This is a genomic window from Acrocarpospora corrugata (genome assembly GCF_009687845.1).
Taxonomy (GTDB): domain Bacteria; phylum Actinomycetota; class Actinomycetes; order Streptosporangiales; family Streptosporangiaceae; genus Acrocarpospora; species Acrocarpospora corrugata.
The window spans coordinates 1-57,671 of record NZ_BLAD01000066.1 but is presented as its reverse complement, the minus strand read 5'-3'; the positions used below and the strand labels follow the sequence as shown (position 1 = coordinate 57,671).

The following is a 57,671-nucleotide window of genomic DNA, read 5'->3' as shown; positions in this document are numbered from 1 at the left end:
TCCGGCTCGGCCCAGGTGGTCTTCCGCGAGGAGGACGACGCGCACGGGCTGCGCTCCGAATACTGCGTGAAGGTCGTCGGCGAGGTGCGGGTCCGGCCGGAGGGCAACGACAACCCCGACCTGCCGACCGGCGCGATCGAGGTCGTCGCCTCCCGGGTGGAGGTGCTGAGCGAGGCCGCGCCGCTGCCGTTCCCGATCGAGGGGAACGCCGGCGTCTCGGAGGAGGCCCGGCTGCGCTACCGCTACCTGGACATCCGCCGCCAGCAGGTCGGCGACGCGCTGCGGACCCGCTCCCAGGCCACCTACCTGGTGCACGAGGTGATGCGGGAGCGGAACTTCGTCTACGTGGAGACGCCCAACCTGACCAGGTCCACGCCCGAGGGCGCGCGCGACTTCCTGGTCCCGGTGCGGCTCCAGCCCGGCAACTGGTACGCGCTGCCGCAGTCGCCGCAGCTGTTCAAGCAGCTGCTCATGGTGGCCGGCCTGGAGCGCTACTACCAGCTGACCAAGTGTTTCCGGGACGAGGACCTGCGCGCCGACCGGCAGCCCGAGTTCACCCAGATCGACATCGAGATGTCCTTCGTCGACCAGGACGACGTGATGGAGCTCGGCGAGGCCATCATGTCCCGGGTCTGGCAGGAGACCGTCGGCTACACCATGCCGCGCCCGCTGCCCCGGATCACCTACGCCGAGGCGATGGCCCGGTACGGCTCCGACAAGCCGGACCTGCGCTTCGGCTGCGAACTGGTCGACCTCACCGAGTACTTCGCCAAGACCACCTTCCGGGTGTTCCAGGCCGCGCACGTCGGCGCGATCGTGATGCCCGGCGGCGCCTCCCAGACCCGCAAGGAGCTGGACGGCTGGCAGGACTGGGCCAAGTCGCGCGGCGCGCGCGGCCTGGCGTACGTGCTGGTCCAGGAGGACGGCTTCGGCGGCCCGGTGGCCAAGAACCTGTCGGAGGAGGAGATCTCCGGCCTGGCCGCCGCCACCGGCGCCAAGGTCGGCGACGCGATCTTCTTCGCGGCCGGCCCGGCCCGCGCCGCCCGTGACCTGCTGGGCGCGGCCCGCCTGGAGATCGGCCGCCGCTGCGGCCTGATCGACGAGTCCCAGTGGTCCTTCCTGTGGGTGGTGGACGCCCCCATGTTCGAGGAGGACGGCGAGGGCGGCTGGACCGCCGTGCACCACCCGTTCACCGGCCCCAAGCCGGAGTGGGCCGACGACTTCCAGGACCACCCGGGCGAGGCGCTCGCCTACGCCTACGACATGGTCTGCAACGGCATGGAGATCGGCGGCGGCTCGATCCGGATCCACCGCGCCGAGATGCAGGAGCGCGTCTTCGCCGTGCTGGGCATCTCCAAGGAGGAGGCCGAGAGCAAGTTCGGCTTCCTGCTCGAAGCCTTCAAGTACGGCCCGCCCCCGCACGGAGGCATCGCCTACGGCTGGGACCGGGTCTGCATGCTGCTGTCGGGCGGCGACTCGATCCGCGACGTCATCGCCTTCCCGAAGACCGCGTCGGGCTTCGACCCGCTGACCGGGGCTCCCACCCCGATCACGGTTGACCAGCGCAAGGAAGCGGGCGTCGACGCCAAGCCCCGCGCCCAGGAACTGGTCTGATCTTTCGCAAGGCCCCGGCGACGTGCCTGTCGCCGGGGCCTTGCTTTGTAAAGGGGCCCGCCCGGCTTCAGAAACGGACGGGCAGGGCGGTCAGGCCGCGCACGATCGAGCCGCTGACGGCCCACGTCGGGTCGTCGGTGGCGAGTTCGAGGGTGGGCAGACGGCGGAGCAGGGTCTCGAAGGCGATCTGGCCTTCGAGGCGGGCCAGCGGGGCGCCCAGGCAGTGGTGGATGCCGTGGCCGAAGGCGATGTGGCGGTTGTCTGGGCGGGTGAGGTCCAGCCGGGACGGGTTCGCGAAGGCGGCCGGATCGTGGTGGGCGGCGGCCAGCGAGATGTGGACCCAGGAACCGCGGGGGATCGGGGTGCCGGCGATCTCCAGGTCTTCGAGGGCGATCCGTTGCGTGGCGCGCTCGACCGGGGGGTCGTAGCGGAGGAACTCTTCGACGGCCGCCGGGATGAGGTCGGGGCGGGCGGCGAGGAGGGCGCGCTGGTCCCGATTGCGGAGCAGGGCCAGGACGCCGTTGCCGATCAGGTTGACGGTGGTCTCGTGGCCGGCGATCAGGATCAAGGCGATCGTGCCGAGGAGTTCGGCCTCGGCGAGCAGGGCGTCGCCTTCCCGGGCAGCCAGTAGAGCCGTCAGGAGGTCGTCCTGGGGTTCCAGGCGGCGCTCGGCAAGAATGTCCCGGAGATAGGCGTTCAGGGCCTTGGCGGCGGTTCTGCGGCGCGCGGTGGCCTCGGCGGAGAGGCTGGGCACGGTGAGGGCGGCCGTCCAGGCCCGGATGGCGTCCCGGTCGGCTGCGGGGACCCCGATGAGCTCACAGATGACGATGATCGGCAGCGGGAAGGCGAACGACTCGATCAGGTCGGCTTCGCCGTCCCCCGCGATGGCGTCGAGCAGCGCGTCGGCGATCTCCTGCACACGGGGGCGCAGCGACTCCGTCCGGCGGGCGGTGAACGCCTTGGCGACCAGCGCGCGGAGCCGGGTGTGGTCGGGCGGGTCGACGCCGAGCAGGGTGTCGCCGAAGAACAGCTCGCCGCGCACCGGGAGTTCGCTGTGGCGGGTGTCCTTGGACAGGCGAGGATCGCTGAGCGCGGCCCGGCCGTGCTCGTAGCCGACCACCAGGAAGCCGCGTGCGCCGGGCGGGAACTCGATCGCGTGCACCGGGCCGCGCTCACGTAGCTCCGCGTGGAGCGGGTACGGATCGGCGGCGAACTCGGGACTCAGCAGGAAACTCGGCGGCAGCACGACCGGCCCTCAGGTCAGGTGGCCGACGCCGCCGAGGAAGCCGGCCCGGTCCCAGTTCGGCTTGACGTCCTCGTACTCCGGCCGCCAGGCCTCCACCGGCACCAAGCCGGGCTTCAGCAGCTGCAAGCCCTCGAAGTAGGCGAGAATCTGGTCGGCGGTCCTGGGGGTCAGGTTGCCCGTCTTGGTGGCCTTGTACGTGCTGGTCACCAGGATCTCGTCCTCCTTGCTGACCCGCCCGGCGTGCCCGTGCGAGATCACCAGGTAGCTGCCGGGCGCCAGCCGCTCCCGCAGCCGGGCCACGATCGAGGCGGCCTCGTCGTCGTCGGGCACGAAGTGCAGCACGGCGAGCAGGAGCACCGCGACCGGCTGGCCGAAGTCGATCCTGGCGGCCACCTCGGGGTGGTCCAGGATGGCCTTCGGCTCGCGCAGGTCGGCCTGGACGACCGTGGTGAGCGGGTTCTCGGCGAGCAGGGCGCGGCCGTGGGCCAGCACGATCGGGTCGTTGTCGACGTAGACGACCCGGGAGTCTGGGGCGCTCTGCTGGGCGACCTGGTGCACGTTCTCCCTGGTCGGCAGGCCGGAGCCGATGTCGAGGAACTGGCGCACCCCGGCGTCGGCGATGAGCCGGACCGAGCGGGACAGGAAGGCGCGGTTGTCGCGGGTGAACTCCCGCACGTACGGCATGATCGAGAGGACCTGTTCGGCGGCCTCACGGTCGGCCGCGAAGTTGTCCTTGCCGCCCAGGTAGTAGTCGTACATCCGCGCCACGCTGGGCACGTGCGGGTTGATCACCCACGACGGGGCCTGCTCGCGATCGGTCACGTCCTCGCCTTCCGGCGTCGCTCCGCCTCCGGCCGGTGGGGAGAGTCTGAAGGGTCTCGTGACCCGCGTGAGGTCCGCGTTTCACGACATTTCCGTGCATGGTACGGCTCGCGGTACTAATGGTGCGAACCGTACCAGACACAAAAAGTCAGAAACCGACCAGAAATTCGGTCAGGCTAGCGCACCACGACCGTCTTGATCTTGACGGGGAGCTTCGGCGCGTTCGAGCCGCCCTCGTCGCTGGTGATGTCGATGCCGTCGGGCGCGGTGTTGACGCCGCCCTTGACGATCTTGTCGACGACCTCCATGCCCTGCACCACCACGCCGAACGGCGTGTACGCGGCGGGCAGCTGGGCGTTCTCGTTGCTGAAGGAGATCGCGAACTGGCTGCCGTTGGAGTTGGCCGCGTCGCCGCCCTGCGCCATGAAGACCACCCCGCGCACGTACTGCGGTCCGAGGTTCTCATCCGGGAACAGGTACCCAGGGCCGCCGGTGCCGTCGGTCGGGTTCTCCCCGTCGCCCTTGGCCTGCGGGTCGCCGCACTGCAGCAGGTCAAGCCCGTTGGTCTCGGCCGTGACCAGCCGGTGGCAGACCGTGTTGTCGAAGTACTTCTTGCCCGCCAGGAACGCGAAGGAGTTCACCGTGCACGGCGTGTACGGCGTCAGCTCGATCACGATGTCGCCCTGGTTGGTGCGCACCGTCATGGTCTTGGCGCGCAGCGCCGCCTTGGTCGGCTTCTTGGGCGGGAAGCCGACGAACTTGGCCGGGCTGCCGCTGTCGTCCTTGCGGTACTCGCAGGTCACCTTGGCGGGATCGACCGTGGCGGGCGCGCTCGGCTCCGGAAGCTCCGAGGGGACCGCGGACGGGACCGCCGACGGCGGCGCCGACGAGGGAGCCTCGGTCTCGGCCCCGGCGACCGGCTTCTCGGCGTCGGAGCCGCCGCAGGCGGTCAGGGCCGCGAGCGCGATGACCAGCCCGACGCCGAGGATGGTGCCGCGCTTGGCCTTGCTGTCACGCGCGGCCAGGTGCTTCTGCCGAATGGTGTCGGTCACCGCTATGCCTTCCATTTTTCGATATCTGACCAGTTCGATGCGCAACTCTAGCCGCGATTCCGTTTGCTCTGCGTAAGCAGGAGTCCCGGTGGCATCAGTGGCATCAGGGGCCCCACGCGGCACGAGCTATGACATTGCCGGGGGCGCGATTAGCATTGTGTGGGTGCCGAGTGGGTCATATCTCCGCTTTCCCCACATTCACCGCGACCTTCTGACCTTCGTCGCCGAGGATGATGTCTGGATCGCTCCGCTGGACGGTGGCCGGGCCTGGCGGCTGACCATCGACCGGGTCCGGGCGAGCCATCCGAGGATCTCGCCGGACGGGGCGCGGGTGGCCTGGACGAGCTGGCGCGACTCCGACCCTGAGGTGCACGTCGCCCCGGTGGAGGGCGGGCCGGCCACCCGGGTGACGCACTGGGCGAACTACCGCACCCGGGTGCGCGGCTGGGCCGACACCGGGACGGTGGTGGCCACGGCGGGGCACGACCAGCCGTTCCACTTCTGGACCATGGCGTACACGGTGCCGGTGGCGGGCGGGCCGGGCACCCGGCTGCCGTACGGGCCGGTGTCGGACCTGCACCTGGCCGGGGGGCGGGCGCTGCTGCTGACCGGCTCGGCGAGCCACGATCCCGCGCACTGGAAGCGGTACCGGGGCGGCGGGACCGGGCGGCTGTGGCTGGACGGCGCCCGGGTGCCGCTCGCCGCCGAAGGGCAGCTGGCCGCGCCGATGCTGGTCGGGGAGCGGATCGTGTTCCTGTCCGACCACGAGGGCATCGGGAACCTGTACTCGGTCGCGCTGGACGGCTCCGACCTGGTCAGACACACCGAGCACACCGAGTTCTACGCCCGCCAGGCCGCCACCGACGGAGAGCGGATCGTGTACGCCAGGGCGGGGGAGCTGTGGCTGCTGCCCGGCCTGGACGCGACCCCCGAGCGGCTGGAGGTGACCCTGGGCGGGGCCGGCCGGGGGCGGCAGCCGTACCCGGCGCACATCCACGTCCGGAGCCTGGCCTGCGACACGACCGGGCGGGCCAGCGCGGTCGAGGTGGCCGGGACGGTGCACTGGCTGACCCACGAGGACGGGCCGGCCCGCGCGCTGTCGGACCGGCCGGGCGTGCGCGCCCGGCTGCCGATCGTGCTCGGCGGCCACGAACCGCCGGAGAGCAAGGACGCCAAGGACGCCAAGGACGCCGCCGAGAACGACGATGATGACGACTCCGAGGACAAGCCGGAGGAGAAGAAGAAGCTCGGCAAGCGGATCAACGGCCCGGCCGCCTGGGTGACCGACGCGGCCGGCGAGGACGCCATCGAGCTGGCCGAACCCGGCGGCACGGTCCGGACCATCGCGGCCGGGCAGCTCGGCCGGGTGATGGCCCTGGAAGGCTCCCCCGACGGCTCGATGATCGCCGTCGCCTGCCACGACGGCCGCCTCCTGCTGGTCCGGGTCGAGACCGGCGCCATCACCGAACTCACCCGCACCGACAACGGCCGGATCAGCGGCATGGGCTTCGACCCGCGCTCGGAATGGCTGGTCTGGTGCCACCCCGTGAACGGCGACTCCAGTTCCATCCGGATGGCCCGCCTCCCCGAGGAGGGCAAGGAACCGGCCATCGTCGAGGTGACCGACGGCCGGTTCAGCGACACCTGGCCCGCCTTCACCGCCGACGGCCGCCACCTCGCCTTCCTGTCCCGGCGCGGCTTCGACGCCATCTACGACGCGCACAGCTTCGACCTGGCCTTCCCGCTCGGCTCCCGCCCCTACCTGCTGCCGCTGTCGGCGGGCGCGCCGTCCCCGTTCGCGCCGTCGGTGGCCGGCCGCCCGGTGGAGAGCCCCAACGGCGACTCCCCGGTCGAGATGGACATCGAGGGTCTGGAAGGGCGGATCGTCGCGCTGCCGGTGCCGGAGGCGCGGTACTACGGCCTGCGCGCGGTCAAGGGCGGCCTGGTCTGGCTGCGCTGGCAGCCCGGCGAGAGCCCCGCCCTGGAACGCTTCGACCTGGACAAACGCAAGTGCGAGGAGCTGACGGACGGGATCGGCAGGTTCTCGGTCAGCGGCGACGGCGCCAAGATCGTGGTGCTGGACGGTCACGAGGTGCGGGTGATCTCCGCCACCGGCAAGAACGGGGACGGCGTCAACGTGGACCTGTCCAGGATCCGGGTCGAGGTGGATCCGGTGCGGCGGTGGCGGCAGTCGTACGCGGAGGCCGGGCGGGTGGTCCGGGACCACTTCTGGGTCGAGGACATGGCCGGGGTGGACTGGCCGGGCGTCCAGGAGACCTACCGGCCGTGGCTGGACCGGATCGCGGGCGGCGACGACTTCGCCGACCTGCTGGCCGAGGCGGTCGGCGAGCTGGGCGCCTCGCACGCCTACGTGTTCGGCCCGTCCCGCGGCTCCGGCCGCTACGTCGGCATGCTGGGCGCCGACCTGGCCCCCGACACCGACGGCCTGTGGCGGATCCGCCGCATCTACCCCGCCGAGCTGTCCGACCCGCGCGCCCGCTCACCCCTCCAAGGCTCGGGAGTACGGCCCGGCGACGCGCTCCTGGCCGTCGACGGCCACCCGGTCGACCCCCGCAAGGGCCCGGCCGAACTCCTGGTCGACACGGCCGAGCGCGCCGTCGAGCTGACCGTCGAATCCGGCGCCGAGGTCACCAGGATCGCGGTCGTCCCCGTCATCGACGACATCTACCTGCGCTATCACGCCTGGGTGGGCGAACGCCGGGCCCGGGTGCGCAAGCTCTCCGACGGCCGGCTCGGCTACCTGCACGTCCCCGACATGGGCGCGTCCGGCTGGGCCCAGCTGCACCGGGACCTGGCCCGCGAGCTGACCATGGCGGGCCTGGTGGTGGACGTGCGCGGCAACCGCGGCGGCCACACCTCCCAGCTGGTGGTGGAGAAGCTGTCCCGCCGGATCGTCGGCTGGAACATCTCCCGCCGCTACGAGCCGGAGAGCTACCCCAGGGACGCCCCGCGCGGTCCTGTGGTGGTGCTCTGCGACGAGGAGACCTGCTCGGACGGCGACGTGATCACCGCCGCCGTGCAGTCGCTCGGCCTCGGCCCGGTGGTCGGCGCCCGCACCTGGGGCGGCGTGATCGGCATCGACGGCTGGCACCTGCTCGGCGACGGCTCCGCGATCACCGTTCCCGGCTACGCCTACTGGATCGAACGCTACGGCTGGGAGCTGGAGAACCGCGGCGCGACCCCCGACGTGGAGGTGCTCATCACCCCCGCCGACTGGGCCCGCGGCGCCGACCCCCAGCTCGACACGGCGGTACGGCTCGCGCTGGAAGCCCTGGCCGGACGACCGGCGGGCGGCCCGCCCGACCCCGCCACCCGCCCGTTTCGCGGCCGCTAGCCGACCGGCACGGCCGGCTCGGCCCTGCGCTCCTCGCGCAGCCCGAATCGGTCGTGCAGGCGGCGCAGCGGCCCCGGCGCCCACCAGTTCCAGCGGCCAAGCAGCGTCATGGTGGCCGGGACCAGGAGGCAGCGGACCAGCGTGGCGTCCACCGCGATGGCGATGGCCAGCGCCAGGCCCATCTCCTTGATGCCGAGCATCCGCCCGGCCGCGAAGCCGCCGAAGACCACCACCATGACCAGCGCCGCCGAAGTGATGATCTTCCCGGAGCGTTGCAGCCCGACGGCGACGGCCCGGTCGTTGGGCAGCCCGGCGTCGTGGAACTCCTTGATCCGGGCCAGCAGGAACACCTCGTAGTCCATCGAGAGCCCGAAGGCGAACATGAACACCAGGACGGGCACCCAGGTCTCCAGCGTGCCCGTCGGGGTGAACCCGAGCAGATCCGCCAAGAACCCATCCTGAAATATCAGGACAATCGCGCCGAAGGCGGCGCCGAGTGACAGCGTGTTCATGAGCAGGGCCTTGATCGGCACCAGCACCGAACCCGTGAGCAGGAACAGCATCACGAAGGTGCCCAGCGCCACCACCAGGATCGCCCACGGCAGCCGCTCGGCCATCTCGTTCCTGAAGTCCATCAGCCCGGCGCCCCGGCCGGCCACGTACAGCTCGAACCCGGGCCGGTGCGCCCGCAGCCAGGTGACCGCGTCGTCGGCCCGGTCATCGCGCCCGTTCCCGACCGGGAACACCTCCGCCGTGGCCACCCCCGGCGCCAGCTGCCGCGCCGGCCCGACCCGCGCGAACCCCCGCAGCGTCCCCAGATAGCCCTGCAGCTCGGCCTGGGTGGACCGGGCCACCAGCTGGATCGGCGACGCGTCCCCGCCGGGGAAACGATCCCGGGTGAGGTCGGCCACCTGGCGGCTCTCGAAACTGGTCGGCAGCAGGTCCGCGCCGCCGTTGCTGAAGCGCACGCCCAGGAACGGCAGCGCCGACAGCACGAGCACCAGGCTGACGACGCCCACCGTGGCCACCGGCCGCCGCTGCACCGCCCGCGCCAGCCGGGCGAAGCGGCCCTCGTCGGAGGCGCTCCGCTGTGGTCCGATCCGGTTGCCGAGCACGCCCAGCAGCGCCGGGGTCAGGGTCAGCGAGGCCAGCACGGCCACCCCGACCACGCTCACCCCGGCCGCGCCGATGGCGTGGTAGAAGGGCGACTGGAAGACGAACAGCCCGGCCAGCGACACCCCGACGATCACCGCCGAGTAGCCGATCGCCCGGCCGGCGGTGGCCGCCGCCCGTTCGATCGCGGCCTCGACGCCGTGGTCCTGGCGTTCCTCCTTGTAGCGGCTGACGTACAGCAGTGCGTAGTCGAGGGAGAGTCCCAGGCTGAGGACCGTGGTGACGGGGACGATGTTCGGGTCGAGGTTGCCCAGGGCGGAGAAGCCGTACAGGGTGAGCAGCGCTCCCGCGATCGAGCAGAGCGCGCCCAGCACCGGCACGCCCGCCGCCAGGAACCCGCCGAAGACCAGCACCATGACCACCAGCGCGGCCGGGATGGCGATCATCTCCCCGCGCGCGGTGTCCTCGGCGACCTGCTGGTTCACCTCCCGGTTCACCAGCGAGCCGCCGCCCGCCAGCACGGTGAGGCCGGGCGCGGAGATGGCGTGCAGCCGGTCGGCGACCCGGTCCACCGTCTCGGTGTTCTGCGCGGAGGAGAGGTCGTTGACCAGGTCGACGACGATCAGGCCCGCCCGTCCGTCGATCGAGGTCAGCCCGTCCGCGTCCCACGCCGACCGGACCTGGTGGACGCCCGGGATGGCCCTGAGGTCGGCGACGGCGGCGACGGCGGGGCCGCGCACCTGCGCGACCGGCGGGCCGTCCAGCAGGCCGGTCACCCGGCCGCCGGTGGGGGAGTGCTCGTCGAGCAGGTTCGCGCCGCGCACCGATTCGAAGACCGGGGCGGCGCGCTGGGGTTCGAGGCGGCCGAAGACCTGGCTGCCGAACGCGAAGCCCGCGACGAGCAGGCCGGTCCAGAACAGCAGCACCAGTCGGCGGTGACGGAAGCAGAGGCGACCGAGGGCGGCGAACATGGTGACGAGTCTGGCCGGACCGGGGCAAGGCCACATCCGCCAGTAGGAGGAGCCCGCTATCCGATCAAAAGTGCCCATCCTTTCTGCGAACCTTATGGGCGATCACGTACGTACTACTGGGAGACCTTCAAGGAGCGCACCCATGTTCGACGAAATCCTCGGCCTCCCGCTGCACCCCCTGGTCGTGCACGCCGCGGTGGTCTTCTGCCCGCTGCTGGCCGCCCTGTCCGCCGCGTACGCGCTGGTTCCCCGGTTACGCCCCCGGCTGGACTGGGCCGTCGCGTTACTCGCCGTGGCCGCCCCGATCGCCGTGTTCGCCGCCAGGCAGAGCGGCGAGGCGTTCAAGACCCGGCTGTTCCAGGACCAGACGCCCGAGCCGGTGGCCACCCACGAGTCGTTCGCGCTGCCGCTGCTGATCGCCGCCATCGCGCTCGGCGTGCTGGCCCTGCTGCTGGTGTACGCGGCCAACCGGTCCACCCGCCAGTCCGCCGTGATCCTCGGCGCGCTGACCGTGATCGCGGCCGTCGCGGTCGGCTACTACGTGGTCCGGGCCGGCCACTCCGGCGCGACCGCCGTGTGGGGAGGCTGAGCTAGGCTCCCCATGTGGAGAGCTTGTTCGATGCGGCGGCGAGGGACGCCACTCCCGAGCCGCTCGCCGTCCGGATGCGGCCGCGCACCCTCGACGAGGTGATCGGCCAGCGGCACCTGCTCGGTCCCGGCACGCCGCTGCGCCGCCTGGTCGAGAGCGAGGCGCCCATGTCGCTGTTCCTGTGGGGGCCGCCGGGCACCGGCAAGACCACCCTCGCCTACGTCGTGTCGAACGTCACCAAACGCCGCTTCGTGGAGGTCTCCGCGGTCTCCGCCGGGGTCAAGGACGTCCGGGCCGCCATCGAGGCGGCCCGCCGCGAACTGGGCATGACCGGCCGCCAGACCGTGCTGTTCGTGGACGAGGTGCATCGCTTCAACAAGGCCCAGCAGGACGCGCTGCTCCCGGCCGTGGAGAACCGCTGGGTCACCTTCATCGGCGCCACCACCGAGAACCCGTTCTTCTCGGTGATCTCCCCGCTGCTGTCCCGCTCGCTGCTGCTCACCCTGGAGTCGCTGGAGGACGCCGACATCGCCGCGGTGGTGGACCGCGCCGCCGCCGACCCGCGCGGCCTGGCCGGCGGGATCACCCTGCACCCCGAGGCGCGCGACCAGCTGGTCCGGCTGGCCGGCGGCGACGCCCGCCGCTCCCTCACCTACCTGGAGGCTGCCGCCCTGCTGGCCGAGGACATCACCGTCGAGGTGGTGGAGAAGGCAGTGGACAAGGCCGCCGTCCGGTATGACCGGCAGGGCGACCAGCACTACGACGTGATCAGCGCGTTCATCAAGAGCATGCGCGGCTCCGACGCCGACGCCGCCGTGCACTACCTGGCCCGGATGGTCGCCGCCGGGGAGGATCCGCGCTTCATCGCCCGCCGGATCGTCATCTTCGCCTCCGAGGACGTCGGCATGGCCGACCCCAGCTGCCTGCAGGTGGCCGTCGCGGCGGCGCAGGCCGTCGAGTTCATCGGCTTCCCCGAAGGCCAGATCAACCTGACCCAGGCGGTCATCCACTGCGCGCTGGCCCCCAAGTCCAACGCGGTGGTGAAGGCCATCGGCGCGGCCATGGACGACGTGCGGCGCGGCGCGATCGGCCACGTGCCCGGCCACCTGCGCGACGCCCACTACGCCGGGGCCAAGAAGCTCGGCCACGGCGCCGGCTACAAGTACCCGCACGACTTCGACCACGGCGTCGTCAAGCAGGACTACGCGCCCGAGGAGCTCAGGGACCGGCGCTATTACGAGCCCACCACGCACGGCGCGGAGGCTCCGGTGGCCGAGCGCTGGGCCAAGATCAGAACGTTCCTGCGCGGGGCGTGAGCACACGTCCTGTGGGCAGAGCGCGATAGGGTCTTGCCATTCCAGCCTGGATCATCTAGGAGGCCGCATGCTCACCGCGGGAGAGGTCGCGGGTCTGATCGTCGCCGTGTTCTGGGCGATCCTCGTCAGCTTCCTGGCCTTCGTGCTGGTCAAGCTGTCCCGCCTGCTGGTGGAGACCACCAAGATGGTCGCCGAGCTGGGCGAGAAGGTCGGCCCGCTGCTGGAGGACGTCAGCTACACGATCAGCGAGACCAACCGGCAGCTGGTCGCGGTCGAGGCGATCACCGAGAACATGCGGAACGCCAGCGGCGACATGGCCAAGCTCACCGGCGTCGCCTCCACCATCGTGGCCGGGCCGCTGGTCAAGATCTCCTCGATCGCGCACGGCGTCAAGGCCGCGCTGACCCGCCGCCGCCCCCGCATGATCGGCGGGAAGAAGTCGTGATCCGGCGGCTGTTCTATCTGGCACTCGGCGCGTACCTGGCCACCTGGGTGCAGCGCCGGCTCCGCGCGCTCAAGCCCGACCACGTCGCCCGGCGCGCCGCCGACCAGGTGCGCGGCCTCGCCGCCGACATCCGGGAACAGGCGCTGTACCGGGAAACCGAGTTGCGCGCCCAGTACGGGCTGGACACTGTAAGTAAGAGCAAACTATCGCCGAACGTAAGGGATGGCCGCTGATATGGAGTCGGCAGAGATCGCCCGCCGCTTCCTGCGCTTCTTCGAAGAGCGCGGGCACACCATCGTGCCCTCGGCCAGCCTGATCGCAGAGGATCCCACTCTGCTGCTGGTCCCCGCGGGCATGGTGCCGTTCAAGCCCTACTTCCTGGGGCAGCGCACCCCGCCGGCCAGACGCCTGGCCAGCGCCCAGAAGTGCGTCCGCACCCCCGACATCGACGAGGTCGGCAAGACCACCAGGCACGCCACCTTCTTCCAGATGCTCGGCAACTTCTCCTTCGGCGACTACTTCAAGGACGAGGCGATCCCGTTCGCCTGGGAGCTGCTCACCAAGCCCGAGTCCGACGGCGGCTTCGGCTTCGCCGAGGACAAGCTCTGGGTGACCGTCTACCTGGACGACGACGAGGCCGCCGACATCTGGCACAAGAAGGTCGGCGTCCCGCTGGAGCGCATCCAGCGCCGCGGCATCATCGACAACTTCTGGTCGATGGGCGTGCCCGGCCCGTGCGGCCCCTGCTCCGAGATCTACTACGACCGCGGCCCCGAGTACGGCGTGGACGGCGGCCCGATCGCCGACGAGAACCGCTACCTCGAAGTGTGGAACAACGTCTTCATGCAGTTCGAGCGCGGCGCGGGCGGCGCGAAGGAGGACTTCCCGATCCTCGGCGAGCTGCCCAGCAAGAACATCGACACCGGCATGGGCCTGGAGCGCATGGCGGCGATCCTGCAGGGCGTCGACAACATCTACGAGATCGACACCACCTACAAGATCCTGGACCGGGCGGCCGAGCTCACCAAGTCCCGCTACGGCCGCGACCCGCGCGCCGACATCAGCCTGCGGGTCATCGCCGACCACGTCCGCACCGGCACCATGCTGGTCGCCGACGGCGTGCTGCCCAGCAACGAGGGCCGCGGCTACGTGCTCCGCCGCATCCTGCGCCGCTCGATCCGCAACCTGCGCCTGCTCGGCTCCGGCGAGGACCGCTACATGCACGAGCTGACCGGCGTGGCCATCGACGTGATGGGCGAGCAGTATCCCGAGCTGAAGGCGGACGCGCCGCAGATCCACGGCGTGATCGACGCCGAGGAGGCGTCCTTCCTGGGCACCCTGCGCACCGGCACCGCGATCTTCGACGTGGCGGTGGAGGAGACCAAGCGCAAGGGCGCGGGCACCCTCGGCGGCGAGCAGGCCTTCCAGCTGCACGACACCTACGGCTTCCCGATCGACCTCACCCTGGAGATGGCCTCCGAGCACGGCCTGAAGGTCGACGAGGAGGGCTTCCGGCGGCTGATGAAGGAGCAGCGCGACCGCGCCAAGGCGGACGCGAAGGCCAAGAAGACCGGCAACGCCGACATCTCCGTCTTCGGGCAGCTGCTGGAGCGGACCGGCAAGGTCGACTTCCTCGGCTACGACCACGTCACCGCCGAATCCGGCATCGTCGGCATCCTGCTGGACGGCGTCTCCGTCCCGGCGGCCGGCGCCGGCAGCACGGTCGAGATCGTGCTCGGCCGGACCCCGTTCTACGCCGAGGGCGGCGGCCAGCTCGCCGACCAGGGCGTGATCAGGACCGATTCCGCCGAGTTCGACGTGGTCGACGTGCAGAGCCCGATCAAGGGCGTCATCGTGCACCGCGGCAAGGTCAGGTCCGGCGAGCTCCGGGTCGGCGACCAGGCCCAGGCCGAGATCGACGTCGAGCGCCGCCGGGCCATCTCGCGCAGCCACACCGCCACCCACCTGGTGCACCGCGGCTTCCGCAACGCGCTCGGCGAGACGGCGGCGCAGGCCGGTTCGGAGAACTCGCCCGGCCGGTTCCGGTTCGACTTCACCGCGGCGGGCGCGGTCCCGCCCAGCGTGCTGCGCGACGTCGAGGACGAGGTCAACGCGGTCCTGATCGGCGACCTGCGGGTCAACGCCTTCCACACCACCCAGGCCGAGGCCCGCGCCATGGGCGCGCTCGCCCTGTTCGGCGAGAAGTACGGCGACACCGTCCGCATCGTCGAGGTCGGCGACTACTCCCGCGAACTCTGCGGCGGCACCCACGTGGCCAGCTCGGGCCAGCTCGGCCTGGTCAAGGTGCTCGGCGAGGCGTCCATCGGCGCCGGCGTGCGCCGGGTGGAGGCCCTGGTCGGCCTGGACGCGTTCCGTTTCCTGGCCCGCGAGAGCCTGCTGGTGGCCCAGCTCAGCGAGCAGCTGAAGGCGCGCCGCGAGGAGCTGCCCGAGCGGGTCGAGGGCATCGTCACCCGGCTGCGCGCGGCCGAGAAGGAGCTGGAGCGGCTGCGCTCGGCCCAGGTCCTCGAAGTCGCCGGCGAACTGGTCGCCGGAGCCGCAGACCAGCACGGTGTGGCCGTCGTCACGCACCGCGCGCCTGCTGGCATCACCCCCGATGACCTGCGTAAACTCGCCCTGGACGTGCGCGGCCGGTTCCCGGCTGAACGCGCCGCGGTGGTCGTCGTGGCCGGAGTTCCCTCCGATCGGCCGGTCGTCGTCGCCGCTGTCAACGACGCGGGGCGCGGACGCGGGCTCAGGGCGGGCCAGTTGGTCGGCGTCGCCGCCAAGGCGCTTGGGGGTGGCGGTGGCGGCAAGGACGATGTCGCGCAGGGCGGCGGGGCCCGGCCTGAGGCGATCGGTGACGCGTTGCGCGCCGTCGAGACGGCGATCTCCGCGGCACTCGCGTGAGCGTGACGAGCACGGCATGAGGCGTGGCGTCCGGCTCGGAGTGGACGTCGGCTCGGTCCGGATCGGGGTCGCCCGCAGCGACCCCTCCGGCCTGCTGGCCACCCCGGTCGAGACGGTCCGGCGCGGCAAGGGCGACCTGGACCGGCTCGCCGCCCTGGCCGCGGAACACGAGATCATCGAGGTCGTGGTGGGCCTGCCCACCTCGCTGTCGGGCCGCGAGTCGCACGCGGCCTCGGCCGCCCGCGACTTCGCCGCCCGCCTCGCGGCCCGGCTGGCGCCCGTCGGCGTCCGCCTGTACGACGAGCGCCTGACCACGGTCACCGCCGCGCAGGGCCTGCGCTCCAGCGGCGTCAGGGCCAGGAACCAGCGGGACGTCATCGACCAGGCGGCGGCCGTGGTGCTGCTGCAGGCGGCCCTGGACGCCGAACGCGGCACCGGAAGACCACCCGGCCACCCTCTCGACCCGCCCCCCGGTGGAGAAACGCGCGGCGGGACCGTTCGGTGACCCCGGTGGACGGGGACGATGACACGTTCCTGCTCTCCGGCGGCGAACCTGAACCGCCCGCGGACCGTACCCGCAGGACCAAGGTGATCGTCATCGCCGGGGCCGCCGTGGTCGCGGCGGCCGGCATCCTCGGGGTGCGCTCGGTGCTCGGGCCGCTGCTGGCGCCCGACGACTTCGATGGCCCGGGGACGGGCCCGGTGACCGTGGAGATCAAGCCGGGCCAGAGCGCCGGGCAGATCGCCGAGACGCTGTCGGAGGCCGGGGTGGTCGCCACCGCGCGGTCGTTCGTCCGGGTGGTGCGGCAGCGGGAGAAGGAGAACAGCCTGCGGCCGGGGCGTTACCGGCTCAATCGCGGCATGGCCGCCGGCGAGGCGCTGGACCTGCTGGCGTCCGGCAAGGCGCGGCTGGTCAAGAAGGTCGCCGTGCCGGAGGGGCTGCGCGCCTCTGAGGCGCTGGCCAAGCTGGCCGCCGGGTCCGGCATCCCGCTGGCCCAGTTCCAGGCGGTGACGGCGCAGCCGCTCGCGCTCGGGCTGCCGCAGTACGCCAAGGGCCAGGTGGAGGGCTTCCTGTTCCCGGCCACCTACGAGATCGAGCCGGGCACGACCGCGCAGAGCCTGCTGACCGCGATGGCGGCCAGATACCGGCACACCGCCGAGGAGGTCGGGCTGGAGGAGGGCGCCGCCAAGCGGAAGCTGACCCCGCTGGAACTGGTCACCCTGGCGAGCATCGTGCAGGCCGAGGGCGGCCGGGACGAGGACTATCCGAAGATCGCTAGAGTGATCTACAACCGGCTCGCCAAAGGCCGCAAGCTGGAGATGGACTCGACGGTCAACTACGTGCAGGGCCGCCGATCCCTCAAGGTGTCGGAGAAGGACACGAAGGTGGCTTCGCCGTACAACACCTACCAGCACGCGGGTCTGCCGCCAGGGCCGATCAGCAGCCCGGGGGAGAAGGCGTTGCACGCCGCTCTGCACCCGGCCGAGGGTGATTGGTACTGGTTTGTCACCACCGATCCAGGACGTAGAATCACGAAATTCACTGACAACGAAGGTGAGTTCGTGAAATATCGGGAAGAGCTGAACAGATACCTCGGGGCCGACTAGGCCGACCGGCTTGCCGCCCATGACCTCCCCCGATGTCCTGGGCGGCTGAGCCGAGCGACCAATCCGAAGCCTGCATCCCCCCTCGGTTCTGCTCACTCGCTTGACGCGGAGCGGGTCGGACCGGGAGATTGGCCTGCGCACTATGAACGATCTCGACATGGACTCACTGCTGGGTGACGCCGAGGACGAAGGGCCGTCCCGGCGGCGTTCGCGTGGCGGTCCTTCCCGCCGCCAGGCGGCCCGCGGCCGCAAACGCCGCCGCCGTACCCGCCGCAAGGGCGCGGCCGCTTCCCTGATCGCGGTCGTGGTGATCGTCGCCATTCTGGGCGGCGGCGGCTACCTGGCCTACAACTGGGTCCGCGGCGTGATGATCCCCAAGGACTACACCGGGCAGGGCAGCGGCGAGGTGACCATCGAGATCGCCGAGGGCGCGTCGGCGGGCCAGGTCGCGGACACCCTCGCGGAGGAGGGCGTCGTGGCCAGCGCGCGCGCCTTCATCAACGCGGTGGACGCGGCCGGCAAGGGCGCCTCGCTCCAGCCGGGCTCCTACGTGATGCGCAAGCAGATGTCCGCCGCCGCGGCGGTGCTCCTGCTCGACCCCGAGCACCGGCTGCGCTCCAGCGTCACCATCCCCGAGGGCCACCGGCTCAGCAAGATCTTCACCACCCTGGCCACCGCGACCGGCAAGTCGGTGGATGAGTTCAAGGAGGCCGCCCGCGGCGACCTCGGCCTGCCCGAGTACGCCAAGGGCAAACTGGAGGGCTACGCCTTCCCGGCCACCTACGAGCTCACCCCGAAGATGACCGCCGAGGCGATCCTGACCCGGATGGTCGACCGCTTCAACGAGACCGCCGCCAAGGACGACCTGGAGGCGGAGGCCCGCAAACGCGGCTTCACTCCGCATGAGATCATGACGATCGCCAGCATCGTCCAGGCCGAGTCCGGCAACCACGAGGACATGCCCAAGGTGGCGCGGGTCATCTACAACCGGATGACGCTCAACCCGCCGATGCTGCTCCAGATGGACAGCACCCTGATGTACGGCCTCAACAAGTACGGCATCGCCGCCACCAACGCGGAGACCCAGAGCAACTCCAAGTACAACACCTACAAGTTCCCCGGCCTGCCGCCCGGCCCGATCGCCAACCCCGGCGACCACGCCATCCAGGCCGCGCTGCACCCGGCCAAGGGCGACTGGATCTACTTCGTCACCACCGACCCGGCCAAGGGCATCACCAAGTTCACCGCCAGCGAGGCCGAGTTCTGGAAGCTCCGCGACGAGTTCAACCGCAACAACCAATGAGACGCGCCGCCGTACTCGGCCTCCCGGTCAGGCATTCGCTGTCGCCCGTCCTGCACCGGACGGCGTACACGGCGCTGGGCCTGACCGGCTGGCGCTACGACGCGATCGAGTGCCCGGCCGACGGCCTGGCCGGGTTCGTCGCCGGGCTCGGCCCCGAGTGGGCCGGCCTGTCGCTGACGATGCCGCTGAAGCGGGTGGTGTTCCCGCTCCTGGACAGCGTCTCCGACCTGGCCGTCCAGGTCGGCGCGGCGAACACGGTGGTGTTCAGGGACGGCCTGCGGCACGGCGCGAACACCGACGTCTACGGCATCGTCCAGGCCCTGGCGGAAGCCGGGGTGTCCCGGCCCCGGAGCGCCACCATCCTGGGCGGCGGCGCGACCGCGGCCTCGGCCCTGGGCGCGCTGCGCGAGATCGGCCTGGACGAGGCCGCCCTGGTGGTCCGCGACCCGGCCAGGGCGGGGGAGACCCTGGAGGTGGCCGATCGGCTCGGCGTCCGGGTCCGCACCCAGACCTTCGACAAGTTCGACGCCGAGGTGGATCTGCTCATCTCCACCCTGCCCTCCGGCGCGGCCGACGGCTTCGCCGGGCTGGCGAAGCGGGCCGGGGCGGTGTTCGACGTGGTCTACTCGCCGTGGCCGACCGTTCTGGTCTCGGGAGCGCGTACCGTTATCGGGGGGTTCTCGATGCTGCTGCATCAGGCCGCCCGTCAGGTCGAGCTGATGACGGGCAGCACCATCGCCCCGGTGGAGGAGATGCGCAGGGCCGGGGAGGCCGAGCTGGCCGCCCGCGGGGAATGAATCGAAGTGATTCGCGGTTCATGCTAGTGTTGTAGCTCGATCGGTCTGGCATACCAGCTGGACGCGCAAGCGGAGGTCCTCCTCCCACCTGATCGGCCGAGAGGCGGACGGGTCAAGGATCACATTGAGAGTTCTCGGACTCCGTGGCCCCGCATGCGTGACGTGTGGGGTCTTTTGTCGTTTCCCCACACGGTCGAGCACTTAAGCGGAAGTCCCTTGGAGGTCCCATCAGCACCGAGCCCCGCATCAATGATCGTATTCGCGTGCCCGAGGTTCGCCTCGTCGGCCCGAACGGCGAGCAGGTCGGCATCGTGTCCATCCATGACGCGTTGAAGCTGGCCCAGGAAGCCGACCTCGACCTGGTCGAGGTGGCCGCCACCGCTCGTCCGCCCGTGTGCAAGCTCATGGACTACGGCAAGTTCAAGTACGAGTCGGCCATGAAGGCGCGGGAGGCGCGCCGCAACCAGGCACACACGATCATCAAGGAGATCAAGCTCCGGCCGAAGATCGACCCGCACGACTACGAGACCAAGAAGGGTCACGTCGTGCGCTTCCTCAAGGCGGGGGACAAGGTCAAGGTCACGATCATGTTCCGCGGGCGCGAGCAGTCCCGGCCGGAACTGGGCTTCAGGCTTCTCCAGCGGCTCGCCGAGGACGTCACGGAGCTCGGCTTCGTCGAGTCCCAGGCCAAGCAGGACGGCCGGAACATGATCATGGTGATCGGGCCGCACAAGAAGAAGGCCGAGGCCAAGGCCGAGAAGGCGGCGGCCAGGGCACAGCGCGGCGACGAGCCCGCGGGTGACGAGTTCCCCGTGGAGTCCGCCGTGGAGGAGTCGGCCGAAGAGTCGGCCAGCAGCGATTCGACGCGCGAGTCGCAGCCGCAGCAGTAGACGGTTGCGGAGTCCGGGGCCAGCACGGTCCCGACGAGTCAGGCATGCCTGCGCTCGGGCCTTGACGGGCCCGAGCCGCGGGCACGGAACAACGAGGGAGAGACGGCAACATGCCGAAGATGAAGACGCACAGTGGTGCGAAGAAGCGGTTCCGGGTCACCGGTTCCGGCAAGATCATTCGCCGGCGTGCCAACCGGAAGCACCTTTTCGAGCACAAGCCGTCCACTCGTACGCGCCGGCTCGAGGGTGACATCGTCATCGCCGCGGCCGACCGCAAGAAGATCAAGAAGCTGCTCGCTAAGTAACCCCCGGGGAGATAGATACACATGGCACGCGTGAAGCGGGCGCTCAACGCCAAGAAGAAGCGCCGCGTCGTCCTCGAACGGGCGAGTGGCTACCGGGGTCAGCGGTCCAGGCTGTACCGCAAGGCCAAGGAGCAGATGCTCCACTCGATGACCTATGCCTACCGGGACCGCAAGGACAAGAAGGGCACCTTCCGGCGCCTTTGGATCCAGCGGGTCAACGCGGCGGCTCGAGCCAACGGCATGACCTACAACCGATTCATCCAGGGCCTGCGCCTGGCCGGCATCGAAGTGGACCGCAAGATCCTCGCCGACATGGCCGTCAACGACGCGCAGACCTTCGCCACGCTGGTCGAGGCCGCCAAGAAGGCGCTCCCGGCCGACGTGAACGCGCCGGTCGCCTGACCGTCGCACACTCGCGCAGAGGGGCTCACCGATCAGGTGGGCCCCTCTTCGTGTTGCGGCTAAAGTCGTCCCCGAACCAAGGGGGATCATGTCCGAGCTGACCAACATCAAGTCGCCCCGGGTGAAGGCCGCCCGGCGGCTGACCAAGCGCGCCTTCCGGGACCGGGACCGCGCCTTCCTGGCCGAGGGGCCGCAGGCGGTCCGGGAGGCCCTGGCCCTGGACGGGGTCACCGTGGAGCTGTTCGCGACCGCGGAGGCCGAACTGCGCCATCCCGAGATCGTGACCACCGCCAACCTGGCCGGGGTGCCGGTGTTCCGGGCCAGCGGCGAGGTGATGGCCGAACTGGCCCAGACGGTGACCCCGCAGGGGCTGCTGGCGGTGTGCCGGTTCGTGCACGTGCCGCTGGAGCGGGCGGTGGCGGCGGACGCGCGGCTGGTGGCGGTGCTGGCGCACGTCCGCGATCCGGGGAACGCCGGGACGGTGCTGCGGACCGCGGACGCGGCCGGGGCCGACGCGGTGGTGTTCACCGACGCCTCGGTGGATCCGTACAACGGGAAGTGCGTGCGGGCCAGCGCGGGGAGCATCTTCCATCTGCCGGTGGTGACCGGGATCCCGGTGGGCAAGGCCGTGCCGGACCTGAAGGACCGGGGGTTCCGGGTGCTGGCCGCGGACGGGACCGGGCGGCGGACCCTGGACGAGGTGTCCCTGGACGGGCCGACGGCCTGGCTGTTCGGCAACGAGGCGTGGGGGCTGCCCGCCGAACTGCTGGCGCTGGCCGACGAGGTGGTCCGGGTGCCGATCTACGGGCGGGCCGAGAGCCTCAACCTGGCCACGGCGGCGGCCGTCTGCCTGTACGCGTCCGCGCGGGTTCACCGGCAGAAGTGAACACTCGTGGAAGAGCCGCGTACCGAGGCTGACGGAGTGCTCCGGAAAACCGCTATTGTCGGGCGTGACGGCTGCTGGGCAGCGCCCGGGAGCGAACCCCCGGCTGGAGGCGGTCCCCTTTGCGTGGCGAAAACACCCATGACCGGGTTTCCGACCCGGCGAGTGTGATCGCTGTAGATGATCTCCCGGACGGTCTGGTGGCCGTGGACGGCGCCGGCCGGGTGCTGGCCGTCAACCGGGCCGCCGAACGGCTCACCGGGGTGCGCAGGGCCGGCGCGATCGGCGCGTACCTGAGCGACGTGCTGCCGTTCCGCGACGCGGACGGCCGCGACTGGTGGAAGTGGCTGGACCCGCACGGCGGCCTGTCCACCCGGAGCCGCCAGGTGGAGCGCCCGGTGCTGCTGGAACGCAGGGAACTGCTGGTCGCCGCCCGTTTCGTCCGCTCGCCCGAGCGGGGCGGCCGGGTCGCCCGCGTGGTGATCACGCTCAGGGACACCGCCGCCCGCAGCCGCCTGGAGCGCAGCCGCGCCGACCTGGTCTCCACCGTGGCGCACGAGCTGCGCTCACCGCTGACCAGCGTGAAGGGCTTCACCGCGACGCTGCTGGCCAAGTGGGACCGCTTCAACGACGCGCAGAAGCTGGTGATGCTGCAGACCGTCAACTCCGACGCCGACCGGGTCACCCGCCTCATCACCGAGCTGCTGGACGTGTCCAGGATCGAGTCGGGGCGGCTGGAGGTGCGCCGCCAGGTGGTGGACATCCCGGCCAGGACGCGCCGGATCATCGCGGGCCGGGTGGCGGCGGGGGAGCCGGAGGACCGGTTCACCCTCACCGTGGCCGGGGAACTCCCGGAGACCTGGCTGGATCAGGACAAGATCGATCAGATCCTTGGGAATCTCCTCGAAAACGCGGTGCGGCACGGGCGCGGTAAAGTCACCATTGTCGTAGAGCCCGTGGAATGGGGAGTGGCCGTGTCCGTGCGCGACGAAGGCGAGGGTGTCGCACCCGAGCAGGTCACGCGCGTCTTCCGGCAGTTCTGGCGCGGCAACGGCCGCCGCCGCGGCGGCACCGGGCTCGGCCTGTTCATCGTGAAGGGCCTGGTGGAGGCGCACGGCGGCGCGATCACCGTGCAGCGGGCCCCCGGCGGCGGCGCGGAGTTCCGATTTATCGTGCCCACCGGGGCCCCAGACTTCGCCTAGGGTCCCCGCGTGGGCTTCCAGGACGCGTCCCCGAGCACGGCGACGCACTAGACTTTGCACGCTCAAGCCCTGGATACGGAGCTCTCTCTTGTCTGATTACGACCCGGTCGAGGTGACGCCGCTGCACGCCGACGAACTGGCGCGCGCGGAGGCCGACGCCCTCGCCGCCATCACGTCGGCCGCGGATCTCGACGCTTTGAAGCAGGTGCGGCTCGCCCACGCCGGCGACCGTTCCCCCATCGCGCTGGCCAACCGGGAGATCGGCGCGCTGCCGCCGGCCGCCCGCGCCGAGGCCGGCAAGCGGATCGGCGGCGCCAGGAAGGCGGTCGCCGACGCGCTCGCCGTCCGGCAGGCCGAGCTGGAGGCGGAACGCGACGCCAAGGTCCTCATCGAGGAGACCGTGGACGTCACGCTGCCCTGGGACCGCGCCCCGCGCGGCGCCCGCCACCCGCTGACCACGCTCCAGGAGCGCGTCGCCGACTGCTTCGTGGCGATGGGCTACGAAGTCGCGGAAGGCCCCGAGCTGGAAGCCGAGTGGTACAACTTCGACGCGCTCAACATCGCGCCCGACCACCCGGCCCGCTCCGACCACGACACCTTCTTCGTCGAGTCGACGGAGTCCGGCAAGGTGCTGCGCACCCAGACCTCGCCGGTGCAGATCCGGGCGCTGCTCGCCCGCGACCTGCCGGTGTACGTGATCTCGCCCGGCAAGGTGTTCCGCACCGATGAGCTGGACGCCACCCACACGCCGGTGTTCCACCAGGTGGAGGGCCTCGCCGTGGACAAGGGCCTGACGATGGCCCACCTGAAGGGCACCCTGGACCGGTTCGCCGAGGTCATGTTCGGCGAGGGCATCAGCACCCGGTTCCGGCCGAACTACTTCCCGTTCACCGAGCCGTCGGCGGAGATGGACCTGCGCTGCTTCGTCTGCCGGGGGGCGTCGGCCACGCCGGGCAGCCCGCCGTGCCGTACCTGCAAGTCCGAAGGCTGGATCGAGTGGGGGGGCTGCGGCATGGTCAACCCGCGGGTGCTGGTGGCCTGCGGCGTCGACCCGTCGGTCTACTCCGGCTTCGCCTTCGGCATGGGCATCGAGCGCACCCTGATGTTCCGCCACAACGCCGAGGACATGCGCGACATGATCGAGGGCGACATCCGGTTCACCCTTCCGTTCGGACTGGAGGTCTGATGAAGGTCCCGCTTTCCTGGCTGCGGGAGTACGTCGATCTCCCGCCCGTCACCGCGCACGAGATCGCCGACAAGCTCACCGCCGCCGGGCTCAAACTCGAGAACATCGTCTCGCACGGCCACGAGATCAAGAACGTGGTGGTCGGCCGGGTGCTGGAGATCGAGGAGCTCACCGAGTTCAAGAAGCCGATCCGGCACTGCCGGGTGGACGTCGGCGAGGCGATGCCCCGCGAGATCGTCTGCGGCGCGGTCAACTTCGCCGTCGGCGACGTCGTGCCGGTCGCGCTGCCCGGTTCCGTGCTGCCGGGCGGCTTCGAGATCGGCTCCCGCAAGACCTACGGCCGGCTGTCCGACGGCATGATCTGCTCGGAGGCCGAGCTCGGCATCGCCGACTCCTCGCCCGGCATCCTGGTGCTGCCCGCCGACACCGTGATCGGCGCCGACGTGGTCGAGCTGCTCGGGCTCCGCGACGACGTGCTGGAGCTGGAGATCACGCCGGACTGCGGCTACGCGCTGTCGGTCCGCGGCGTGGCCCGCGAGGCCGCCACCGCGTTCGGTGCCGCCTTCCACGACCCGGCCGCGATCGGCTTCCCGGTCGCGGGCGGCGGCTCGCACCCGGCCTCGATCGCCGACGCCACCGCCTGCGACCGTTTCGTGCTGCGGGCCGTCTCCGGCTTCGACCCGGCCGCGCCGTCCCCGCTGTGGATGCGGGTCCGGCTGGCGCGGGCCGGCATGCGCCCGGTCTCGCTCGCGGTGGACGTCACCAACTACGTGATGCTGGAGCTCGGCCAGCCGCTGCACGCCTTCGACCGGGCCACCGTCCGGGGCGAGATCGTGGTCCGCAGGGCCGAGCCGGGGGAGACCCTGGAGACTCTCGACCACGTGGTGCGCAAGCTGCATCCCGAGGACATCCTGATCACCGACGACTCGGGCCCGATCTCGATGGCGGGCACCATGGGCGGCCTGGCCACCGAGATCTCGGACGGCTCCACCGCCATCCTGATCGAGGCCGCGCACTTCTCCGCCACCGGCATCGCCCGCGAGTCCCGCCGCCACAACCTGGTCAGCGAGGCGTCCAAGCGGTTCGAGCGCGGCGTCGACCGCGACCTGCCGTTGGCCGCGTCCTGGCGTGCAGTCGAGCTGCTGTGCTCGCTCGGCGGCGGTACGGCGGAGCCGGGTGTCACGCACGCCTCGATCGAGGTCGAGCCGGTCGCCATCACCATCCCGGCCGGGCACCCCGGGCGGGTGGCGGGCGTGCCGTACTCGAAGGAGACCGTGGTCCTGCGGCTGGAGCAGGTCGGCTGCACGGTGGTGGACGGCGCCGTCGCGCACACCGGCGGCGCCGGTCTGGCCGCCAGCGGCGTGGTGTCCGGCGGTGACCTGGCCGGCAAGCTGGCCGTCGCAGGGGACGACCCGATCACCGTCTACCCGCCGTCCTGGCGGACCGACCTGACCGACCCGAACGACCTCGCCGAGGAGGTCATCCGGCTGGAGGGCTACGACCAGCTGCCGTCGGTGCTGCCGGCCGCCCCCGCCGGGGCCGGGCTGACCGAGACCCAGCGGCTGCGCCGCCGGGTCGGCCGCGCCCTGGCCCTGTCCGGATATGTCGAGGTCTTGTCGTACCCGTTCATCGGGGTGCGGGACTTGGACGGCCTGCAGCTGCCCGAAGGCGACGCGCGCCGCCGCGCCGCCCGGCTGGTCAACCCGCTCAGCGAGGACGAGCCGCTGATGCGGACCACGCTGCTGCCCGGCCTGCTGAAGACGCTGGTCCGCAACGTGGGCCGGGGCTTCACCGACGTGGCCTTGTTCGAGACCGGCCTGGTCTACCGGCCCAAGCCGGACGCCCCGGCCACCGCGCCCATCCTGCGGGTGGACCGCACGCCCACCGGCGACGAGCGCGGATGGATCGAGGCCGCGCTGCCGGACCAGCCGGTCCGGGTCGCGGTCGTGCTGGCCGGGGAGTTCGACCGGTCCGGCTGGTGGGGCGCGGGCCGCGCGGCCTCCTGGGCGGACGCGATCGAGGCCGCCCGTTCGGTGGCCCGCGAGGCAGGGGCCGAGCTCGACGTGCGGGCCGACCGGCACGAGCCCTGGCATCCCGGCCGCTGCGCCGCCCTGTACGTGGGGGAGACGCTGGTCGGGCACGCGGGCGAACTGCACCCGCGCGTGGCGGAGGCGTACGGGCTGCCGCCGCGCACCGCCGCGATGGAGCTGGAGCTGTCCCGGCTCACCCCGGCAGGTCCGGCGCAGACGCGGCCGGTGTCCGGCTACCCGATGGCCACCCAGGACGTGGCGCTGATTGTCCCGGCGGACACCCCGGTGACCGCGGTGGAGGACGCGCTGCGGGCGGGCGCGGGCGAGCTGCTGGAGTCGATCCGGCTGTTCGACGTGTACGCGGGGGCGCAGGCCGGGGCGGGCAACAAGTCGCTGGCCTACACGCTGCGGTTCCGCGCGCCCGACCGTACGCTCACCGCCGAGGAGACCACCGCCGCCCGGGAGGCCGCCGTCGCGACGGCCGCCGAGCGGACCGGGGCCCAGCTGCGCGGCGCGTAGTAGCCGCACCCTCGCCGAGGGTGGCCAAATCTTCCATCCGGGAGGAGAATCACGCTCCCGGGTGGAAGAGGTGCCACTCGGGGGCCGAAGCGTGCCGTCGCGGGTCGGCCGTAGGCTGACCCGGCCACGAGGGACGGTGGGTATGGACGGCTTCGCCGGCTTCATCGGGAGGGATGCCGAGATCGGGAAGGTCGAGGCGGCGCTTCGCCGTGCCCGGCTGGTGACCGTGACCGGACCTCCCGGGGTGGGCAAGAGCACCCTGGCCCGCCGGGTGGCGGCGCGGGCCGGTGGCCGGGTCACGGTGGTCGACCTGGACGACGACGGGGATCCCTCGGATCTTCCCGGCGGCCTGCCGGGGGACAAGGCCGCCGAATTACCCGAGGTCACCGCGGGTTTGCTGGTCCTGGACGGGTGCGATCGGGCGATCGACGAGATCGCGCCGCGGGTGCGCGCGCTGATGCAGGCCAATCCGCGGCTCCGGGTGCTGGCCACCAGCCGCCAGTCGCTGACGCTGCCCGGCGAGCAGGTGATCGTGCTGACCGAACTCGGCCCCGACGCGCGGGCGGCCCTGCTTGAGCACCTGGCCGGGCAGGCCGCGGAACCGCCGGACGGGCTGCCGCTGACCGCCGAATTGCTGGCGGCGGCGCTGCGGCGGGGCGAGCCCGCCGACGTGACGCTGGACCGGCTGGCCGACCCCGGGCGGCCGGGGCCGTCGCGGCACACGTCCATGCGGACCGCGATCGGCGCCAGCCACGAGGCGTGCACGGCCGCCGAGCGGATCCTGTGGGCGCGGGCCTCGGTGTTCGCGGGCGGCTTCGACCTGGAGGCCGCGCAGCGGGTGTGCGGGGCCGCGCCCCTGGACGAGGACGCGGTGCTGGGCGCGGTCGCGGCGCTGGTCGACAAATCCGTGCTGGTCCGGTCGGAGGGGCCGCTCGGGGTGCGGTTCCGGCTGGTGGAGTCGCTCCGGATGTTCGGGGCCGAATGGCTGGATCGGCTGGGCGAGACGCCGTACGTCCAGGAGTGGCATTTCGAGCATTTCATCCGGCTGGCGCGGCAGGCCGAAAGGGAGTGGCAGGGCGGGCAGGTCTGGTGGTATCAGCGGATGCGGCTGGAGGCGCCGAATCTGCGCCAGACACTGGAGTGGCGCCTGGCCGATCCTGGCACGGCCGAGCAGGCCCAGGATCTGGGCGGGACGCTGTGGTTCCTGTGGGCGTGCTGCGGGCTTCAGCGGGAGGGCGCCGGGTATCTCGACCGGGCGCTCGCCGCGCGGGACGAGCCGGGGCCGGTCCGGACGAAGGCGTTGCTGACCTCGGCCTGGCTGGACGGCGCGCTCGGCGACCTGGCGGGCGCGGAACGCCGCCTGGCCGAGTGCGGCGACGGGCCCAGGGCCGCCCATCTGGCCGCCGTGGTGGCCGTGCAGCGCGGCGACCTGCGCGGGGCGCTGCGGCTGATCGGCGACGCCCGGAGCGGGCATCGGCGGCAGTCCGACATGTTCCCCGGGTTCCTGTCCAGCTATGTCGTGATCGCGACCACGCTGCTGCGGATGGGCAACGTGTCCGGGGCGGTCACCGTGCTGCGCGAAGGGCGGGACCTGTGCGGCACGGCGGGGGAGTCGTGGACGCGATCCCATCTCGACCATCTGCTCGCCCAGGCCGAGTACCTGCGCGGCGACGCCGGGCAGGCGCTCGGCCACGCCAGGGACGCGCTGCGGGTGGCCCGCCTGTTCGGCGACGTGGCCGCGCTCGCCGCCGGGGTCGAGCTGGTCGGCGCGCTGTCGGCGCTGTCCGGGGACGTCAAGGACGGCGAGCTCCTGCTGGCGTCCGCCGCCGGCATGTGGGCCGAGCTGGACGGGCACAGCCTGCGCTCGCCGGTGCTGGCCGAGATCGCCGCCCAGGCCGGCGCCAGCCCCGACGTCGCCGCCGGACGCCCGGTGCCGGGACCGGAGGAGGCCGTCGCGCTCGCGCTGCAGGAAACCGACTAGGGAGGCGAAGTGGATCACACGGCCTGGCCGCAGGGCAACATCCCCGCCGAGACCAGCAGTTTCGTCGGGAGAGCCGAGGAACTGGGCCGGGTGGACCGGCTGCTGGGCCAGGCGCGCCTGGTCACCGTGGTCGGCGGGGCCGGAGTCGGCAAGACCAGGATCGCGCTGAAGGCCGCCGCCGGACGCGGCGAGGACTACCCGGACGGGGTGTGGTTCGTCGAGCTGTCCACCGAGCGGGACGGCAACCTGCTGCCCGGCGTCGTGGCGCAGGGCCTGGGGCTGCGGGAGCAGTCGGTGCGGCCGTACCGGGAGCTGCTGGCCGAGTTCCTCGCGCCCCGGCGGCTGCTGCTGGTGCTGGACACCTGCGAGCACCTGATCCGGGAGTGCGCCGACCTGGCCGGGGAGCTGCTCGCGGCGGCCCCCGGGCTGACCGTGCTGGCCACCAGCCGGAGCCCGCTCGGGCTGGCAGGCGAACGCCAGTGCGCCATCCAGCCGTTCGCGCTGCCGCCGCCAGAGAGCGACGACCCGCTCGGCTACGACGCGGTCCGGCTGTTCGTCGAACGCGCCCACGACCGGGTGCCCGGCTGGATCGCCGACCCGGCCGCGCTGATGGCAGTCAGCAGGCTCTGCCGCCGCGTCGACGGCGTGCCACTCGGCATCGAACTCGCCGCGGGGCATCTGCACGCGCTCTCCGCCGAGCAGATCGCCGACCACCTCGCCACCCGGTTCGACCTGCTCACCGCCGGCTACCGGGGCGGTCCGCCCCGGCACCAGACCTTCCGCTCGGCCGTCGGCTGGAGCCACGAACTCTGCGCCCCCGCCGAACGCCTGCTCTGGGCCCGCCTGTCCGTCTTCGCCGGGCACTTCGACGAGCCGACCGTCGCGGCCGTCTGCGCCGACAGCCGCCTCCCCGACACCGCCCCGGTCCTGGCCGAACTCGTCCGCCGCTCGATCGTGATCCGCTCCCGCGGCCGCTACCGCCTGCTCGACAGCATCCGCGAGTACGGCAGGGACTGGCTGCGCGAACTCGGCGAGGAGGACCTGCTCCGCCGCGCCCACCGCGACCACTACCTGACCATGATCGGCCAGATGGAGGCCGACTGGTACGGCCCCCGCCAGGCCCACTGGGCCGACTGGGCCGACGCCGAACTCCCCGAACTCCGCATCGCCCTCGAATACAGCCTCCACGACCCCGGCGAGGCCCTCGGCCTGGCCGCCGGCTGCTGGTTCATCTGGGGCTGCCTCGGCCAGATGCGGGAAGGCCGCTACTACGTCGAACGCGCCCTCGCCGCCGCCCCCGGCAGCGGCCCCCGCCAGGTCAAGGCCCGCTGGGTGCTCAGCTGGATCACCATCTTCCAGGGCGACATGGGCGTCGCCACCGAAGCCGCCGAACAGGCCCTCGACCAGGCCAGGGCCCTCGGCGACGAGGAGGCGATCGCGCACGCGCTGATCCGGATCGGCGGCATCCACCTGTTCTCCGGCCGCCCAGAACTGGTCGAGGAGGTGATGGCGCGGGCCAGGCGGCATCTGGTCGCGTCCGGCGCCCGCACCATGGACGAGCTGGTCATGGACAGCGGGCGGGCGATGGCGTTCGTCTTCCTCGGCGACCTGGACCGGGCCTGGGCGGTCCTGCGGCACATCCGGGAGCGGACCGACGCGTGCGGGGAGACGTGGCTGCGCTCGTTCGCCGACCTGATGCGGTCCCAGGTCATGCTGGCCCGCGGCGACGTGGACGGCGCCGACCAGGCCGGGCGGGACTCGCTGGCCGTGAAGTGGCCGCTGCGGGACGCGCTCGGCATCGCCATGTGTGTCGACCACCTGGCCTCGGTGGCGGCGGCGCGCGGCGACGGCCACCGGACCGCCTGGCTGCACGGCGCGGGCGAACGGCTGTGGGCCACCTTCGGGCTGACCGCGATGGGCTCGGAGGAGATGGCCGCGCCCCGGCGGGCCAGCGCCGCCGCCGCCCGGGGGGCGCTGGGCGACGAAGGGTACGGGCGCGCCTTCGAGATCGGGTTCGCGGCCTCGCTGGAGGAGGTCAGGTCGTACGTGCTGGACGGCTGATGAATGGTTCACGGCCGACGTGCGCGAACGGCTGACGAGGTTGCCAGGCCGCACCGGAGAGCGTGAGATCTGAGTCCCGGTCCGCTGCACTGGAGGCGTGATGCGACTCATCCGCGCGCTGCTCGCTCTCGTGGTCGCCCTCGCCGCCGGCGTCACCGCCGCTGAGGCGGCCGTCGCCTCGGGAAGGCCGTCCCCGGTTGTTCGCGTGGGCAATCCGTACCTGGGTGCTCGCGGCTACCTGAACCGGGACTATGGCGACAAGGTCAACGCGGCCGGGACCGCCGAAGGGGGAGCGCTCGGCGAGTAGATGCGGCGGGTCGCCTTCCAGTCCACCGGGTTGTGGCTGGACAGTATCGCCGCCATCGGAGCCGTGCGCGGGGGAAAGAGCCTGCGGCAGCATCTGGACGCGGCGCTCGTGCAGTCGCTGTCGCAGGGCAACGGCGACCCGGTCACGGTCACGCTGGTGCTGAGCGATCTGCCGGGGAAGGGCTGTTCGGCCTTGGTGTCGAATGCCGAGCTCAGGGCGGACGCGGCGGGGCTCGGCGCGTACCGGACGCAGTTCGTGGATCCGATCGCGGCGATCGTCGGCGATCCGCGATACCGGAATCTGCGGATCGTCGCGATTCTGGAGCCCGGCACGTTGATGAGCCTGGTCTCCGCCCCCTCGGATCCCGATTGCGTGGCGATCGCGCAGTCCGGCGTCTACGCGGGCGGCGTCCGATACGCGATCAACAAGCTGCGGGCGGTCCCCAACGCCTACGTCTATCTGGACGTCGCGCGCTCCTCGCTGGGCGGGTTCGACGCCCTCTTCCCGTCCATGATCTCGCTCTACAGCGGCGTGATCAGCGGCACCGCCGGAGTGGACGGCTTCGCCACCAACGTGGCCGACTACGTGCCGGTCGAGGAGATCTTCCTGCCGAACTCGCAGCTGACGATCGGCGGCACGCCCCTCTGGTTCTCCCGGTTCTTCGACTTCAACAAGGTCTTCGACGAGCTCGACTACGCCACCGGCCTGCGCAACGCGTTCATCGCCGCCGGGCAGCCCACCGGCGTGGGCGTGCTCATCGACACCTCCAGGAACGGCTGGGGTGGGCAGGACCGGCCCGTCACGGTGAGCACCTCGTTCGACCTCAACACCTACGTCAACCAGTCCCGCCTCGACCGGCGTCCGCACCGGTTCGCCTGGTGCAACCAGGCGGTCGCGGGCATCGGCCCCCGCCCGGCCGCCGCGCCGCACCCCGGCGTGGACGCGTACGTGTGGGCCAAGCCGCCCGGGGAGTCGGACGGCTTCAGCGAGCGGACCGGCGCGCCCGACGTGCCGGGCCTGCGCTTCAATCCCGAGTGCGACCCCGACTACTCGCCGCCGACCGGGGCCAGCCCGCGCAGCGGCGCGATGGACGACGCCCCGCTGTACGGCTCGTTCTTCCCCGCCCACTTCCGGGTTCTGGTGCGGAACGCGTACCCGGCGCTGTGATCAGGTCTCGGCCCGGCGGGTGCGCTCGGCGAGGGCGTACTCGTCGGTGCGGGAGTCGTAGGTGCGGAACTTCGGCAGCAGCGCGCCCAGCGCGAGCACGCCGCCGACGCACAGCAGCCCGCCCACGCCCAGCGAGACTCGCGGCCCGCCCAGTTCGGCCATCAGCCCGGCGCGGCCGTTGCCCAGCATCGGGCCGGCCGAGTAGGAGAGCAGCTCGATCCCGGCCAGCCGCCCCCGGTACTCGTCCGGGATGGTCTGGTTCCAGATCATGCCCCGGAAGATGCCGCTGATCATGTCCGCGCCCCCGGCGAACACCAGGCAGAGCACGATCAGCCAGATGTTCGGCATGATCGCCGCCACGGCCACGCCGGCCCCCCAGAGCACGGCGGCGACGATCACGCCGAGGCCGTGCCGGTGCACGTACGCGGTCCAGCCCGAGGTCAGCGAGGCGATCACCGAGCCGATGCCGCCCGCCGCCGCCAGCAGGCCGAGCGCGAACTGCTCCTGCTCGCCGCCGTAGGCCCTGGCCAGGAACGGGTACAGGGCGGTGGACATGGCGAAGAACATGGCGGCCATGTCCACCAGGTAGGTGCCCATCAGGTCGGGGCGGCGCACCGCGTACCTGACGCCGTCGATCAGCGAGTCCAGCGACGGCGGGGCCGCGTCCTCGGGCGGGGCGATGGTCGCCACCCGGACCAGCAGGAGCAGGGAGAACAGGAACGAGAACACGTCGAGGCCGTACGAGACGGCCGGCCCCAGGCTGACCACGATCACACCCCCGACCGCGGGCCCCGCGATGCCCCCAAGGTTGCGGGCCATGCCCTGGATCGCGAACGCCGCCCCCATCTGGTCGAGTTTGAGCACCCGGTTGATCACCGCCTGCTCGCTCGGCCCGCGCACGCTGTACAGGCCCGCGCTCAGCGCCCCCAGCACGAACAGCACCCACACCTGCGGATCCGGCAGCAGCGCGTTCACCATCAGCAGCAACGAGGAGCAGCACAGCCCGACCTCGGAGTAGATCATGATCCTGCGCCGGTCCAGCGCGTCCGCGATCATCCCGCCCCACAGCCCGCACACCACCATCGGCACGAACTCCGCCACACTCAGCAGCCCCACCATCAGCGCCGAGTCGGTCAGCTTCATCATCTGGTACGGCACCGCGACCAGCGAGATGAACGACCCGAACATGGTCACCAGCGACGACCCCAGCAGCAGCCGGAAGTCACGCGATTCACGGATCGGGCTCACGTCCATGCGCATACGGCGCAGGAGACCCAGGGAAGTTTGCGGCACGAACGGCCATAATCGCCGGTTCACCGGCACCCCCGCAACGCATTTACCCCGCGCTGGTCGCCCGGGTGAAACGCGCGTCCCACGCGTGGACGTACGCGACGAACCGGACCCCGGCCAGTACCTCGGTCAGGGGCCGACCGCCTACTAAGGGATGGCCGACGTGGCGGCCGTCGGCGCGGGCGACGTGGTGTTCGTCTCCGGCGCGGCGGGCGGAATCGGCTCGTTGTCCAGCCAGCTCGGCGACACCGCGGAGCGCTTCCCCAAGCCTGACCGTGCGGCGGCCCGGGACAGGGGCATCGAGCTGCTGCCGTTCTCCTGCCACAACACCCCCGACCAGATCGCCGCCTGGCGGGGACACTTCAGCACCTGGCTGGACGAGGGCCGCTTCGTCTACCCGCAGACGGTCGTCAAAGGCTCGGTCGAGGACGTGCCGCAGGCGTTCTTGTCCCTGCTCCAGGGGGCCCACCGGGGCAATGTCTCGGTGCGGCTGTCGTGACGCCCGGGTGCGGGCGTCACGGCTGCGCGGGTCTGAAGTAGTGGCCCTTCTCCAGGTCCTCGATCAGGCCCGGCTGGGTCGGCTGCCATCCCAGCAGTTCGCGGGTCAGTTCGCTGGAGGCGGGGCTGTCGAGGGCGAGGAAACCCGCCAGCCAGGTGAAGTGCCCGGCCGCGTCGTCGGTGGGGACCGGGCGGGTCGGCAGGTTGAGGTGGCGGCCGATGACCTCGGCGATGGAGCGGATCGGCACGCCCAGGTCGGCGGTCGCGTGCAGGACCGATCCGGCCGGTGCGCTCTCCAGGGCGAGCCGGAACAGGTGGGCGGCGTCGACGCGGTGTGCGGCCGGCCAGCGTTGGGAGCCGTCGCCGATGTAGCCGGAGACTCCCTTGGCACGGGCGATGCCGACCAGAGCCGCCATGAACCCGGGGTCGCCCTCGCCGTGCACGGTCGGCGGGAGGCGTACGACGCAGGAGCGGATGTCGCGGTCGGCGAGGGCGAGGGTCAGGTGGGCGGTGCCCAGCCGGATCCGCGGGCCGCCGGTCATATGGGCGGGCAACGCGTCGGGCGCGCGTCCGTCCTGTTCGGTGCCCACCCGTCCCGGGGCGAGGCCGAGCAGCCCTGAGGCGAGCACGAACGGCCGGGCGGAACCGGCGAGCGCCTCCCCGAATGTCTCGACGGCGCGGCGGTCGGTGTCGGCGGCGCTCTGGAAGCCGCCCTGGAAGGCGATGTCGTGGTTGAACGCGAGGTGGACCACTCCGTCCGACGCGGCGGCCGCCTCGCGCAGGACGTCGAGGTCGTCGAGTGTGCCGTGGACGACTTCGGCGCCGGCCTTGGTGAGGGCGGCGGCTGAGGTGTCCGAGCGGGCGAGCCCGACGACCTGGTGACCCGCGCCGATGAGTTCGGGCACGAGTGCGGAGCCGATCCATCCGGATGCCCCGGTGACGAAAACGCGCATGAGTAAGCCTCCAGCGTGGGCAATGTCAGTCACTGTCATCACACCGTAGCAGCTGATGTCAGTGACTGTCATCGGGTAGGATGCCGGGCATGAGTCGATGGGAGCCGGACGCGCGTGGCCGGCTCGAACGGGCGGCACTGGAGCTCTACCTTGAGCGCGGCTTCGAACGGACCTCCGTGGCGGAGATCGCCGAGCGGGCCGGGCTGACGGAGCGGACGTTCTTCCGGCACTACACCGACAAGCGCGAAGTGCTGTTCGCGGGTTCGAGCGCGCTGCAGGAGCTTCTCGTGGACACGGTCGCCCGCGCTCCCGGGCCCGCCACCCCGATGGAAGCCGTGGCGGCGGCCCTCCAGGCTGCCGCTGCCGTACTGCAGGAACGCCGTGAGCACGCCCGCCGCCGCCACGCCGTCATCACCGCCAACGCCGAACTGCAGGAACGCGAGCTGATCAAACTCGCCGCGCTGGCGGCCGGCCTCGCCGACGCGCTCCGGCAGCGCGGCGTCGACGACGCCTCCGCGAGCCTCGCCGCGGAGGCCGGCATCGCCGTCTTCAAGGTCGCCTTCCGGCGCTGGACCGAGCAGGCCGGGGAGAAGGACCTGTCCGAGTTCATCGGCGAGTCGTTCGCGGGGCTCAAGGCGGTGACCGCGGGCACCTGACTCGCGATGCCCGGCTCGGCACCGAGCGGCCTCCTCCATGAGGATGGAACGGAGAGTCCGCGGCGGAAATCCAGTCGCCCGAGCGGCCACCCCGTGGGTACCGTCGAGATCTACTTCGGGAGGCAGCCATGTACTACGACGAGATGTCCTTTTGAGCCGACCAGCAAGCGCCGCCGGGGGTTCCCTCCAGCGAGACACACGTCAAGCGGGGCGACCGCAACGTCGGCACCGACACTGAGCTGATCGAGAAGCTCGGCGGCAATGACCCGTGCCCGTGCGGCTCCGGGCGCCGGTTTCCGCAGATGCTGCCGGCCCACCGGCCGCTTCGACGACACGCTCGGCCACTACTACGTACGCGACCGCCCGGAATCAGGGGAGGTAGACGGGGAGCGGGCGGAGTAAGGGGGTGAGGACCTCCTTGGCGTACTCCAGGGTGATGAAGTCCTCCTCGGGGATGGGGACGATCTCGGCGATGGCCGCATGCTCGTAGACATGTTCACCGAGCATGCGGCCACGTTCGTCGAACGGCCAGAACATCGAGATCCAGGACTTCTTGATGTACGTGGCCTCGGGCGAGGACACCGCCACACCCTGGGCGGCGAGGGCGGCACCGGTGAGATACCAGTTGAACCAGCACTCGGCCCAGTAGCCGTGGTCGTTGACCACCTGGGTGACGTCGGTCGCCGCCAGCATCAGGCCGTGCTGGGACTCGTAGAAGGCGTCGACCTCCTTGGCGGAGCGCAGGGTGAGGCTCAGGCCGTTGATGTTCAGGTAGTAGACCGGGTTCTCGACCATCATGTCCTGGTCGAACAGCTCGCCGCCGCGCCCGGTGAGTTCGAGCAGGTAGTGCCTGCGGACGACTTCGGCGATCTGGCGGTGCCGTGCGCTGCCGGACGCGGCGATGATCTCGTCGAGCTCGCGGGGGATGTTGGTGATGTCAAGCTTGGCCATGGTGCCGGCTCCGTTCGTTGAGCTGTTTTCGTGCGTCGGCGTATCGCGATCAGGAGCATCCAGGGACGCCCAGATCACCGCCGGGGTCGCGAGGCCTTACGGAACCATGGCGCATCGGCGTGTGCGGGACCGGGTGAGCGAGCCCTCGCTTCAGTTTTTTGGGCGCGAGCTCTCGTTCCAGTTTTTGGGCTTGAGCGTGAGCGAGCTCTCGCTTTTGGGCTTGAGTAACCCGCCCACCGCGCCCACCGCGGTCCGCCGCCGCGCCACGCTCATTCGCCGCTCGATGGGGGTGCCGTGATGGGTTCGAGCAGTGCGGCGGTCGCCGGCCGGTGGAAGTGGCGGGCCCAGTCCAGTGGGGTCGCGTCGAAGCGCTGGTCCCGGAGGTTGGGGTCGGCTCCCAGGTCCAGCAGCCGGCGAGTGAGTTCGGCGTTGCCGTCTGCGGAGCTGTGGTGCAGTGCGGTCTCCCAGGCCTCTTCGACGGGTGCGTCACCGCGCCCGTACGCGTTCACGTCGAAGCCGAGCTCCGCCAGAAGCGTGACAGTGTCGATCGGCGCCTGGGTCGCGGCCCACACGATGAGCCCGGGGCGGCTGCGGCGGGCTTCCGCCAGTGCGTCGGGGTGCTCGGCGCGAATCCGGTCCACTGTGGATCGATCGGCGCGGAACGCCGCGGTGATCAGCTCGCGCACCGGTTCGGGGGCGGGCGGTGCGGCGCCCTGGGCGAGGAGGTAGTCAGCGATCTCGGTGTCGCCGTTGAGCTGGGCCAGCTCGACCGGCGTCCGGCCGTCGCCGGGGCTCCACGCGGGCCCGTCGCCCTCGAACGGCGAGCGGAAGTCGACGCCGTGCTCGGCCAGCAGGCGTACCCGGGCGGGCTGGTGGTGCTCGACGGCCCAGCGCAGTTGGAGGCGCAGCATCTCCGCGGGTGTGCTCAGCCCTTCGATCCGCTCCTTCCACGGGCCGCCGTCGCCGGTGCCGAGCCCGTACTCCAGCAGCAGCTCCAGATGCGAGTTGTCCGGCGAGAACATGCAGTTGTAGAGGGTCTGTGCGTCATTGGGGTCGGCGCCTGCGTCAAGCAGCAGCCGGCCCAGCGCCCGCCAGCGCGGGTGGCGGGGCTGACGCCGCGGGCCCAGCTCGCCGTGGCCGAACACCCCGGTCAGCAACGTGAACGGCGAAGGCAGGGCGTCGAAGAGGTAGCCCTCGTCGGGGTCGGCACCGGCGTCGAGCAGCAGCCGGGCGGCCGTGCGCACGGGCTCAGCCGGCACGGCCGGGTCGAACCGCGAGTAGACGAGGTAGTACAGCGGCCGCCACCCGAACGGGCCACCCCGCTCGGCCACCCGCTCCGGCTGCTCGGCGAGCAGCCGCGTGACGTCGTCCAGACGGGCAGCCGCCGCGGCGGCCCAGATGTTCGCCCCGGTCAGGCCTGGATGCCGGACAAGCAGCTGCCGGGCCTGCGCCCAGCGCCCCGGCCCGTCCTCCCGGCTGTAGGTCAGGCAGGCGAGGCGGCAAAACTCCTCCGCCGGATCCTCCACAGCCGCCGTACCGAGCCCGGTGTCCCAGCCGTGTTCGGCTACGGTCTCCAGGTATCGCGTGAGCCGGGGCCAGCTGGCGAACCCGTATTCGCGGGCGACGACGAACTGCGCCGCACTGAGCTGCAGCCCGCTGTCGTCGCCGGACACTCCATCGGGATGGTGACGCGCGACCCGCGCCACGGCGTCGGGCTCACCGGCCCGAACGGCCCGCTGCAGTGCACGGGCCTGCCGGCGGAAGCTGTCCAGGTGAGGCCGGGCAGGCATGTCCGAAATTGGCATGATGGCTCCTTTCGTCTGCCTGATGTCCGCTTGGTCAGGCCGAAAGGAGAGCGATGACGGCACATCGTGCACACGACCAGGTGGGCTGAGCCCATTCCCGCGGACCGGAGGCGTCCTGAAGCCGCCGCAATTGTAGTCCAGCCGCGGGGTAGCGACCGTAGGTACTGGCCCGTATGTGGCGCCGCGGCAGCTCTAGAGACAGATCCAGCAGTAGATCATCTGATCTTCCTTCTGGGCCCGTTGGGCGAGGTCGCGGAGGTCGCGGAGCACGGTCGTGAGCGCCTCAGGGTCTGCATACCCGTGGAACTCTTCGATTTGCGCCCACTGGACTGCGAGCTGAGCCACTCGTTCTTCGCCGATCTCGGCAAGAGCGTCCCGGACGAGATCGGGTAGCTCGGCGATTTCCGGGCCTTCAAGGTAGGGCGAGTCTTCGGGCAGAGCATCCCATTCTTCGTCGGTTTCGGGGGCTCCTTCGGGCGGTGGGTAAAGCGACACGAGGTCGTACATGTGGACGTCGTAGGGGACACCTTTGATTGCGCGATCAGCTGGCCGAGGATGACCGTGGGATCGATTCCCTTGGCGTCCACCGCATCGAACTGCGGCATGCCAGGCGGCAATTCCTCCGCGAAGCGTGGATGTTCGGGCTCGATCAATGCCGTGTCTCGATCGGAGGCGCGGTAGTAGTCGCATAGGACGCCCATGTGAACCCCTTCAGGACGAGACAGGACGGCTGAGAGCCTAGCGAAATCGCATGTTTGTACGACCATGGGCGGGTGGCGATCAGCTCGCGCATCTGCGCCGAGATGTGAGTGTTGAGGTTGTCCCCCATCAGCAGCGGCGCCCCGAGCGTCGAATCCGCTGTGGGGGTGGTCAGCCGTTTGGGTTGAGCCATAGCTGGATTGCCAGGCCGAGGCCGATCAGGACTACCAGCCAGCGCAGGAGAGGGGCGGGTAGGCGGCGGGCGATGCGGGGGCCGAGGGTGGAGCCGAGGAACATGCCCAGTGCCAGGGGTGCGACGGCTGTCCAGTCGACGGGGGCGAAGGCGGCGAAGGCGGTGGCGGAGAGGAGTGTTCCGGCGCCGATGACCATGTTTTTCAGGGCGTTGGCGGTGGCCAGGTGGGGTTCGGAGGTGATCAGGAGAAGGGCGAGGGTCATCACGCCGGAACCGGCACCGAAGTAGCCGTTGTATACCGACATCGTGATTAGTCCCAGCGGGAGGACCGCGCTGCTCGCTGGTGAAGGGTGGGCGCGTCGGTGTCGCTGGTGGCGGGCGGTAAGCCAGGGCTGGGCGAGTAGTGCCAGTGAACCGGCGGCCACCAGGAAGGGCACGACGCGGGCGAAGAGGCCCGGTGGTGTGGACAGGAGCAGTAGCGAGCCCGCCGCTCCGCCCAGGGCCGAGAGGGGCACCCACCGGCGCAGCCATCGTCCGTGGCCGACCAGTTCGGGCTGGGAGGCGAGGGCGGAGCCGGGCCAGCAGGCGACGAGCGCGACGATGTTGGCCACGTTCGCCGACAGGGCGGGGAGGCCCACCGCGAGAAGGGCGGGATAGGAGATCAAGGAGGTGATGCCGCCCGCGGTGCCGACCACCCCGGCGAGTAGCCCCGCGCCGGCCAGCAGCGCGATGGTGACGAGGTCCGTCATGACCGGGCCGCCTGGGCTGCGGATATGGGTTTGACGGCTGTGACGAGGTTCATGGAGGGACCTCCCTGTGTCCGGCCCGGCCGAAAGGTGGGCGGACTGATGGAAGCCCTCAGGGGTTTTATCCCGTCAGGTGTGGGGCCGAAAGCCTCGGCCCTGGCGCCGCTCGGTCCGGTCCGACGGCACCCTGGTTGTGTTGGCTGAGGCGGGGCCGTCGCGGAGCCCTAGGCGCAACCGCGAGCTGTGTGGGATCTTAGCAGCGGAGAGCGGTGTCGATCGCCTGCCCTCCGGGGCGTGGATCGTGTGGTGTGTGGTGCCTGTGAAGATTCTGCGTACTCGTTGATCATGCTGGTTGTGCGGCGCTAGCGTTCGTCTTCCGAATGCGCGGAGGCGGGAGAGAACCATGATCATGGAACTGGTGCTCACGGGTGTGCTGGCGGTGGGGGCGCCGGCGGCGCCGCTGACGAAGGCGGAGATGAAGCGGGCCCTGCTGGCCGACAAGGATCTCGGCAAGGGGGTGGCGATCTTGACGATGGATCTGGATGGAGCGTTCCTGTCCGCGTTCAGGGTGGACGAGGCGCGTTGCATGGATGCGCTGAACTCCTACGACAGTGTGTTCGGCGGGAGGCGGCCCTCGGCCTGGTTCTTTGGCGAGGTCTCCGGGTTACAGCAGGTGTTCACGGGTGGTCCGGCGACGATCAAGCAGCTCAAGACCGCCGCGTCGAAGGTCGCCGTCTCCTGTGATGGGCAGGTGGGTTTCCGGCGGGGGAGTGAGTTCAAGAAGAAGAAGGTCGCCAACCTCGGCGATGCCACCTACGCCTTCGAGGTGACCTTCGACAGTGCTCGGTTCCCGGGGGCTGATACCAACACTTATGTGTCGGAGTTCGTCGTCGTCGCGTACAAGAGTTCGGTCGTCGTCTACCAGGGCTTGACCGGCACCAAGTCGACGTGGCCGACGACGGTGAAGAACGCCAAGAAGGCTGTCGCCAAGGTCAAGAAGGTGTACGCCCGGCGCGGGTGATCTGTGGCGGATCGAGTTTTATGCGCTTGCGGCGCGGCTGACCATGATCGGCGAGATGAACATCCCGCACCGGCAGATCCGCGCCGCCTTCACCGGCGAATCCATTACGGTCTACCAGGCCCGTATCCCTTGTCCGCGGAACTCGCCCAGGCCGTCGCCGCCACGCCCACCGCTTAGCCGGGCACTTTGTCCAGGAACCCGTACACGCTGGTGATCCGGCCGTCCGCGACCACGGCCACGTCGAACCCGACGACGACCGGTTCCGGCGCTCCTTCGGGGCCGAGGTGCCAGCTGAAACGGACGACGTCGTGGTGGGCGTCCAGCACCGGGCCGCGGGTGAACACGAAGCCGGGGAACATGGCCTGGGCTCCTTCGATCACGGCGGCGATGTCGTCATGGCCCCGTACCTCGGCCAGGGGGTCGGTGTAGGTCGCGTCCTCGGCCCAGACCTCCGCGACGGCCTTGGCCCGCAACCCGGCGTCGGTGATGTTCCACACGTTCACGTACTGCTCGATCAAAGCGGTGTACTCGCTCATTTCCGGCTCCTTGTTTCGGTAGATGCCACTACCTTGGCCGCGACCACTGCTCCCGGTCGATTACGTGCGAGGTAACGCGCGCTGATCCAGAAATATCCGGAAATCTCTGCCGCAGTGGTCAGATGTCACACATCCACTCACACGTGGCCAAGGGAGAGTTCGAGGCGTCAACGATCCGGGGCCGGTGAGATGAGTGCTGAGGACTTACCAGGAGATTCGCGACAGAGTTAACCAACTCGCCTGCGAAGCCCTGCTGGAGAAGCTGCCCGACGAGGCGCGGCCGCGGTTCCTGGCCGAATACGAGGCGGTCGCCGACGCGGCGCCGGAACGGCTTCAGGAATTCCTGCACCAGTGGTGGATGAAGGACTTCCGGGGCTGATCAGCCGCGCAGCACGTGCTGCCTGAGCTGGGTCTTGAGGATCTTGCCGCCGGGGTTCCTGGGCAGGTCGGTCTCGTGGAACCAGATCCGTACCGGGATCTTGTAAAGGGCCAGCGAGTTCGCCAGGAAAGCCTGGAGCTCCTCCTGGGTGGCGGGGGCGCGCAGTTTCACGATCGCCCCGACCTGCTCGCCGAGTTCGTCGTCGGGGATGCCGATGACGGCGGCGTCGTCGATGGCCGGGTGCTCGAACAGGGCGGCCTCCACCTCGGCGCAGTAGACGTTCTCGCCACCCCGGATGACCATGTCCTTGGCGCGGTCGACGATGTAGACGAAGCCCTCGTCGTCGACCCGGGCCAGGTCGCCGGTGTGCAGCCACCCGCCGACGATGGTCTCGGCGGTCGCGTCGGGCCGGTTCCAGTAGCCCATGATGACGATCGGGCCGCGCAGGCAGAGCTCGCCGACCTGGCCGTGCGGGAGTTCCGCGCCGGCGGGGTCGCAGATCTTGACGTCCATGACGGCCAGCGGCACGCCGATGCTGTCCGGCCTGGCGAGATAGTTCTTGCCGCTGTTGTAGATGGCGAGGGCGGTCGTCTCGGTCATGCCGTACCCGTTGGAGGGCGTCCGGTCGGGGAGGAGTTCGGTGAGGCGCTCCAGCAGTTTGGGCGGGGCGGGCGCGCCGCCGTAGGAGATCCCGGCCAGGGAGGAGATGTCGTACGCGCCGAACGACGGATGCGACAGGAGCTGCCAGGCGTTGGTGGGCACGCCGCTCATCACGGTGACCCGCTCCCGCTCGATGAGCCGCAACGCGGCCTGTGCGTCCCACTTGTACATCAGGACGAGGCCGCCGCCGCTGAACATCGTGGTCATCAGTACGGCGAAGCACCCGGTGACGTGGAAGAGCGGCACGGTCAGCAGGGTGTTCCGGCGCTGCGCGGCGGATTCGGCCGGATCCTTGCCGGCCAGGGCCACGCCGCGCATCATCGCGTACGCGACGGACATCGGCGCCTGGCCGAGGTTGCGGTGGCTGCCGAGCGCGCCTTTGGACCGGCCGGTGGTCCCGGAGGTGTAGAAGATCGTGGCAGGGTCCTCCGGGCGCACATCAGCGGCCGGAAGGGAGATATTTGGCGATATTTCGCCCAGGACGTCGTTCCAGTGGGTCCACGACGGGTCCGCCGCGCGGGTCACGATCATCGGGATGCCGGTTCCGGCCAGCCGTGACGCCCGTTCCTCGTCGGCGATCACCAGGGTCGCGCCGGAGTCGGCCAGGCCGTACTCCAGCTCCTGCCGGGTCCACCACGCGTTCAGCGGCACCGCGATGGCCCCGATGGCCAGCGTCGCCGAGAACGCGACGATCCACTCCGGGTAGTTCCTCATCGCGATCGCGACCCGGTCGCCCTTCCGCACCCCGAACGTGCCCTCCAGCCGGTGCGCGAGCGTGGCGGCGAGGCGGAAGTGCTCGGCGTAGGTGAGTCGCTCGTCCTCGAACACGACGAACTCCTTGTCGCCGTGGAAGGCGCTGTTCTCCAGCAGCGCCCGGAACGTCGCGGGCGCGTGCTTCCAGGCCCGTACGCCCCCGCCCGCGTCCACCATCTCGAACAGCTGCCCCGGGGCCGTCAACCGGGCCTGGACCTGGTCGTTCGTGATGCTCATCCAACGGCTCCCTCACCAAGGCGACATATCACGATACCGACCAGTAGGTATGCGAGCCAAGCGATTCGATCACAAGGATCCCGTCTCGCGGCTGTCATCCGGCACAAAAACCGGCACAGAGTCCACTACGTGAAATCCTGCTTGCATGCCCATGCTTCCCGGTGCATACTTTCGTTGGGTAGCAAGAAGATGAGTCGCACCGCATGAACATACAGGGGGAAACAGGGTGAAAGCCGCCGTAGCCGGAGCGAGCGGATACGCCGGAGGCGAGCTGCTCAGGCTCCTGCTCGCCCACCCCGGCCTCGACATCGGCACCCTCACCGCCGGGTCGAGCGCCGGCGGCACGCTCGGCGAGCACCAGCCCCACCTGCCCGCCCTCGCCGACCGGGTCATCGAGGAGACCTCCCCGGAGACGCTCGGCGGCCACGACGTGGTCTTCCTCGCCCTCCCGCACGGTCAGTCCGCCGCCATCGCCAATCGGCTCGGCCCGGACACCCTGATCGTCGACTGCGGCGCCGACTTCCGGCTGGACAGCGCGGCCGACTGGGCCGAGTTCTACGGCGGCCCGCACGCGGGCACCTGGCCGTACGGGCTGCCCGAACTCCCCGGCCAGCGCGCCGTCCTGGCCGCCGCGACCCGGATCGCCGTCCCGGGCTGCTACCCCACCTCGGTCACCCTCGGCATGTTCCCGGCCTTCGCCGCCGGCCTGGTCGAACCCGACGTGGTCGTGGTCGCCGCCAGCGGCACCAGCGGCGCGGGCCGCTCGCCCAAGGCGTCCCTGCTCGGCAGCGAGGTGATGGGCTCGGTCAGCGCGTACGGTGTGGGCGGCACGCACCGGCACACCCCCGAGATGACCCAGAACCTGTCCGCCGTCGCCGGGCGGCCGGTCACCGTGTCCTTCACCCCGACCCTGGCCCCCATGTCGCGGGGCATCCTCGCCACCTGCACCGCCCCCGCAGCCCCGGGGCTCACCCGGGCCCGGCTCCGGGAGGCGTACCAGGAGATCCTGAAGGATGAGCCGTTCGTCACGCTCCTCCCGGAGGGCAGCTGGCCCGCGACCGCGATGACGCTCGGCGCCAACACGGCCGCGCTGCAGGTCACGCTCGACGAGCGGGCCGGGCGCGTGGTCGTCGTGGTGGCCATCGACAACCTGACCAAGGGCACCGCCGGGGGCGCGATCCAGAGCGCCAACCTCGCGCTCGGCCTGCCCGAGGAACTCGGCCTGCCCACCACTGGCGTCAGCCCGTAAAGGAGAGCATCAGATGAGCGTGACCGCCCCCCTCGGCTTCCGCGCCGCGGGCATCGCCGCCGGCATCAAGAAGCGGCAGGGCCCGCCCGACCCGGCCAACGACAGCCGCGACCTGGCCCTGGTCGTCAATGACGGCCCGTCCAGGGCGGCGGCCGGCGTCTTCACCCAGAACCGGGTCAAGGCGGCGCCCGTGCTCTGGTCGGCGCAGGTCGTCGCGGGCGGCCAGGTCCGCGCCGTGGTGCTCAACTCGGGCGGCGCGAACGCCTGCACGGGCCCGGCCGGATTCCAGGACACGCACGCCACCGCCGAGAAGGTCGCCGAGGTGCTGCGGGACTCGGCCGGCGAGATCGTGGTCTGCTCGACCGGGCTGATCGGCGAGCGGCTGCCGATGGACCCGCTGCTTGAGGGCATCGACACGGCCGCCGCCCAGCTGTCCAGGGACGGCGGCGTGGCCGCCGCGGACGCGATCAGGACCACCGACACGGTCAGCAAGATCTCCTTCCGCCGGGGCGAGGGCGGCTACATGGTCGGCGGCATGGCCAAGGGCGCGGGCATGCTGGCCCCGGCGCTGGCGACCATGCTGAGCGTGCTCACCACCGACGCCGACCTGACCGCCGCGGAGCTCGACCAGGTGCTGCGCCGGGCCGTCTCGGTCACCTTCGACCGGCTGGACGCCGACGGCTGCATGTCCACCAACGACACCGTGCTGCTGCTGGCCAGCGCCGCCTCCGGGGTCCGCCCCGACCTGGCCGAGTTCGAGCGCAAGGTCACCGAGGTCTGCGCCGACCTGTGCCGCCAGCTGCTGGTGGACGCGGAGGGCGCCAGCAAGGCGATCGCGATCGAGGTGGTCGGGGCCGCGTCGATCGAGGACGCGGTCGACGTCGGCCGTACCGTGGCCAGGAGCAACCTGCTGAAGTGCGCCCTGCACGGCGAGGACCCGAACTGGGGCCGGGTGCTCAGCGCGGTCGGCACCACCGACGCGGAGTTCGAGCCGGACCGGCTGAACGTGGCCATCAACGGCATCTGGATCTGCCGGGGCGGCGCGGCCGGGGACGACCGCTCCAAGGTCGACCTGCGCCCCCGGGACGTGACGATCATCGTCGACCTGTCCGCGGGCCCGCACTCGGCGACCATCCACACCACCGACCTGACCGCCGCCTACGTGCACGAGAACTCGGCCTACTCGTCATGACGTTCGAGAAGGCGCAGATCCTGATCGAGGCGCTGCCGTGGCTGGCCCGCTTCCACGGCGCGACCATCGTGATCAAATACGGCGGCCACGCCATGACCGAGGACGCGCTCCGCGCCCACTTCGCCGACGACATCGTCTTCCTGCGGTACGCGGGCCTGCGGCCGGTCATCGTGCACGGCGGCGGCCCGCAGATCAACGCCCATCTGGACCGGCTCGGCATCGAGTCGAGCTTCACCGCCGGGCTGCGGGTGACCACGCCGGAGGCCATGCAGGTGGTCCGGATGGTCCTGGTCGGCCAGGTCAACCGGGACGTGGTCGCCGCGATCAACCGGCACGGCCCGTTCGCGGTCGGCCTGTCCGGCGAGGACGCCCACCTGCTCACCGCCGAGCGCAAGCACGCCGTGGTGGACGGCGCCCAGGTCGACATCGGCCAGGTCGGCGAGATCGTCCGGGTGGACGCCGACACCGTGGTGGCACTGCTCGACAACGGCCGTGTCCCGGTCGTCTCCTCGATCGCGCGCGGCGAGGACGGCACCGTCTACAACGTCAACGCCGACACCGCCGCCGCCGCGCTCGCGGTGGCGCTGAAGGCGTCCAAGCTGATCGTGCTGACCGACGTCGAGGGCCTGTACGCCGACTGGCCGCACAGCACCGAAGTGATCAGGACCATCGAGACCTCCGACCTGGCCGAGCTGCTGCCCGGCCTGTCGTCGGGCATGGTCCCGAAGATGGAGGCCTGCCTGACGGCCGTCAGGGGCGGCGTGCCGCAGGCGCACGTGCTGGACGGCCGCAAGCCGCACGCGGTCCTGCTGGAGATCTTCACCGACGAGGGCATCGGCACCATGGTCCTGCCCGACACCTTGAAGGAGCGGGCATGACGACGCTTTTCGACCGTTTCGAACGGGCGTTCATGCCCAACTACGGCGTGCCGCCGGTGGCCCTGGCCCGCGGCGAGGGCACCCGGGTGTGGGACGTGGACGGCGCCGAGTATCTGGACTTCATCGGCGGCATCGCGGTCACCTCGCTCGGCCACGCCCACCCGGCGCTGGTCGAGGCGGTGTCCACCCAGGTCGCGACCCTGGCGCACACCTCCAACCTGTTCCTGCACGAGCCGGAGGTGAAGCTGGCCGAACGCCTGCTCGCCCTGCTGGAGCAGCCGGGCAAGGTGTTCCTCGCCAACTCCGGCACCGAGGCCAACGAAGCCGCCCTGAAACTCGCCATCAAATACGGCAAGACCACCGGGCGCAGCTACTTCGTGGCCGCCGAGATGGGCTTCCACGGCCGCACCCTCGGCTCGCTGTCGCTGACCGGCAAACCGTCGATCCGCGACCAGTTCGGGCCGTTCGCCACCGACGTGCGCTTCGTCCCGTACGGCGACGCCGACGCCCTGGCCAAGGCCGTCGACGAGAACTGCGCGGCCGTCTTCCTGGAACCCACCCAGGGCGAGGCCGGGGTCGTGCCCCCGCCGGACGGCTACTTCGCCGCCGCCAGGGAGATCGCCACCAGGACCGGCGCGCTGCTGGTCGCCGACGAGATCCAGTCGGCCATCGGCCGGACCGGGCACTGGTTCGCGCACCAGGCGGACGGCGTCGTCCCCGACCTCCTCACCCTGGCCAAGGGCCTGGGCGGCGGCCTGCCGATCGGCGCGGTCGTCGGCTTCGGCGCCGCCGGGACGATCTTCGCCAAGGGCGACCACGGCTCCACCTTCGGCGGCAACCCGATCTCCTGCGCCGCCGCGCTGGCCGTCCTGGACAACGTCGACCTCGAGCACGTCCGCGCGGTCGCCGAGCGGCTGCGGACCGGCCTGGAGGGCATCGCGCATCCGCTGCTGAACGGCGTCCGCGGGCGCGGCCTCTGGCTGGCCGCCGTGCTCACCGAGGACCGCGCCGCCCAGGTGCAGACCGCGGCCCAGCAGGCCGGATTCCTGGTCAACGCCGTCCAGCCCGACGCGATCCGGCTGGCCCCGCCGCTGGTCGTCACCCCCGCCGAGATCGACACGTTCCTGGCGGCCTTCCCCGCCATCCTCACCGAGGCCCACCATGGTTAGACATTTCCTGCGAGACGATGATTTGTCGCCCGCCGAGCAGGCCGAGATCCTCGACCTCGCCGAGGCGATGAAGAAGGACCGGTACGGCTACCGCACCTACGCCGGCCCCAAAACCGTCGCCGTCCTGTTCGACAAGCAGTCCACCCGCACCCGCGTCTCCTTCGCCGTCGGCATCGGCGACCTGGGCGGCCTGCCGCTGATCATCGACGGCGGCACCTCCCAGCTGGGCCGGGGCGAGCCGATCGAGGACACCGCCAGGGTCCTCACCCGCCAGGTCGCCGCCATCGTCTGGCGCACCTCGGGCCAGGACAGGATCGAGGCGATGGCCTCGGCCAGCGGCATCCCCGTGGTGAACGCGCTGACCGACCAGTTCCACCCCTGCCAGGTCCTGGCCGACCTGCAGACGATCCGCGAGCACAAGGGCGCGCTGGCCGGCCGCGTCCTGGCGTATTTCGGGGACGGCGCCAACAACATGGCGCACTCCTACCTGCTCGGCGGCGCGACCGCTGGCATGCACATCCGGATCTGCGCGCCCGCCGGATACCACCCCGACCCCGCCATCGTGGCCGACGCCGAGGCCATCGCGGCGGGCACCGGCGGCTCGGTGGCCGTGCTCACCGGCCCGTCCGCCGCCGCCGGGGGCGCCGACGTGCTCGCCACCGACACCTGGGTGTCCATGGGGCAGGACGGCAAGGAGGAGCGGATCGCGGCGTTCGCGCCGTACCAGGTGAACGCCGACCGGCTGGCCGAGGCCGCGCCGGACGCGATCGTGCTGCACTGCCTGCCCGCCTACCGCGGCCTGGAGATCTCCGCCGACGTGCTCGACGGAGTACAGAGCGTCGTCTGGGATGAGGCGGAGAACCGGTTGCACGCGCAGAAGGCCCTATTGCACTGGCTGGACGCGAGATGACCATCCCGCTCACGAAGACCGCCCGGCATGCCCGGATCGTCGAGCTTGTCACCCGCAACAAGGTCAGGTCTCAGCCGGAACTGGCCAAACTGCTCCTGGAGAGCGGAGTGGAAGTCACCCAGGCCACTCTCTCCCGCGACCTCGACGAGCTCGGCGCGATGAAACTCAGGGCCGACGACGGCACCCTCGTCTACGCCGTGCCGGGCGAGGGCGGCGAGCGGATCCCGCGCTACCGCACCGGAAACACCGGGGAAAACCCGGACGCCCGGCTGCGCCGACTGGCGGAAGAGCTCCTGGTCTCGGCCGAAGCCTCCGCCAACCTGGTGATCCTGCGCACCCCGCCCGGCGCCGCGCAGTTCCTCGCCTCCGCGATCGACCATGCCGACTGGGAGTCCATCCTCGGCACCGTCGCCGGAGACGACACCATTCTCGTCATCAGCCGAGACCCCCACGGAGGTGACGTCCTGGCCGAATCCATGCTTCGGCTGACCAACCGTTCACGCACCAACTCTTTGGAGAAGCAATCATGAGCGACCGCGTCGTACTCGCCTTCTCGGGCGGCCTCGACACCTCTGTGGCCATTCCGTTCCTGGCGGAGAAGATCAACGCCGAGGTCATCGCGGTGGCCGTCGACGTCGGCCAGGGCGGCGAGGACATGGAAGTGATCCGCAAGCGGGCCATCGACTGCGGCGCGGTGGAGTCGGTCGTGGTGGACGCCCGGGAGGAGTTCGCCACCGACTTCTGCGTGCCAGCCCTGCAGGCCAACGCCCTCTACATGGACCGCTACCCGCTGGTCTCGGCGCTGTCCCGCCCGCTGATCGTCAAGCACCTGGCCGCCGCCGCCCAGCGGTACGGCGGCACGATCGTCTCGCACGGCTGCACCGGCAAGGGCAACGACCAGGTCCGCTTCGAGGCCGGCCTGGCCGCGCTGCACCCCGAGCTGAAGGTCATCGCCCCGGCCCGCGACTACGCCTGGACCCGCGACAAGGCCATCGCGTACGCGGAGGAGAAGAACCTCCCCATCGAGACCACCAAGAAGAACCCGTACTCGATCGACCAGAACATCTGGGGCCGCGCGGTCGAGACCGGCTTCCTGGAGGACATCTGGAACGGCCCGATCGAGGACGTGTACGCCTACACGGCCGACCCGGCCGAGCCGCGCGAGGCCGACGAGGTCGTCATCACCTTCCGGTCCGGCGTGCCGGTGGCCGTGGACGGCCGCCCGCTGAGCCCGTTCCAGATCATCTCCGAGCTCAACGACCGGGCCGGCGCCCAGGGCGTCGGCCGCCTGGACATGGTCGAGGACCGCCTGGTCGGCATCAAGTCCCGCGAGGTGTACGAGGCGCCCGGCGCGATCACCCTGATCGCCGCCCACATGGAGCTGGAGAACGTCACCGTCGAGCGCGACCTGGCCCGCTTCAAGCGCAGCGTGGACCAGCGCTGGGGCGAGCTGGTCTACGACGGCCTCTGGTTCTCGCCGCTGAAGAAGGCCCTGGACGCCTTCATCGCCGACGCCCAGCAGCACGTCACCGGCGAGGTCCGGCTGACCCTGCACGGCGGGCGCGCCGTCGTCACCGGCCGCCGCTCCGAGACCTCCCTGTACGACTTCTCGCTGGCCACCTACGACACCGGCGACACCTTCGACCAGTCACTGGCCAAGGGATTCGTCGAACTGTGGTCGCTGCCCAGTAAGATCGCCGCGGCCCGCGACGCGCGGAGCTGATCGATCGTCCCACTGCGCGCCCTGGGCCTGCACCGGCCCGGGGCGCGTTCGGTTAAGGTCACGAAAGTACTGGGAGGGAGAACGACGGTGGCGGACAACAAGCCGATGCGGCTCTGGGGTGGCAGGTTCGAGGGGGGGCCAGCGGACGCGCTCACCCGGCTGTCGGTGAGCGTGCACTTCGACTGGCGGCTCGTCCCCTACGACCTGCTCGCCTCGCGGGCACACGCCCGCGTGCTGCACCGGGCGGGGCTGCTGACGGCGGACGAGCTGGCCCGCATGCTCGGCGCGCTGGACGACCTGGAGGAGGCCTGCAAGTCCGGCGCCTTCCGGCCGACGGTGGCCGACGAGGACGTGCACACCGCGCTGGAGCGCGGCCTGCTCGAACGGCTCGGCTCGCTCGGCGGCAAGCTGCGCGCCGGGCGTTCCCGCAACGACCAGGTCGCCACCGACCTGCGGCTCTACCTGCGCGACCACGTCAGGACCATCGTGTCCCGGCTGGTGGAGCTGGAGACGGCGCTGATGAGCCAGGCCGAGGAGCACGCCGAGACGGCCGCCCCCGGCATGACCCACCTGCAGCACGCCCAGCCGGTCTCCTTCGGCCACCAGCTGCTGGCGCACGTGCATCCGCTCACCCGCGACATCGAGCGGCTGCGCGACTGGGACAAGCGGGCCGCGATCTCGCCGCTCGGCTCCGGCGCGCTGGCCGGCTCCTCGCTGCCGCTGGACCCGCAGGCCGTCGCCGCCGAGCTCGGCTTCGACGCCGCCGCGCCCAACTCGATGGACGCGGTCGCCGACCGGGACTTCGCGGCCGAGTTCCTGTTCTGCGCGGCCATGATCGGGATCCACCTGTCCCGGCTGGGCGAGGAGATCGTCCTGTGGGCGTCCCAGGAGTTCCGCTGGATCGAGATGGACGACGCGTACTCGACCGGCTCCTCGATCATGCCGCAGAAGAAGAACCCGGACGTGGCCGAGCTGGCCCGCGGCAAGTCCGGGCGGCTGATCGGCTCGCTGATGTCGCTGCTGACCACGCTGAAGGGCCTGCCGCTGACCTACAACCGGGACCTGCAGGAGGACAAGGAGCCCGTGTTCGACGCCGTCGACACGCTGCTGCTGGTCCTGCCGGCGGTGTCCGGTCTGGTGTCGACGATGCGGGTGAACACGGCCAGGCTGGAGAGCTCCGCCTCCGACGGCTTCGCTCTCGCCACCGACCTGGCCGAACTGCTGGTCGTCAAGGGCGTGGCGTTCCGGGACGCGCACGAGGCGGTCGGGCATCTGGTCGTCTGGTGCCAGGTCAACGACAAGGAGTTCGGCGACCTCACCGACGAGGAGCTGGCCAAGGTGTCGCCGCACTTCGGCGGGGACGTCCGGGACGTGCTCAGCGTGCCGGGCGCGCTGGCCGCCCGCAAGGCGTACGGCGGGACCGCGCCCGACCGGGTCCGTGACCAGCTGGCCGTGCTCCGTGAGGCCGTGGACGCGCAGGCGGCATGGGCGACCGGAGCCTGACCCCGCTGGGGCGCGACTTCTTCGACCGGCCCGCGCACGAGGTCGCCCCCGGCCTGCTCGGGTGCGTCCTCACGCACGGGCCGGTCGCCGTCCGCCTCACCGAGACCGAGGCGTACGGCAGGCCGGGCCAGGACCCGGCTTCGCATTCGTTCCGCGGCCAGACCCCCCGGAACGCGGTGATGTTCGGACCGCCGGGGCACCTTTACGTGTATTTCACGTACGGCATGCACTTCTGCGCGAACTTCGTCTGCCTGCCCGAAGGGCTCGCCTCCGGGGTGCTGCTGCGGGCCGGGGAGGTGGTGGCGGGGGAGGACACGGTCCGGTCCCGCCGCGAGAACGGACGTCCGGTGATATTTCGTGATCTGGCCCGGGGGCCGGCCCGGCTGGCGGTGGCACTCGGGCTGGCCCGCGAGCACAACGGCCTGGACTGCTGCTCCGGCGGCGGCGTCCAGGTGTTCGCGGGCGAACCCGCCACGGCCGTCAAGGCGGGCCCCCGCACCGGGGTCTCGACCGGAGCCGAGACCCCGTGGCGCTTCTGGATCGACGGTGATCCGACCGTTTCGCCGTACCGGCCGCACGTGCGGCGGATCAGAACTTAGGTCCGGGGAGCGTGCGGACCCGGGCCAGGGTTCAGCGGACGTACACGTTCGGCTTGGCGGGGGTGGCCATGCCGTCGCCGATGAAGAAACTCGGGTGCGGCGGCTGGTTGTAGGCCGTGTTCTGCCAGGCGATGGCGACCCGGTACATCGGGTCGTGCGCCAGGGTGTGGATCTTGCGGTCGGTCACCGAGGTGGTCGAGTAGATCCGCAGCGCGGTGTTGGCCGTCGTCGGCCACACCACTTCCTCCCGCCAGTCGCCGAGGATGTCGCCGGAGAGCGACGGGGTCGACTTGGTGCCGTTGTTGGAGTGCACGCCGGAGGCCGTCAGCAGGCGGGTTTCGCCGCCGGTGCCGTACTTGTCGACGCGGGTGGCGTCCACCAGTTCGCGCACCGGGTCGCCGTCCCACCAGGCCAGGAAGTTGATCGAGGAAGGCTCCCGGCCGAGTGAGCCGCCGGTGGCGCTGCGCAGCGTGGTGTCGCTGGCCGACCAGGACTCGGCGCCGGCGCTGCCGGCCCAGATGTCGGCCGAGACGCCGCGCCCGTTGTCCGCGCCGCTCGCCGTCTGCCACAGCACCTGACCGGTACGGGCGTCGGCGAACCACGACCCCGGCCGGGCCGTCTCCTCCGACACCTTGAACACCTCAAGCCCGGCCCTGGCCGGATTGAGGTCGCCGACGTGCAGCGCGTCGCCGTGCCCGAGGCCGGTGTTCCACAGCGGCGAACCGTTGTCGTTGATCGTCATCGCGCCGAAGACGATCTCGTCCCGGCCGTCCTGGTCGACGTCGGCGATGGACAGCTGGTGGTTGCCCTGCCCGGCGTACTGGCTGCCCGCCGAGTTGGAGTCGAACGTCCAGCGCCTGGTCAGCGTGCCGTTCCTGAAGTCCCAGGCGGCGATCACGGTCCGGGTGTAGTAGCCGCGCGACATGATCAGGCTCGGCCGCGCGCCGTCCAGGTAGGCGGTCCCGGCCAGGAACCGGTCCACCCGGTTGCCGTAGTTGTCGCCCCACGAGGAGACGGTCCCGCGCGCCGGGTCGTAGTTGACGGTGGACAGCGCCGCGCCGGTCCGGCCGTCGAACATGGTCAGGAACTCCGGACCGGCCAGGACATAGCCGGAGGAGTTGCGGTGATCGGCGGTCGAGCTGCCGATCACCTGCCCGGTGCCCGAGGTGGTGCCGTCGGCGGTCTTCATCGCCACCTCGGCGTCGCCGTCGCCGTCGTAGTCGTACACCTGGAACTGGGTGTAGTGCGCGCCCGCCCGGATGTTCCGGCCCAGGTTGATCCGCCACAGACGGCTGCCGGTCAGCGTGTACGCGTCCACGTAGACGTTGCCGGTGTAGCCGGACTGGGAGTTGTCCTTGGCGTTGGAGGGATCCCATTTCAGGACGAACTCGTAGTCTCCGTCGCCGTCCAGGTCGCCGACGCTGGCGTCGTTGGCGGCGTAGGTGTACGCCTCGCCGCTGGGCGTGGTTCCGCCGCCCGGCGGCTGGATCGGCACGTCGAGGTAGTTGCCGCCGGCGAACCGCAGCGACGCGGGCGAGGCGGCCTGCTCGGCGCCGCCGACGACCGCTCTGACGGTGTACGACGCGTCCGCGGCGGCCGTGTCCAGATAATTCGTGGAATTGGTGACCGTGGCCACCCGGGTGCCCGCGCGGTAGACGTTGAACGTCGTCGCGGACGTCTCGGTGCCGAGCAGCCGCCAGGAGACCAGGTTGGCGCTGCCCGACCGCACGCTGATCAGGCCACGATCGAGGTCTTCGACCTGTTTCGCCCCGGCCGGGATGGACGTCGGGGTGACGCTCGGGGTCGGGCTGGGGCTCTGGCTGGGGCTCTGGCTGGGCGTCGGGGACGGACTCTGCGTAGGAGTCGGGCTGGGGACCGTACCAGTGCAGACCGTGCCGTTCAGGGCGAACGACGCCGGGGCCGGGTTGCTGGAGTTGTTCCAGGAGGCGTTGAAGCCGAACGCGGCGTTCGTGCCCGTGCCGAGCGCGGCGTTGTAGCCCGCGTCCGCCGCCGTGACCTGGGAACCGCTCTGGGTGACCGTGGCGTTCCAGGCCTGGGTGACCGTCTGACCGGCCGAGTACGTCCAGACCAGCCGCCACCCGTTGAGCGGATCGCCCAGGTTGGTGACGGTCACATTCCCGCTGAAGCCGCCCGACCACTGGCTCTGGACGCTGTAGTCGACCCGGCAGCCCGGTGCGGCCGCGTGGGCGGTGACTCCCGTGGACGCGGCCGCGAGCGCGACCAATCCGATGATCGCGAAACGCTTCGATTGCGTACGCATGTGCCCTCCATGTGGGGGACTGGGGTGCCCACCTTGTATCGAAACATTTCGGAAAGCGGTATCCGCGACGCTGGCCGGAAACACCCGTTTGGCCGCTACCAGGAGACATCCGAGGTGTCCGCACCGCTCTGACCTGAACGTTTCAGCCTCGGATACCGGGTGGCGATAGGGTCACGTGATCAGGCAGGCTGGACTTGCCCGCCCTCCGACGAGCCAATGGGAAACTGGAACCGTGACCGATATCCTCGATGAGTTCGACTGGCGCGACGTCACCGCGCAGACCACCGATGCCGACGCGCTCCGCGCGGCACTGGCCGAGGGTCCGATCACCGTCTATGCCGGTTTCGACCCCACCGCGCCCTCCCTGCACGTCGGCAACCTCGCCACCCTGCTCATCCTGACCCGCTTCCAGCGCGCCGGGCACCGCCCGATCGGCCTGGTCGGCGGCGCCACCGGCCTGATCGGCGACCCCAGCGGGCGCAGCACCGAGCGGGCGCTCAACTCCGAGGACGTCGTCAGGGAGTGGGTGGCCCGGATCCGGGTCCAGGTCGAGAGGTTCCTCTCCTTCAGCGGCGACAACGCCGCCACCCTGGTCAGCAACCTCGACTGGACCGCCGAGCTGTCGGCCATCGACTTCCTGCGCGACATCGGCAAGCACTTCCCGGTCAACCGCATGCTGGCCCGCGAGTCGGTCTCCGCCCGCCTGGCCGGCGAGGGCCTCAGCTACACCGAGTTCAGCTACCAGATCCTGCAGGCCAACGACTACCTCGAACTGTTCCGGCGGCACGGCTGCACGCTCCAGATCGGCGGCAGCGACCAGTGGGGCAACATCATCGCCGGGGTGGACCTGATCCGGCGGGTCGAGGGCGCGCACGCACACGTGTTCACCGGCAAGCTGATCACCAAGTCGGACGGCACCAAGTTCGGCAAGACCGCCGGTGGGGCGGTGTGGCTGGATCCGGCGCTGACCTCGCCGTACGCGTTCTACCAGTACTGGCTGAACGCCGACGACCGGGACGTGGTCCGCTTCCTCAAGGTGTTCACCTTCCGGACCAGGGAGGAGATCGAGGAGCTGGAGAAGGCGGTCGCCGACCGGCCGTTCGCCCGGGAGGCGCAGCGCACCCTGGCCGAGGACCTGACCACGATGGTGCACGGCGCCGACGAGCTGGCCCGGGTGGTGGCGGCCTCGCGTGCCCTGTTCGGGCAGGGCTCCATCGCCGACCTGGACGAGGCCACGCTGGCGTCGGCCCTGTCGGAGGTGCCGAGGGCCGAGGTGACGGGGCTGGGCCGGCCGTACATCGATCTGCTGGCCGAGAGCGGGCTGGCCAAGTCCAAGTCGGAGGCCCGGCGCGCGGTCAAGGAGGGCGGCGCGTACCTCAACAACACCAAGATCACCGACGAGGACTACGTGCCGACCGCCGACGACCTGCTGCACGGCCGCTTCCTGGTGCTCCGCCGCGGCAAGCGCACCATCGGCGGTGTCGAGATCTCCTGACCGTTCTGCGTAATCGTTCACAGAAAGCCGCGTGCCGGGCACTTACGGTTGGGCAACCCCCTCCCTGACGGCGAACAAGGCGGAACGATGTACGTGGAACAGGACGTGGCCCGGCTGGGCCCGGTCATGGCGGAACTGATCGAGTGCAACCGGCTGCTCGCCGCGGGCGACGGCACACCCGAAGTCCGCCTGCGGCGGGGGATCGCGCTGGAGGCGATGCGCGATCACCCGGGCGCGCTGGCCGAGCTGACCGTCGCCATCGACGGGCCGCTCGGCCCGGACGAACTGGCCGACGCCTACCACCGGCGCGCCCTGCTGCTGCAGCGCTCCGGCCGCTACGCGGAGGCCGAGATCGACGCGACCGCGTCCCTGGTCGCCAAGCTGACCGCACGCGGGTACACCGCCCGGGCCATGGCCAGGGGCCTGCGCGGCGACCAGCAGGGCGCCTGGACCGACACCGAGCGCGCCCTGCTGCTCAACCCGGGGGAATGGGAGGCCCGCGCGGTCCGGGGCCGCGCGTTCCTGGCCATGCGCCGCTGGCGGGACGCGATCGACGACTTCGACTGGGTCATCGAGCTGGGCGAATGCCCGGTGTACGCGGGCGAGCTCCGGGTCGACCGGGCCGAGGCGCTGCTGGCCATCGGGGAGGCCGCCCGCGCGGTGATCGACTGCGGCCTGGCCATCGAGTCCCGCGTCCCCTGGCACCTGGTGCCCGGCGCGCACCGGGTTCATCTGGTACGCGCACGCGCGCAGCTCGCGCTCGGGGAGGTGGGGGCCGCGCTGGGGGACTGCTATCTGGCGGCGGCTGTCGCGCCCGGTGCGGCGGAGGTGTTCGAGGTGCGGGCGGAGGCGTACGAGGCGGCGGGGTGCCCGGGGGAGGCGAGGAACGATCTGGCGCGGGCGAATGAGCTGCGTGAGCCAAGAATTGTTGTGGCGGGGGTAACAGTCTTGTAGCGAAGGCGCCTGGGCAGGCTGTTTACGGGGCCTGTGACCTGCGAATTCGTGCTGCGGAGCGGCGATTTGACGAGGGGGGAACGGTTGCCTAATGTTCTCTTCGCGCCGGGATTCGCGGCAGCCCGAAAGGGCGGCCGGATCCTGGTCCATCCTCTGATCAACTAGCCGGGTCATTCGTGCTGTGATCAAACACCCCCAAACAGGGTGATTGGACACGAAGCGGATGACAAGGTAAGTTAGAGGGGTTGCCCCGGAAACGGGGTGAAGATC

General features: G+C 71.0%; 51 protein-coding genes (1 of these 51 running past the window's edge). 38 read left to right on the top strand and 13 right to left on the bottom strand.

Annotated features, from left to right (window positions below):
- Positions 1-1,614: the 3' portion of an aspartate--tRNA ligase gene (gene aspS, locus Acor_RS26190; RefSeq protein ID WP_155339402.1), read on the top strand. 126 nt of this gene lie to the left of the window's left edge; 1,614 of the gene's 1,740 nt are visible here — the last part of the coding sequence; its start codon lies beyond the left edge, outside the window; it ends in the stop codon at positions 1,612-1,614.
- 67 nt (positions 1,615-1,681) lie between these two features.
- Here aspS and Acor_RS26185 read toward each other — a convergent pair whose 3' ends face one another.
- The 3 genes from Acor_RS26185 to Acor_RS26175 all read right to left on the bottom strand — a co-directional run bounded on the left by Acor_RS26185 (position 1,682) and on the right by Acor_RS26175 (position 4,734).
- On the bottom strand, positions 1,682-2,860 hold the full coding sequence (locus Acor_RS26185) for a cytochrome P450 family protein (RefSeq protein WP_155339401.1): 1,179 nt from the start codon (positions 2,858-2,860) through the stop codon (positions 1,682-1,684).
- Between the two features lie 9 nt (positions 2,861-2,869).
- On the bottom strand, positions 2,870-3,682 hold the full coding sequence (locus tag Acor_RS26180) for an SAM-dependent methyltransferase (protein ID WP_155339400.1): 813 nt from the start codon (positions 3,680-3,682) through the stop codon (positions 2,870-2,872).
- A gap of 176 nt (positions 3,683-3,858) precedes the next feature.
- Entirely contained in the window at positions 3,859-4,734 is an 876-nt protein-coding gene (locus Acor_RS26175; RefSeq protein WP_246239118.1) for a peptidylprolyl isomerase, read from the bottom strand.
- 163 nt (positions 4,735-4,897) lie between these two features.
- On the opposite strand from Acor_RS26175, the gene Acor_RS45935 reads away from it, so the two are divergent.
- A complete protein-coding gene (locus Acor_RS45935; protein WP_218034487.1) occupies positions 4,898-8,089 on the top strand; it encodes a S41 family peptidase in 3,192 nt (1,063 codons plus the stop codon).
- On the opposite strand, the gene Acor_RS26165 is transcribed toward Acor_RS45935, so the two are convergent.
- Positions 8,086-10,251, bottom strand: a complete 2,166-nt coding sequence (locus Acor_RS26165) for an MMPL family transporter (RefSeq protein WP_155339398.1) — start codon at positions 10,249-10,251, stop codon at positions 8,086-8,088. The two genes, Acor_RS45935 and Acor_RS26165, sit on opposite strands and share 4 nt — an antisense overlap.
- A gap of 64 nt (positions 10,252-10,315) precedes the next feature.
- Here Acor_RS26165 and Acor_RS26160 point away from each other — a divergent pair, with 64 nt between their 5' ends.
- The 20 genes from Acor_RS26160 (at position 10,316) to Acor_RS26065 (ending at position 32,071) form a co-directional block, all read left to right on the top strand.
- Positions 10,316-10,762, top strand: coding sequence for a DUF2231 domain-containing protein (locus Acor_RS26160; RefSeq protein WP_155339397.1), 447 nt, complete (start codon positions 10,316-10,318; stop codon positions 10,760-10,762).
- A 74-nt stretch (positions 10,763-10,836) separates the two neighbouring features.
- Positions 10,837-12,078 (top strand): replication-associated recombination protein A, encoded by a 1,242-nt coding sequence (locus Acor_RS26155; RefSeq protein ID WP_155339433.1) that lies wholly within the window; start codon positions 10,837-10,839, stop codon positions 12,076-12,078.
- A 67-nt stretch (positions 12,079-12,145) separates the two neighbouring features.
- A complete protein-coding gene (locus Acor_RS26150) occupies positions 12,146-12,523 on the top strand; it encodes a DUF948 domain-containing protein (protein ID WP_155339396.1) in 378 nt (125 codons plus the stop codon).
- Entirely contained in the window at positions 12,520-12,756 is a 237-nt protein-coding gene (locus Acor_RS26145) for a hypothetical protein (RefSeq protein WP_155339395.1), read from the top strand. Before Acor_RS26150 ends, Acor_RS26145 begins: the two co-directional genes overlap by 4 nt.
- A 1-nt stretch (position 12,757) precedes the next feature.
- Positions 12,758-15,430 (top strand): alanine--tRNA ligase, encoded by a 2,673-nt coding sequence (gene alaS, locus Acor_RS26140; RefSeq protein ID WP_155339394.1) that lies wholly within the window; start codon positions 12,758-12,760, stop codon positions 15,428-15,430.
- Positions 15,431-15,446: 16 nt separating this feature from the next.
- Positions 15,447-15,935, top strand: coding sequence for a Holliday junction resolvase RuvX (gene ruvX / locus Acor_RS26135; protein WP_218034486.1), 489 nt, complete (start codon positions 15,447-15,449; stop codon positions 15,933-15,935).
- Between the two features lie 5 nt (positions 15,936-15,940).
- Entirely contained in the window at positions 15,941-17,038 is a 1,098-nt protein-coding gene (mltG, locus tag Acor_RS26130; RefSeq protein WP_246239117.1) for an endolytic transglycosylase MltG, read from the top strand.
- A 142-nt stretch (positions 17,039-17,180) separates the two neighbouring features.
- A complete protein-coding gene (mltG, locus tag Acor_RS26125) occupies positions 17,181-18,341 on the top strand; it encodes an endolytic transglycosylase MltG (protein ID WP_155339392.1) in 1,161 nt (386 codons plus the stop codon).
- Positions 18,338-19,138, top strand: coding sequence for a shikimate dehydrogenase (locus Acor_RS26120; RefSeq protein ID WP_155339391.1), 801 nt, complete (start codon positions 18,338-18,340; stop codon positions 19,136-19,138). Before mltG (Acor_RS26125) ends, Acor_RS26120 begins: the two co-directional genes overlap by 4 nt.
- A 164-nt stretch (positions 19,139-19,302) precedes the next feature.
- Positions 19,303-20,028 carry a translation initiation factor IF-3 gene (gene infC / locus Acor_RS26115; RefSeq protein WP_155339390.1) on the top strand — a complete coding sequence of 242 codons (726 nt, stop codon included), beginning with the start codon at positions 19,303-19,305 and terminating at the stop codon, positions 20,026-20,028.
- Positions 20,029-20,138: 110 nt separating this feature from the next.
- The gene (gene rpmI, locus Acor_RS26110; protein ID WP_155339389.1) at positions 20,139-20,333 is read left to right on the top strand and encodes a 50S ribosomal protein L35; all 195 of its coding nucleotides are present in this window, start codon (positions 20,139-20,141) and stop codon (positions 20,331-20,333) included.
- Between the two features lie 21 nt (positions 20,334-20,354).
- Complete coding sequence (gene rplT, locus Acor_RS26105) at positions 20,355-20,735, top strand: 50S ribosomal protein L20 (protein ID WP_155339388.1); 381 nt, start codon at positions 20,355-20,357, stop codon at positions 20,733-20,735.
- Between the two features lie 88 nt (positions 20,736-20,823).
- Positions 20,824-21,621, top strand: coding sequence for a TrmH family RNA methyltransferase (locus Acor_RS26100; RefSeq protein WP_155339387.1), 798 nt, complete (start codon positions 20,824-20,826; stop codon positions 21,619-21,621).
- Between the two features lie 119 nt (positions 21,622-21,740).
- Positions 21,741-22,820 carry a sensor histidine kinase gene (locus Acor_RS26095; RefSeq protein WP_155339386.1) on the top strand — a complete coding sequence of 360 codons (1,080 nt, stop codon included), beginning with the start codon at positions 21,741-21,743 and terminating at the stop codon, positions 22,818-22,820.
- Positions 22,821-22,908: 88 nt separating this feature from the next.
- A complete protein-coding gene (gene pheS / locus Acor_RS26090; protein ID WP_155339385.1) occupies positions 22,909-24,006 on the top strand; it encodes a phenylalanine--tRNA ligase subunit alpha in 1,098 nt (365 codons plus the stop codon).
- Positions 24,006-26,555, top strand: a complete 2,550-nt coding sequence (locus Acor_RS26085) for a phenylalanine--tRNA ligase subunit beta (RefSeq protein WP_155339384.1) — start codon at positions 24,006-24,008, stop codon at positions 26,553-26,555. The genes pheS and Acor_RS26085 overlap by 1 nt, the downstream gene beginning before the upstream one ends.
- Positions 26,556-26,697: 142 nt before the next feature.
- Positions 26,698-28,536 carry an ATP-binding protein gene (locus Acor_RS26080; RefSeq protein WP_155339383.1) on the top strand — a complete coding sequence of 613 codons (1,839 nt, stop codon included), beginning with the start codon at positions 26,698-26,700 and terminating at the stop codon, positions 28,534-28,536.
- A 9-nt stretch (positions 28,537-28,545) separates the two neighbouring features.
- The gene (locus tag Acor_RS26075) at positions 28,546-30,597 is read left to right on the top strand and encodes an ATP-binding protein (RefSeq protein ID WP_155339382.1); all 2,052 of its coding nucleotides are present in this window, start codon (positions 28,546-28,548) and stop codon (positions 30,595-30,597) included.
- Positions 30,598-30,697: 100 nt separating this feature from the next.
- A complete protein-coding gene (locus tag Acor_RS26070; protein ID WP_155339381.1) occupies positions 30,698-30,904 on the top strand; it encodes a hypothetical protein in 207 nt (68 codons plus the stop codon).
- Positions 30,905-32,071 (top strand): glycoside hydrolase family 6 protein, encoded by a 1,167-nt coding sequence (locus Acor_RS26065; RefSeq protein ID WP_155339380.1) that lies wholly within the window; start codon positions 30,905-30,907, stop codon positions 32,069-32,071. It begins immediately after the preceding gene.
- On the opposite strand, the gene Acor_RS26060 is transcribed toward Acor_RS26065, so the two are convergent.
- The gene (locus tag Acor_RS26060; protein ID WP_155339431.1) at positions 32,072-33,325 is read right to left on the bottom strand and encodes an MFS transporter; all 1,254 of its coding nucleotides are present in this window, start codon (positions 33,323-33,325) and stop codon (positions 32,072-32,074) included.
- Between the two features lie 199 nt (positions 33,326-33,524).
- Here Acor_RS26060 and Acor_RS26055 point away from each other — a divergent pair, with 199 nt between their 5' ends.
- Positions 33,525-33,860, top strand: a complete 336-nt coding sequence (locus Acor_RS26055; RefSeq protein WP_218034485.1) for a hypothetical protein — start codon at positions 33,525-33,527, stop codon at positions 33,858-33,860.
- A 16-nt stretch (positions 33,861-33,876) separates the two neighbouring features.
- Here Acor_RS26055 and Acor_RS26050 read toward each other — a convergent pair whose 3' ends face one another.
- Positions 33,877-34,812: an SDR family oxidoreductase gene (locus tag Acor_RS26050; protein WP_155339379.1), complete on the bottom strand. Its 936-nt coding sequence runs from the start codon at positions 34,810-34,812 to the stop codon at positions 33,877-33,879.
- A gap of 89 nt (positions 34,813-34,901) precedes the next feature.
- On the opposite strand from Acor_RS26050, the gene Acor_RS26045 reads away from it, so the two are divergent.
- A complete protein-coding gene (locus Acor_RS26045; protein WP_155339378.1) occupies positions 34,902-35,468 on the top strand; it encodes a TetR/AcrR family transcriptional regulator in 567 nt (188 codons plus the stop codon).
- Between the two features lie 239 nt (positions 35,469-35,707).
- Entirely contained in the window at positions 35,708-35,878 is a 171-nt protein-coding gene (locus Acor_RS46395) for an SEC-C metal-binding domain-containing protein (protein ID WP_218034490.1), read from the top strand.
- Here the strand turns inward: Acor_RS46395 and Acor_RS26035 are convergent.
- From Acor_RS26035 to Acor_RS26020, 4 genes are all read right to left on the bottom strand, one after another.
- Complete coding sequence (locus Acor_RS26035) at positions 35,838-36,419, bottom strand: hypothetical protein (RefSeq protein ID WP_155339377.1); 582 nt, start codon at positions 36,417-36,419, stop codon at positions 35,838-35,840. The two genes, Acor_RS46395 and Acor_RS26035, sit on opposite strands and share 41 nt — an antisense overlap.
- A gap of 269 nt (positions 36,420-36,688) precedes the next feature.
- Positions 36,689-38,224: an ankyrin repeat domain-containing protein gene (locus Acor_RS26030; RefSeq protein ID WP_155339376.1), complete on the bottom strand. Its 1,536-nt coding sequence runs from the start codon at positions 38,222-38,224 to the stop codon at positions 36,689-36,691.
- 192 nt (positions 38,225-38,416) lie between these two features.
- Positions 38,417-38,731, bottom strand: a complete 315-nt coding sequence (locus Acor_RS26025) for a hypothetical protein (RefSeq protein WP_155339375.1) — start codon at positions 38,729-38,731, stop codon at positions 38,417-38,419.
- Positions 38,732-39,094: 363 nt separating this feature from the next.
- Positions 39,095-39,865: a sulfite exporter TauE/SafE family protein gene (locus tag Acor_RS26020; protein ID WP_155339374.1), complete on the bottom strand. Its 771-nt coding sequence runs from the start codon at positions 39,863-39,865 to the stop codon at positions 39,095-39,097.
- A gap of 406 nt (positions 39,866-40,271) precedes the next feature.
- On the opposite strand from Acor_RS26020, the gene Acor_RS26015 reads away from it, so the two are divergent.
- Positions 40,272-40,883: a hypothetical protein gene (locus Acor_RS26015; RefSeq protein ID WP_155339373.1), complete on the top strand. Its 612-nt coding sequence runs from the start codon at positions 40,272-40,274 to the stop codon at positions 40,881-40,883.
- 173 nt (positions 40,884-41,056) lie between these two features.
- Here Acor_RS26015 and Acor_RS26010 read toward each other — a convergent pair whose 3' ends face one another.
- On the bottom strand, positions 41,057-41,419 hold the full coding sequence (locus Acor_RS26010; protein WP_155339372.1) for a nuclear transport factor 2 family protein: 363 nt from the start codon (positions 41,417-41,419) through the stop codon (positions 41,057-41,059).
- 193 nt (positions 41,420-41,612) lie between these two features.
- Here Acor_RS26010 and Acor_RS26005 point away from each other — a divergent pair, with 193 nt between their 5' ends.
- Positions 41,613-41,798 carry a hypothetical protein gene (locus Acor_RS26005; protein WP_155339371.1) on the top strand — a complete coding sequence of 62 codons (186 nt, stop codon included), beginning with the start codon at positions 41,613-41,615 and terminating at the stop codon, positions 41,796-41,798.
- Here Acor_RS26005 and Acor_RS26000 read toward each other — a convergent pair whose 3' ends face one another.
- On the bottom strand, positions 41,799-43,448 hold the full coding sequence (locus Acor_RS26000) for a class I adenylate-forming enzyme family protein (protein WP_155339370.1): 1,650 nt from the start codon (positions 43,446-43,448) through the stop codon (positions 41,799-41,801).
- 226 nt (positions 43,449-43,674) lie between these two features.
- Between Acor_RS26000 and argC the strand changes: the two genes are divergently transcribed.
- From argC to Acor_RS25955, 9 genes are all read left to right on the top strand, one after another.
- Positions 43,675-44,697, top strand: a complete 1,023-nt coding sequence (gene argC, locus Acor_RS25995) for an N-acetyl-gamma-glutamyl-phosphate reductase (RefSeq protein ID WP_155339369.1) — start codon at positions 43,675-43,677, stop codon at positions 44,695-44,697.
- Positions 44,698-44,710: 13 nt separating this feature from the next.
- Positions 44,711-45,889, top strand: coding sequence for a bifunctional glutamate N-acetyltransferase/amino-acid acetyltransferase ArgJ (gene argJ, locus Acor_RS25990; protein ID WP_155339368.1), 1,179 nt, complete (start codon positions 44,711-44,713; stop codon positions 45,887-45,889).
- Positions 45,886-46,767, top strand: coding sequence for an acetylglutamate kinase (gene argB, locus Acor_RS25985; protein ID WP_155339367.1), 882 nt, complete (start codon positions 45,886-45,888; stop codon positions 46,765-46,767). Before argJ ends, argB begins: the two co-directional genes overlap by 4 nt.
- A complete protein-coding gene (locus tag Acor_RS25980; RefSeq protein WP_155339366.1) occupies positions 46,764-47,936 on the top strand; it encodes an acetylornithine transaminase in 1,173 nt (390 codons plus the stop codon). Before argB ends, Acor_RS25980 begins: the two co-directional genes overlap by 4 nt.
- A complete protein-coding gene (argF, locus tag Acor_RS25975) occupies positions 47,929-48,846 on the top strand; it encodes an ornithine carbamoyltransferase (RefSeq protein ID WP_155339365.1) in 918 nt (305 codons plus the stop codon). Before Acor_RS25980 ends, argF begins: the two co-directional genes overlap by 8 nt.
- The gene (locus tag Acor_RS25970) at positions 48,843-49,376 is read left to right on the top strand and encodes an arginine repressor (protein ID WP_155339364.1); all 534 of its coding nucleotides are present in this window, start codon (positions 48,843-48,845) and stop codon (positions 49,374-49,376) included. The genes argF and Acor_RS25970 overlap by 4 nt, the downstream gene beginning before the upstream one ends.
- Positions 49,373-50,569, top strand: coding sequence for an argininosuccinate synthase (locus tag Acor_RS25965; RefSeq protein WP_155339363.1), 1,197 nt, complete (start codon positions 49,373-49,375; stop codon positions 50,567-50,569). Before Acor_RS25970 ends, Acor_RS25965 begins: the two co-directional genes overlap by 4 nt.
- A 105-nt stretch (positions 50,570-50,674) precedes the next feature.
- On the top strand, positions 50,675-52,072 hold the full coding sequence (argH, locus tag Acor_RS25960; protein ID WP_155339430.1) for an argininosuccinate lyase: 1,398 nt from the start codon (positions 50,675-50,677) through the stop codon (positions 52,070-52,072).
- Positions 52,054-52,671 carry a DNA-3-methyladenine glycosylase gene (locus Acor_RS25955; protein ID WP_155339362.1) on the top strand — a complete coding sequence of 206 codons (618 nt, stop codon included), beginning with the start codon at positions 52,054-52,056 and terminating at the stop codon, positions 52,669-52,671. The genes argH and Acor_RS25955 overlap by 19 nt, the downstream gene beginning before the upstream one ends.
- Before the next feature lie 31 nt (positions 52,672-52,702).
- Here Acor_RS25955 and Acor_RS25950 read toward each other — a convergent pair whose 3' ends face one another.
- Positions 52,703-54,952, bottom strand: a complete 2,250-nt coding sequence (locus Acor_RS25950) for a rhamnogalacturonan lyase family protein (RefSeq protein ID WP_155339361.1) — start codon at positions 54,950-54,952, stop codon at positions 52,703-52,705.
- A 232-nt stretch (positions 54,953-55,184) separates the two neighbouring features.
- On the opposite strand from Acor_RS25950, the gene tyrS reads away from it, so the two are divergent.
- Positions 55,185-56,447: a tyrosine--tRNA ligase gene (gene tyrS / locus Acor_RS25945; protein ID WP_155339360.1), complete on the top strand. Its 1,263-nt coding sequence runs from the start codon at positions 55,185-55,187 to the stop codon at positions 56,445-56,447.
- A gap of 87 nt (positions 56,448-56,534) precedes the next feature.
- Positions 56,535-57,401, top strand: coding sequence for a tetratricopeptide repeat protein (locus tag Acor_RS25940; RefSeq protein WP_155339359.1), 867 nt, complete (start codon positions 56,535-56,537; stop codon positions 57,399-57,401).
- Positions 57,402-57,671: the final 270 nt, after the last annotated feature.

Coding starts and splice junctions, on each gene's coding strand:
- Acor_RS26165 (WP_155339398.1), bottom strand. CDS start 10,251: ATGGGCACTTTTGATCGGATAGCGGGCTCCTCCTACTGGCGGATGTGG.
- Acor_RS26160 (WP_155339397.1), top strand. CDS start 10,316: ATGTTCGACGAAATCCTCGGCCTCCCGCTGCACCCCCTGGTCGTGCAC.
- Acor_RS26155 (WP_155339433.1), top strand. CDS start 10,837: ATGCGGCCGCGCACCCTCGACGAGGTGATCGGCCAGCGGCACCTGCTC.
- Acor_RS26150 (WP_155339396.1), top strand. CDS start 12,146: ATGCTCACCGCGGGAGAGGTCGCGGGTCTGATCGTCGCCGTGTTCTGG.
- alaS (WP_155339394.1), top strand. CDS start 12,758: ATGGAGTCGGCAGAGATCGCCCGCCGCTTCCTGCGCTTCTTCGAAGAG.
- ruvX (WP_218034486.1), top strand. CDS start 15,447: ATGAGGCGTGGCGTCCGGCTCGGAGTGGACGTCGGCTCGGTCCGGATC.
- mltG (WP_155339392.1), top strand. CDS start 17,181: ATGAACGATCTCGACATGGACTCACTGCTGGGTGACGCCGAGGACGAA.
- Acor_RS26120 (WP_155339391.1), top strand. CDS start 18,338: ATGAGACGCGCCGCCGTACTCGGCCTCCCGGTCAGGCATTCGCTGTCG.
- rpmI (WP_155339389.1), top strand. CDS start 20,139: ATGCCGAAGATGAAGACGCACAGTGGTGCGAAGAAGCGGTTCCGGGTC.
- rplT (WP_155339388.1), top strand. CDS start 20,355: ATGGCACGCGTGAAGCGGGCGCTCAACGCCAAGAAGAAGCGCCGCGTC.
- Acor_RS26100 (WP_155339387.1), top strand. CDS start 20,824: ATGTCCGAGCTGACCAACATCAAGTCGCCCCGGGTGAAGGCCGCCCGG.
- Acor_RS26085 (WP_155339384.1), top strand. CDS start 24,006: ATGAAGGTCCCGCTTTCCTGGCTGCGGGAGTACGTCGATCTCCCGCCC.
- Acor_RS26080 (WP_155339383.1), top strand. CDS start 26,698: ATGGACGGCTTCGCCGGCTTCATCGGGAGGGATGCCGAGATCGGGAAG.
- Acor_RS26070 (WP_155339381.1), top strand. CDS start 30,698: ATGCGACTCATCCGCGCGCTGCTCGCTCTCGTGGTCGCCCTCGCCGCC.
- Acor_RS26065 (WP_155339380.1), top strand. CDS start 30,905: ATGCGGCGGGTCGCCTTCCAGTCCACCGGGTTGTGGCTGGACAGTATC.
- Acor_RS26060 (WP_155339431.1), bottom strand. CDS start 33,325: ATGGACGTGAGCCCGATCCGTGAATCGCGTGACTTCCGGCTGCTGCTG.
- Acor_RS26050 (WP_155339379.1), bottom strand. CDS start 34,812: ATGCGCGTTTTCGTCACCGGGGCATCCGGATGGATCGGCTCCGCACTC.
- Acor_RS26045 (WP_155339378.1), top strand. CDS start 34,902: ATGAGTCGATGGGAGCCGGACGCGCGTGGCCGGCTCGAACGGGCGGCA.
- Acor_RS26035 (WP_155339377.1), bottom strand. CDS start 36,419: ATGGCCAAGCTTGACATCACCAACATCCCCCGCGAGCTCGACGAGATC.
- Acor_RS26030 (WP_155339376.1), bottom strand. CDS start 38,224: ATGCCAATTTCGGACATGCCTGCCCGGCCTCACCTGGACAGCTTCCGC.
- Acor_RS26025 (WP_155339375.1), bottom strand. CDS start 38,731: ATGTACGACCTCGTGTCGCTTTACCCACCGCCCGAAGGAGCCCCCGAA.
- Acor_RS26020 (WP_155339374.1), bottom strand. CDS start 39,865: ATGACGGACCTCGTCACCATCGCGCTGCTGGCCGGCGCGGGGCTACTC.
- Acor_RS26015 (WP_155339373.1), top strand. CDS start 40,272: ATGGAACTGGTGCTCACGGGTGTGCTGGCGGTGGGGGCGCCGGCGGCG.
- Acor_RS26010 (WP_155339372.1), bottom strand. CDS start 41,419: ATGAGCGAGTACACCGCTTTGATCGAGCAGTACGTGAACGTGTGGAAC.
- Acor_RS26000 (WP_155339370.1), bottom strand. CDS start 43,448: ATGAGCATCACGAACGACCAGGTCCAGGCCCGGTTGACGGCCCCGGGG.
- argJ (WP_155339368.1), top strand. CDS start 44,711: ATGAGCGTGACCGCCCCCCTCGGCTTCCGCGCCGCGGGCATCGCCGCC.
- argB (WP_155339367.1), top strand. CDS start 45,886: ATGACGTTCGAGAAGGCGCAGATCCTGATCGAGGCGCTGCCGTGGCTG.
- Acor_RS25980 (WP_155339366.1), top strand. CDS start 46,764: ATGACGACGCTTTTCGACCGTTTCGAACGGGCGTTCATGCCCAACTAC.
- argF (WP_155339365.1), top strand. CDS start 47,929: ATGGTTAGACATTTCCTGCGAGACGATGATTTGTCGCCCGCCGAGCAG.
- Acor_RS25970 (WP_155339364.1), top strand. CDS start 48,843: ATGACCATCCCGCTCACGAAGACCGCCCGGCATGCCCGGATCGTCGAG.
- Acor_RS25965 (WP_155339363.1), top strand. CDS start 49,373: ATGAGCGACCGCGTCGTACTCGCCTTCTCGGGCGGCCTCGACACCTCT.
- argH (WP_155339430.1), top strand. CDS start 50,675: ATGCGGCTCTGGGGTGGCAGGTTCGAGGGGGGGCCAGCGGACGCGCTC.
- Acor_RS25955 (WP_155339362.1), top strand. CDS start 52,054: ATGGGCGACCGGAGCCTGACCCCGCTGGGGCGCGACTTCTTCGACCGG.
- Acor_RS25950 (WP_155339361.1), bottom strand. CDS start 54,952: ATGCGTACGCAATCGAAGCGTTTCGCGATCATCGGATTGGTCGCGCTC.
- Acor_RS25940 (WP_155339359.1), top strand. CDS start 56,535: ATGTACGTGGAACAGGACGTGGCCCGGCTGGGCCCGGTCATGGCGGAA.